This window comes from Arthrobacter sp. UYEF3 (assembly GCF_040546245.1).
Classification (GTDB): Bacteria; Actinomycetota; Actinomycetes; order Actinomycetales; family Micrococcaceae; genus Arthrobacter.
Window position 1 is genome coordinate 1 of sequence record NZ_JBEPNK010000029.1, and the last position, 42,216, is coordinate 42,216.

Below are 42,216 nucleotides of genomic sequence, written 5' to 3' on the forward strand. Positions count from 1 at the left end.
AACTCTTCAGTTACCGGGCCCAAATCGCCTGAATACCCGGGGACGGTGCCCCGGGATCGAACCTGCAGAACCGAACCGCGGCCCGCAGGAGCCCTTCCAGGTCTCCTACCGCAAAAATGCCAGAAGGCCCGCCCCCTTTCCAGAAAAACGAGACCGCCCCCGGGCCGTCACGGCTCAAACCTGCGGAACCGTCAAACCACTACGACCCACGCACCTAGGGATGGCTTGTGAATTCGTGTAGCTCCGGCCGCAGGGCTGTTTGGACTGTGTCGGGTAACGTTCGTTCGCAAGACACTCCTGGTCATGTTCTAAATGGCGCGGAAACACAGGGCTCATTTTGTAATACTTGCCGTGTACTCGCCTATGTAACGTTCTACCCGGTTAGTGATACGTTTTCCGATATGCGAATCGGATACGGACGGGTTTCAACCCGGGATCAGCACCCCGAGGCTCAACACGATGCCCTGTCCGCGGCCGGCTGCCAGCAGGTCTTCCTCGACACGGCCTCCGGAAAGCTCGTCCGCAGACCCGAACTCGACAAGGCCCTGCTCTCGGCCAACCGGGCAGGCGATCAGCTCGTCGTCACCAAGCTCGACCGGCTCGGCCGGTCGTTGGAAAACCTCATCGATTTGTCCAACACGCTGAAGGAGCGCGGTGTTGACCTCGTCGTCCTTGACCAGGGCATCGACACATCCACCGCCACCGGGCGGATGTTCTTCCAGATCCTCGGCTCGATCGCCGAGTTTGAGCATGCGCTGATGTCTGAACGGACGATGGACGGTCTGGCCGCCGCCAGGGCACGGGGGCGCACGGGCGGCCAGAAGCCCAAGCTCACTCCCCGGCAGGTGAAGGTCGCCCGGGAAATGTACGAAGAAACCGGCGCCGACGGCAGGCGGGTTCACACTGTGGCGGCAATCGCGGCAGAGTTCGGTGTCACGAGACCCACAATCTACCGTCATTTCGAGACCCAGAAGGGGTAGCCGGGCTTCTCTGTCCCGGTTACTCCTGGTCGGGTCCGTTTCCGGCTTCACTGCTGTCAGGGTCACGGAATGCCCGCCATGATCCGCCGAGGTCGGGGAGCTGGAACGAGTAGTGCCCGTGCACGTTGATGTGCCGGCGCAGGTATGCCGATAGCCGGGCCTCGTCTTCCTCGGCGATCGAGTGGCCCTGTGCCCGGAGCGTCTCCAGGGCCCGGTCGAGATAGACCGTGTTCCAAAGTGTCACGCAGTTCAGTACGAGGCCTAAAGCGCCGAGCTGGTCTTCCTGTCCCTCGCGGTAGGCCCGGTGCAGTTCGCCTTTGCGCCCGTGGAAGATGTGCCGGGCCAGGGCGTGGCGGCCCTCTTGAAGGTTTCGCATGCCCTTCATCTCCCGCCGGTATTCGGGGTCATCGACGAACGTCAGGACGTGGAGCGTTTTGAAGATCCGTCCGTAATGAGCGAGAGCTTCGCCAAGGTCGGTGGGACGGCCGTCGCGCTGGAGAATGCGGATGACGTCGTGAGCGGAGACTTCCCGGGTATGGACGGAGGCAACCACGCGCAGGATATCGGGCCAGTGGCGACGGATCTTGCCCACCTCGATCCTGCCGCGGGCGGCTTTGTCCAGAGCGCCATAGTCGACGCCGCCGTTGATACGCCACAGCTTTGCATCCGGCAGATCGGCCAATACAGGCCTGTAGTCAAAGCCGAGGAGAGTAACGAGACCGAACACGATATCCGAGTACGACCCCTGGTCGGTGATCAGCACCTCAGGGCGCTGACCGCTCTCGGGACTGATGACCAGATCCACGAAGTGGAGGGTATCTTTGGGTGTTCCGGAGACAACCTTGCCGGACAACCCCACGGACTGGTCAGAAATCATGTTCAGCCAGGTCACACCTTTCTTGCGGTGGAAGTATTTCGGGTTGGGCCGGGCATCGATTGTCCGCACGGGCACGAGGAACCGCATCCCGTCGACGGCGGCGACCATCCCCCCGCCCCAGGCCTGAGGGAGGGTAAGCCCGGCCTGGGCGTCGATGAGTACGGTGTTCGCTGCGGCGTAGGTCTCCGGACGCAGGTAATGCTGGTCGACATGCGCCAGCCGGCCGGCGGTCAGGGCAGCCGCCTCGCCGATCACCGGGGAGAGCCCGACGTTCAGCGCGTGCGCGGTCAGCAGGGCCGCGACCGAAACATGGAGATCAGCAAGTCTTGTCCTGGCCCCGGACACGGCCGTGAACGAGGCCGCGAACGCCGGTTGCCATGCCATCACTTCCAGGATCTGCTCGGACAGGTCAACCTGCGGGATCATGCCGGCCAGGCGTCTGCGCAGGTCGAGCAGGCTCGGACGATCGACCAAGGCCTCGTCCTTGCCGAGGTGCAGCCTGCCTCCCGTGTCAACGGTGATATCGGTATTGGTGACCATGCCGCCTGAGGTTGCACGCCACGCCGCGTCCAAGTCCTCCGCATGTTCGGCCAGCAGAGCGTCCGGACTTTCCGGGAGCAGCAGCGCCCCCAGAGCAGGCCCCTTGGCGGCCTCCCACGCAGGACCCGACAGTAGCTTGGCCCGGGGATCGCAGAACCGTTCGGAGGTCAACGCGAAGATGTCGCGGTGCCTGAGACCGGCGTGGAAGAGCTCCAGCACGCAGAACACATAGGCATTGCGGTCAATCGTGCCCTCTGGCCGGTCCTTGGCGAAGACCAGCTTCTGCCACCAGCCTGACGGGACGAGCTGCACATCAACCTTGCGGGCATCGAGGTATCCCTTGGGAACCCGTGCCGTCTCCTTCCCCTCGAGCAGCTGTCCGAGATCCTCCATGGCCCGCAGGACCCGCTGCGCGTCGGTGGTGGCGCCGAACCGGATGCTTCGGCACAGCATTTTCACGAAACCTCGCACGGAGTTATACCGCTCCAGGACCGTTGCCCGCCATGCCCCGTCCGGCCCGGCCTGCGGTGGCGGCGCGATCAGTTCCAGTCCCGCTACAGCCGCCCGGATCTTCGCCCTGGATCCCACTGCCTTTTCGATCATTTCCCACACCATGCCCAGTGGAATGTCCTCGCCCAGCTCTTCGGCCTCGAACAACACCTCCACCACGGACTTGACCAGCGCGGCGTCTCTGGCCACACGGGGGTAGCGCCTCACCGTCTCCTTGTCCGCGGACTTCGCCGCCCGGCCGAACAGCTCATTGACCATGAGCGCATCGAAGAGTTCCAGGGCGTCATCGGTAGCTTTCGTTTCGAGCCATGTCAGCGTGGCCAGCAAGGTCGCGGTCCGCATGCTGTCCGGATGCCGGGCAAGTTTCGGCGCTTTTTCGTTCATTCCGGACCGTGCCAACTGCAACAGTCGCCGCTTGGAAACGCCCGTGCCCGCGATATCGATCTCGCCCAGACGAAGGGCCGCGATTTCGGACACCCGGTCCAGCGCCTTCACCATCGACCGACCCGATGGGTCTCTGCGTGGCGGATGACGCCACAAATCCAGTTGGGACCGCCGCCCCTGTCCAGGGGCCAGAAGTACCCTGTCGAGTGCCGCTGCCTGCTCGGTTGTCACGACCGCGGCGAGAGCATCATGTAACCGGGATTCGGCCTTCTTCCTGACGCCGGCCACCTGGTCTCGGAGGGTGCTTACTCCCGGCAACAGGACGCGACGCCCGCGCAGCCAGGCCACCGCCGCGAAAAACAGCGTCTTCGGCCCCACATCGCTGGTCCACGCCTGCCGGTCCACCCACTCCAATAGCTCCGTCTCCATCGAGGCGTAAGTGACGAAACCGTAGACCTCGGCGATCTCCCACTGGTGCTCGAACCGAGTCTGCTTCCGTTCCACGTAGCGCTTCACACACGACGGATCGGCCACGCCCACCTGCACCGCAACAAAATCGACGACAGCGGTTGGTACATCCAAGGGATCATCCAGGAAAGCACCCAGATGACGAACGGTCACAAGCTGGAGTCCGAACCCGAGCCGGTTGTGGTCGCCCCTCCGCTTCGCCACCAGCTCGCGATCCAAATCATCGAGGAAGAAAAACCGATCCAGCACCGACTGTTCCGGAGCATCATGCGCATACCGCCCGTACGCCGCCTTCTCGGCAGCCGTTAAATATTCACCAGCCATATTCTCTCAACGATCGACGCTAGCAATCGTTGCGATCCCTTTGATCCTTAGCGCTACTTTTCCGCGGAATGGTCCTCGACCCCCTCGTCGATTTCCTCACGCCGGACCTCGCGCCGGCCCCGCAGCCCGTCCAGTCCCGCCAAGGCGCCCAGCACCTGCTGCCCACCGGGAGGGTAGCACCCCACGGAACCGTCGTGGCGAGCACACCGTACGGCACGGCTCGGCCAACCGCCGCAACGACTGTGCCTTCGCGCCCAGCCCGTGCCGGGCCAACGCCCGCACCCGCACCCGCACCGCCGGCACTACCGACAAATTAACCGCCCCGGCCCCGACCGCCCGGATCGCCGCGAGACGGTCCAACGCCTTCTCCAGCTCCGGACCCGAGACCCGCGTCGGGCCCGCCCGGAGCAACTCCAGCCGCGAGACCTGCTCACCCTGGTCCGTGCCGAGCAGACCCCGCAGCGCGGGAGGAAGCCCGGGCCCGGTCCGCTCGGCCGCTGCTGCAACCAGCCCATGCATCCGTGCCTGAGCCTGCTCGCGAGAGAACTGCACCACGCGGACAAGCGTCGTCACACCGGGCAGCAGTACCCGCTCACGGCGAAGCCATGCCGTTGCGTGCTCGAACAACACGGTCGGGCTCTCTCCCTGCGTCCAGGCGCGCGAGAACAAGAACTCCGCCAACTCCCCGGCCGCAGCCCCGGCGTACTCGCGGTACCCGTACACGGCGCGGATCTGACGGACACGGGCGTTTGCCGTCTCGACACACTCCGTGTAGCGCTTCACCACAGAAGGGTCCAAAATGCCGAGCTGCGCAGCAAGGTAACCAACCGCGCTCCACGGAACGTCCAGCGGATCCGTAAGGGACGTCCCCAGAAAACGGGCCGTCCCAAGCTGTAGCGCGAACCCCAGCCGACTGTGATCCCACGCCGCTTCGCTATCAGATCCCGATCGGCATCATCGAGGTAAAAGAACCGCTCCAGATCGGCCCGCGACAGCTCTCCCACGAACCGCCCGAACCCGGCGGCCTTCGCATCACTCAGGAACTCCACCGGCACACGCTACACACTACCCACCAGCGCGAACACCGACGCAGCGAACCTTAGCGCTCAATTTCACGCCGTATTCCCAATACCCCTCGATGTGTAGGGCTGTCCCGGAGGGGCGGCCTTCGGGACTGCCCCTAGGGCTTGTCCTTGCCCCGGCGCTTGAGGTAGCGCTCAAATTCCCGCGCAATCGACTCGCCGCTGGCCTCGGGCAGGTCCGCGGTGTCCTTGGCTTCCTCCAGTTGGCGTACATAGGCCGCGATCTCGGGGTCCTCGGTGGCGAGTTCGTCCACGCCGCGTTCCCAGGCGTCGGCTTCCTCCGCCAGCTCCTGCGTGTCCAGCGGAACCTGCAGCAGTTCCTCGATCCGGTGCAGCAGGGCCAGCTGTGCCTTCGGCGAGGGTGCCTGGGCCACATAGTGCGGAACGGCGGCCCAGAGCGAGATCGTGGGCAGCCCGGCCAGCAGGGCCACTTCTCCGAGCACCCCCACGATCCCCACGGGTCCCTCATACTGGGAGGCCTCCAGGTCCATTCGCTCACGCAGCGCGGAGTCGTCGGTGGAGGCGCTGACCGGGAGGGGGCGGCTGTGCGGCACATCCGCCAGCAGGGCGCCGACCAGGATCACGTAGTCCACCTTCAGCGCCTCGGCGTGGACCAGCAGCTCAGCCGTGTAGGCGCGCCATTTATAGGACGGCTCCGTGCCCTGAACAAAGATCACGTCCACATTCGAGCCCGGGACGCTGGCCTTGAAGATCCGGGTGGACGGCCACTTAATCTTCCGTTCGCCGGCGGCTGTGCGCCGGATGGTGGGGCGGGTGAACTGGAAGTCGTAGTACTCGTCGGCGTCGATCGAACCGGCCTTTTTGCCGCCCCACAGCTTGTTGAGGTACCGCAACGCGTCGCTCGCCGCTTCGCCGGCGTCGTTCCACCCTTCGAAGGCCGCAAGCATCACCGTGATGCGCTGGCCCTCGGGAACGGGCTGCAACAACCGCTCCGGCTCAGGCGTGACGCCCGTGTCCGTGGTGTCTGGCTCGAAGCTATTCATGTCTTCACCCTACTTCCAAGTCACGGGGGAACGCAGGGAGGCAGGCGCCGCAGCACACCGAAAATTCGCCGACGGCTTAGCCCAGGACAACGCCCCGAGGCCACACCGTAGACTGGAAGGCATGCGATCCCCAGCCTCCCAGCCCCTGCTCAAAGCCGCGCTCTGGGACATGGACGGCACGATCGTGGACACCGAACGATACTGGATTGAAGCCGAACACGCCCTGGTGGCCGCTTACGGCGGCGAGTGGTCGCACGGCAAAGCCATGCAGCTCGTGGGGCAGTCCCTCGTCTACTCGGCAGGCATACTCCAGGACGCGGGGGTGGAGCTGGAGGTCCGTGACATCATCGACACCCTCACCGGGCATGTCGTCAGCCAGGTCCGGGAATCCGTCCCGTGGCGTCCCGGCGCCAGGGAACTGCTGGAGGAGCTGCACACCGCCGGCGTACGCTGCGCCCTGGTGACCATGTCCGAGGCCCCCCTGGCCCGCGAAATCGTCGCCAGCCTGCCCAAACCCTATTTCGAATTCCTCGTCACCGGAGACACGGTGACGCAGGGAAAACCGCACCCCGAGGCCTACCTGAAGGCCGTTGAACTCCTCCAGCAGCAAGACCCCGAGCTGGAATACCGGCACTGTGTTGCCCTCGAAGACTCGGCACCCGGGGTCGCGGCGGCGGTGGCCTCCGGCGTCGTCACGGTGGCCATTCCACATCTTGTCCCGCTCCCCGACGATCCGCGCCGCGCCACCTGGGACACTCTGGCCGGACGCACCGTCGCCGACCTGCAGGAACTCGTCTCCCGCCGGCACGAATGCATCGGGGCCGGCCTTGACTGAGCGGCAAAAGACCCAGCAGAGCACCGAGGAGCGGCCCTTCTCACTGCGCGGCGGAATCCCGCTGGGCAAGATCGCCGGCATTCCGGTGGTGCTGGCCTATTCGTGGTTCGCCATCGCGGCGTTCACGGTCATCGTCTACGGGCCGGTGCTGGCGCATAACAACCCGCGGCTGGGCGTCACTGCCTACTTCGTGGCGTTCGCCTACTCGGTGCTGCTCCTGATGTCGGTGCTGGTCCACGAACTTGCCCACGCGCTGACCGCGCGGATGTACCGCTGGCCCACCCGCAAGATCGTCCTCAACCTCTGGGGCGGCCACACACAGTTCGAAGATTTCACCGCCTCACCGGGCCGTTCGGTGCTGGTCGCACTGGCCGGGCCCGCCGCGAACCTGGTCCTCGCCGGCGGCGGCTGGCTGCTGCTCACCGGTGGGCAGCTGACCGGCGTCGCGGACACCCTGGCGAACATCTTCGTCTGGGCCAACCTGCTGATCGGGATCTTCAACGTCCTGCCCGGGCTGCCGCTGGACGGCGGCAGGCTGGTGGAATCCGCGGTCTGGAAGGTCACCGGCAACCGCGAGAAAGGCACCATCGCGGCAGGCTGGACCGGCAGGATCATCGTGATCGGCATCGCCGTCTGGTTCGTCGCGGTGCCCTTACTTAGCGGCAACCGGCCGGACACCTCGCTCATGCTTATCACCGTACTGGTAGGCGGCTTCCTCTGGATGGGCGCCTCGGCCTCCATCCAGCAGGCCCGCTACCGGACCCGGTTGCACCTGGTCGATGCGGCCGCCCTCTCGGAACCGGCCATCGGCCTGCCCGCGACCGCGACCGTCGCTGACGTGCTGCGGTACTCGACGGCCGGAAGCCCCGCCGTCGTGCTTTACAGTCCGGACGAACGGCCCGCAGCCGTCGTCGACGCCGCTGCCGCGGCGCAAGTTCCCGCCGCGCTGGCGCCAGCGACCCCGGCCTCCGCTGTCGCCTACCCGCTGGCAGCAGGCGCCTACGTCAAAGCGACCGACCGCGGCGCCGAGCTGCTGGCGTACCTTGCCCAGCTCGAGGGCTCGGACTACGCGGTGGTCGACGACGCCGGAACCGTCACGGGGCTGCTGCGCCAGCTGACCGTCCTGAACGCCCTCACCGGCAAACGGCCGCAACGCACCGCTGGCGCCCGCGCAGCGAACGAGGGCCGGAATTAGGACCAGAACCGGTAGAGTTACCTGCCGGTCGTGAATTATCCGGCCCAGGACCACGGGCCGGCGTCCGCCGCCACAACCGCGGCCGCCCAGCTTTACAGGAGCGAGGAACTTTCCATGAGCAGCCAAACTGCCGCCAGCGACACCCCCGTAGGGGACAACACGGCCGCACCCAGCACCTTGGCGCAAGCCAAGGAAACACCCACTGCAACAGCTGCCGCACCCGTCACTGCGCCGGTAGGCGCAACCCGGCGCCGCGGACCCTTCCGGGAGGGTGAGCGGGTGCAGCTCACCGACGAGCGGGGCCGGATGAACACCATCAGCCTCGAGGCCGGCGGGGCCTTCCACACGCACCGCGGCTTCCTGAACCACGACGAAATTATCGGCAAGCCGGACGGCTCGGTCGTGGTCAACAACGTCGGCCAGCAATACCAGACGCTGCGCCCCCTGCTCTCTGACTTCGTGCTCTCGATGCCACGTGGCGCCGCCGTGGTGTACCCCAAGGATGCCGGCCAGATCGTCACCATGGCGGACATATTCCCGGGCGCCCGGGTGGTCGAGGCAGGCGTCGGTTCCGGCGCGCTGTCCATCTCGCTGCTGCGCGCGGTCGGGGACAACGGCTACCTGCACTCATTCGAACGGCGCGAAGAATTCGCGGACATCGCCCGCGGCAACGTCGAAACGATCTTCGGCGGCCCGCACCCGGCCTGGCAGATCACCCTCGGTGATTTCCAGGAGCAAGTGGTCCGCACGGAAGAGCCTGGTTCCGTGGACCGCGTGGTCCTGGACATGCTCGCCCCCTGGGAATGCCTGGACGCCGTCGCCACCGTACTGGCACCCGGTGGCGTTTGGATCAATTATGTCGCGACCGTGACGCAGCTTTCCCGCACCGCCGAGGCAATCCGCGCCGACGGCCGCTTCACCGAGCCGGACGCCTGGGAGTCTATGGTGCGCGGCTGGCACCTGGAGGGACTCGCTGTCCGCCCCGATCACCGGATGGTGGCGCACACCGGATTCCTGCTGGTCAGCCGCCGGCTGGCCGACGGCGTCACCGGCATCTCAGTGAAGCGCCGGCCCTCCAAGACTGAATTCGACGCCGAGGACGTCAACGCGTGGACCCCGGGAGCCGTCGGCGAGCGGGCGGTCTCGGACAAGAAGCTGCGGCGGGCGGCCCGCGACGCGATCGCCGGCACCAACGTCAAGGACACCCCCGAGGTTACGAACTAGTCCGAATTTCGGAAGTCTCCAGCGGCACGCCACGTCTTGGGGCTATGGTCTTATCAGAGGTACTGAAGGGGCTGATGCACGATGGAGACTTCGAACACCAACCACGGCCGCAAACCGGCGGAGAACGAGGCACGTGCGGCTACCGTCGGCGGCCAGACCGAGCCGGCGGCCGCCGACGTAGACCGCTATGCGGACAGTGAGGTATCCGTCGCCGAACGCCAGGTCAACATTCTGCGCGACAAACTCCGTCATATTGACCGCCAACTCGCGGCCGCTACGCAGAACAACTCCAAGCTGGTCGGGATGCTGGAAACGGCCAAGGCGGAGATACTGCGGCTGAAGAACGCCCTGGACCAGGAAGGCCAGCCGCCGTACAGCTTCGGCACCATCCTGCAGCTCAACCCGAAGCGGCACCCCACGCCCGGCGACAGCGGGCAGGCCGCCACCGAAGAGTCCGTGGACATCTTCAACGCCGGCCGCAAGATGCGGGTGGGGATCAGCCCGCTCGTGAACATTAGCCAGCTCGCCGTCGGACAGGAAGTCCTGCTCAACGAGGCCTTGCTGGTGGTGGCCGGGCTCGGCTATGAGCGGGCCGGTGATCTGGTCACGTTAAAGGAGATGCTGGGGCCGGACCGCGCCCTCGTGGTGGGCCGCGCGGATGAAGAGCGGGTCATCCGGCTCTCCGGTGCCCTGCTTGCGCAGAAGCTACGGGTCGGGGACGCGCTCTCGATCGACACCCGGACGGGCTACGCGCTGGAAAAGATACCCCGCTCCGAAGTGGAGAACCTTGTCCTCGAGGAAGTCCCGGACATCACCTACCAGGACATCGGCGGCCTCGGACCGCAGATCGAACAGATCCGCGACGCCGTTGAGCTTCCGTTCCTGCACCCCGACCTGTACCGGGAGCACGGCCTCAAAGCGCCCAAGGGCATCCTGTTGTACGGTCCGCCGGGCTGCGGCAAGACCCTGATCGCCAAGGCCGTGGCCAACTCGCTGGCCGCCCGCGCCGCCGAGCGGACCGGCAAGACGGACATGAAGAGCTACTTCCTGAACATCAAGGGACCCGAACTGCTGGACAAGTATGTCGGCGAAACCGAACGCCACATCCGGCTGATCTTCGCCCGCGCACGGGAAAAGGCCTCCGAGGGCAGCCCGGTGGTGGTGTTCTTCGACGAAATGGATTCGCTGTTCCGCACCCGCGGCACTGGCATCTCCTCCGACGTCGAGACCACCATCGTGCCGCAGCTCCTCAGCGAAATCGACGGCGTGGAGCGGCTGGACAACGTGATCGTGATCGGTGCCTCCAACCGGGAGGACATGATCGACCCCGCCATCCTGCGGCCCGGCCGCCTCGACGTCAAGGTCAAGATCCAGCGTCCCGACGCCGAAGCCGCGGCGGACATTTTCAACAAATACATCACCACGGACCTGCCGTTCCACGGCTCTGACCTCGCCGAGCACGACGGCGACATCCAGGCCACAGTGGACGCGATGGTCCAGCGCACCGTCGAGGCGATGTACTCGACCGACAAGTCCAACGAGTACCTGGAGGTCACCTACGCCAACGGCGACACCGAGATGCTTTACTTCAAGGACTTCAATTCCGGCGCCGTGGTGCAGAACGTCGTGGACCGGGCCAAGAAGTCGGCCATCAAGGATCTGCTCACGACCGGGCAGAAGGGGCTGCGCATCGACCACCTGCTCCGCGCCGTCGTTGACGAGTTCCGCGAGCACGAGGACATGCCCAACACCACCAACCCCGACGACTGGGCACGGATCTCGGGCAAGAAGGGCGAACGCATCACGTATATCCGGACCATCGTCCAGGGCAAGGCCGGTCAGGAACCCGGGAAGTCCATCGAAACAATGCCCAACACGGGCCAGTACCTATGACGGCCCGCGCCTCCACGGTTTCCGGAGGTCTGCCCGCCGGCGGCGCAATGCGGGTGATGGGCGCCGAAACCGAATACGGCATCCACGCGCCCTCCGCCCCGGGCGCCAACGCCACCATGATGTCGGCCCGGGTCATCCAGGCCTACGCCCAGGTGACCCGGCAGCGCGCAGCCGGCGGCGCCGAAACGCGCTGGGACTACACCGACGAAGAGCCCCTGCACGACGCCCGCGGCTGGACCCTGGAGCGGAACGAGGCTACCCCTGATCAGCTCACCGACCGGCCGCCGGTCCTGGACGCGGAGGCGATCGCCCTCGCCTACGGCCGCGCGGAACTGGACCACGACGGCGAGGACGAATCCGGTTCGTTGCTGATGAACATGGTGCTGGGCAACGGCGCCCGGCTCTACGTCGACCACGCCCACCCGGAATACTCCAGCCCGGAAGTCACGAATCCGCGCGACGCCGTCATCTGGGACGCAGCCGGCGACCTCGTGGCCCTCGCCGCTGTCCGCCGGCTGGCCGGGGATCCGGAGCTGCCGCCAATCAACTTGTACAAGAACAACACGGACAACAAGTCGGTTTCCTACGGCTCCCACGAGAACTACCTGATGCCCCGTTCGGTCCCGTTCGGTGAGATTGCCCGGGGCCTGACGCCGTTCTTCGTCAGCCGTCAGATCATGTGCGGCGCAGGCCGCCTCGGCCTCGGCCAGGACAGCTCCCGGCCGGGCTTCCAGATCAGCCAGCGGGCCGACTTCTTCGAAACCGAAGTCGGACTCGAAACGACGATCCGCCGCCCCATCATCAACACCCGGGACGAGCCGCACGCCGCCGCGGACAAGTACCGCCGGCTGCACGTCATCATAGGCGACGCGAACCTCAGCCAGGCCGCTAACTTCCTGAAGTTTGGCAGCACCGCCATGGTGTTGAGCCTGATTGAGGCCGGCCTGGCGCCCAGGCTGGACGTCCACGAACCGGTCGGCGCCCTGCAGGCGGTCAGCCATGACACCTCACTGACCACCACCCTGCGCCTGCTCGACGGGCGCCGCGTCACCGCCCTGGATCTGCAGTGGATCTACTTCGAAGCCGCCGCGAAGCTCGCGCAGGACACCGGGGTGGCCGACGCTGTCGATGGCGACGGGCACACCCATGCGGTGCTGGAGCGCTGGTCCGCGACCCTGACCGAGCTGGACAGTGACCGGGCGGGAGCGGCGTCGACGGTGGAATGGCTGGCCAAGCTCTCACTGCTGGAGGGCTATCGGCAGCGCGACGGGCTCGGATGGTCGGATGCGCGGCTGGGTCTGGTGGATCTGCAGTGGGCGGACATCCGCCCCGAAAAGGGCCTCTACCACCGGCTGCTGGCCCGCGGCCGGATGCAGCGGATCGTCGACGACGAGGCCATCGCCCGCGCCGTGACCGAACCGCCGTCGGACACCCGGGCTTTCTTCCGCGGACGCTGTGTCAGCCGATTCGGCACGGACCTGGTGGGGGCGAGCTGGGACTCCGTGATCTTCGATCTGCCCGGCCGCGGCAAGCTGCAACGTGTCCCCACCCGCGAACCGCTACGCGGAACGGAGGCCCTGACCGGCGGCTTGTTCGCCCGGCACCGCGAGGCCGGACCGTTCCTGGCCGAGCTCCTAGGACCGCCCCCCGGTTCCTAGTCGCAAAGACCCCCGCACGGCACCCCGGCGTGGCAATATGGCTTACAGGATGTCCCGTGCACCATGGGACAGACAGCGAGAAGGAGAAAACGATGGCAGGCCAGGAGCAGCAGCAGCCGCAGTCCCGCGACACCGAGGTGGACGAGGACATCCCCGCCGCCCCCGCGCCGCCGGAGGGCCAAGCCTCAGCAGCGACCCAGGGCGTGGACGATCTGCTCGATGAGATTGACGGTGTGCTGGAGTCCAACGCCGAGGAATTCGTCCGGGCCTTCGTCCAAAAGGGCGGCCAGTAGGCCGAAGGCCTTGGCCGGGCGTGGAACTACCGGAGGAGAAGCGGAACTGAGGAGACACAGGGCTGAGGGCCGGAAGTCGTTGAGCCACTACGTTGAGGGAGTGCATCAGTGCGGGAAACATCAGCCAACCAAGTAGCAGCGAACGCGACATCCTCATTCACCGAGCACCTGCAGCGTTCCCGACCGGAACTGCTGCCGTACAACGCCTTGGAGAACGTCTTGCACAGCGGGTTGAATCCCGGCGTGCCGGCAGGCGGCGCCGCGGTGCAGGTCCAGGCACCGCATGCGACCACCATCGTGGCCGTGACCTACGCCGGGGGAGTGCTGATGGCGGGCGACCGCCGCGCAACCATGGGCAACGTGATTGCCAGCCGGCACATCGAAAAGGTGTTTCCCGCTGACCAGTATTCCGTGCTGGGCATTGCCGGAACCGCCGGCATCGCCCTGGACATCACCCGGCTGTTCCAGGTTGAACTGGAGCACTACGAAAAAATCGAAGGCACACAGCTCAGCCTCGACGGCAAGGCCAACCGGCTCGGCGCCATGATCCGGGGCAACCTGCCCATGGCGATGCAGGGTCTCGCCGTCATCCCGCTGTTCGCCGGCTTTGACCGGCCCGCCGGCGTCGGCCGCCTGTTCTCCTACGACGTGACCGGCGGCCGTTACGAGGAGCAGGAACACCACACCGTCGGTTCGGGTTCGATGTTTGCCCGCGGCGCGCTGAAGAAGCTCTGGCGACCCAACCTCGCCGAGGCCGAAGCCGTCCAGGTGGCCGTCGAAGCGCTGTACGACGCGGCCGACGACGACTCCGCCACGGGCGGCCCGGACCCGGTCCGGCAGCTCTGGCCCGTGGTCTACGCCGTCAGCCGGTCCGGCGCCGTCCGTATCCAGGAGCGTCAACTGGCGGCCGTATCCGGCGCCATCATCGAATCACGGGCCGTGGCCCAGCGGGAGGCCTAAGATGACCCAGCAGTTCTACGTCTCACCGGAACAGCTGATGAAGGACCGGGCCGACTTCGCGCGGAAGGGGATAGCCCGGGGACGATCCGTGGTGGTCATCAGCTGCCGTGACGGGATTGCCCTGGTGGCGGAAAACCCCTCGCCGTCGCTGCACAAAATCGGCGAAATCTACGACAAAATCGCCTTCGCCGCCGTCGGGAAATACAACGAGTTCGAGAGCCTGCGGCAGGCCGGGGTCCGGTACGCCGACGTCCGGGGCTACTCCTACGACCGGGAGGACGTCACCGCCCGCGGGCTCGCCAGCGTCTACGCGCAGAGCCTCGGCGCCGTGTTCACGGCAGAGCAGAAGCCCTTTGAGGTGGAACTGGCCGTGGCCGAGGTCGGGACCGGCCCGGAAAAGGACCATCTGTACCGGCTGACGTTCGACGGGTCCATCGCCGACGAACAGGAGTTCATCGTGATGGGCGGCCAGGCCGACAAGGTGTCCGAGGCCGTCGCGGCCGGCTGGCTCGGCGAACTGGACTTTGCCGGCGCCATCCGGCTGGCCCTGGCCGGACTGGTCGCGGACAAGGAGGCTGACTCGCTGCCGGCGTCGGCCGTGGAAGTCGCCGTGCTGGACCGCGGCTCCGAAAGCGGTCGCGGCACCCGCCGCGCTTTCCGCCGCCTCGACGACGCCGATGTTGTGGCCCTGCTGGCTGAGGAGAACTGAGATGGACAAACGCATTTTCGGGATTGAGACCGAATTCGGAATCTCCTATTCCAGCCCGGAGTCCCGCCCGCTGGCGCCGGAGGAAGTGGCCCGCTACCTCTTCCGCAAGGTGGTCAGCTGGGGCCGGTCCTCCAACGTGTTCCTCACCAACGGCTCCCGGCTCTACCTCGACGTCGGCTCGCACCCCGAGTACGCTACCGCCGAGTGCGACGATCTGGCGCAGCTCGTTGCGCATGACCGGGCCGGCGAGCTGATCCTCGACGACCTCGTCGACGAGGCGCAGGATCGTCTTGCGGCCGAAGGTTTCAACGGAACCGTTTACCTGTTCAAGAACAACACCGACTCGGCCGGGAACTCCTACGGCAGCCACGAAAACTATCTAATACCGCGCCGCGGCGAGTTTTCCCGGCTGGCTGAAATCCTGATCCCCTTCCTGGTGACCCGCCAGTTGATCGCCGGCGCGGGGAAGATCCTGAAGACCCCGCATGGCGCCACCTTCGCGTTCTCACAGCGGGCGGACCACATCTGGGAGGGCGTCTCCTCCGCAACGACGCGGTCGCGGCCCATCATTAACACCCGCGACGAGCCGCACGCGGACGCCGAATTCTACCGGCGGCTGCACGTGATCGTGGGGGACTCGAACATGTCCGAGACCACGGCACTGCTGAAGGTCGGGAGCGTCGACTTGATCCTGCGGATGATCGAGGCGGGCGTGATCATGCGCGACATGAGGATGGAGAACCCGATCCGCAGCATCCGCGAGATCTCCCACGACCTGACCGGACGAGCGGTGGTGCGCCTGGCCAACGGACGGCAGCTCACGGCCCTGGAGATCCAGCGCGAGTACTTGGCCAAGGTGACCGAGTTCGTGGCGGACCGCGGCGCCCACAACCCCCACGTCCCGATGATTTTGGACCTCTGGGAACGCACCCTGGACGCAATTGAAAGCGGCAACACGGGCACCATCGACACCGAAGTCGACTGGGCCATCAAGAAGAAGCTGATGGACAACTACCGGGAGCGTCACGGCCTGGAACTCGACGCGCCGCGGATCGCCCAGCTGGATCTGACGTACCACGACATTTCCCGCAGCCGGGGGCTGTTCTATCTGCTCCAGTCCCGCGGCGCAGCGCGGCGCGTGGTGGACGACACTGCCGTCAAGGACGCCGTCGACGCCCCGCCGCAGACCACCCGGGCCAAACTGCGCGGCGACTTCGTCCGGCGGGCACAGGAATTGGGCCGCGACTACACCGTGGACTGGGTCCATTTGAAGCTCAACGACCGCGCACACCAGACCATCCTTTGCAAGGATCCCTTCCGCAGTGTGGACGAGCGCGTGGACGCACTGCTGGACTCTATGGGCTGATACCCAGCTTTCCGCGTTATTCTGGGGAAGGTGCCGTTTCACGGCTACCGCATGCTTTGCCGCTGGCACCTGTCCGGTGAAGAGCCCACCCTGCCCCGACGAAAGTTCTTAAGTGCGCCGAATATTAGCAATTCTTATCCCCGGACTGCTGCTGCTCACCGCTTGCGGCGGCCAGCCTGCCGCCCCGGAACCCACCAGCCAGTCCGCCGGCGAGACGGCGAAACTGGACTCGCTGAAACTCACCGACAACGGCGACAAGAAGGCCCCCGGCGTTGAGTTCACCAAGCCGCTGGACGTCACGCAGCCGACCGTCAAGGTCGTCGATGAAGGCAATGGCGACCGGGTCAAGGCGAACCAGGTCGCGGACATTTCGATCGTCGCTTTCAACGGCAAGGACGGCTCCACCGTCGAGGACACCTTCCCAAAGGATCCCGAGAAGCTTGAGCTGAACGATGCGCTCAAGTCCGGCAGCGCGATCATCTACAACGCCTTCGTCGGCGCCAAGGTCGGCTCGCATCTTGCCCTGGCAGTCCCCGGCCAGGCCGCCAGCGCGGAGGGCGGCGAGGCCAAGCCCTCGCAGCTGCTCGTCATCAAGATTCTTGCCGCCAAGGACGCGGCTCCCGTCCTCGACAAGCCCGAGGGCGACCCCGTGACCCCGCCGGCCGGCCTGCCGACCGTGAAGGAAAACGACAAGGGCGTTCCGGAGATCTCGGTCGCAGGCGTCGCCGCACCCACCGCCCTCATCTCGCAGGACCTGATCAAGGGAAAGGGCCAGGCCGTCAAGGCGACCGATACCATCACAGTGAACTACGTCGGCGTGGCGCTGGCCGGAGGCAAGGTCTTCGACTCCAGCTTCGACAGCGGCAAGAAGGCGACCTTCCCGCTCACCGGCGTAATCAAGGGCTGGACTCAGGGCCTCGACGGCAAGACCGTCGGCTCGCGCGTCCTCCTCGTGGTTCCCAAGGATCTCGCCTACGGTGACCAGGGCCAGGGTGATGCCAAGGGCGACCTCGTTTTCGTCGTCGACATCCTCGGCGTCAAGTAACCAACACCATCCATCAAGCCACCCACAAAGGAGCAACCATGTCATTTGGACAGCGCAACATCGATCGCCAGAAGCCGGAAATTGACTTCCCGCAGGGCGACGTTCCCACCGAACTCGTCATCACCGACCTGATCGAAGGCGACGGCCCCGAAGCCAAAGCCGGCGATACCGTTTCCACCCACTACGTCGGCGTCGCCTGGACCACCGGCGAAGAGTTCGACGCTTCCTGGGGCAGGGGTGCACCCCTGGACTTCCGGGTCGGCGTCGGCCAGGTCATCCAGGGCTGGGACCAGGGCCTGCTGGGCATGAAGGTCGGCGGCCGCCGCCGGCTGGAGATCCCCTCCGAACTCGCTTACGGTTCCCGTGGCGCCGGCGGAGCGATCGGCCCCAACGAGGCCCTGATCTTCGTCGTCGACCTCGTCGCCGTCCGCTAGTCCCCACCCACCCCCTCTCCTCGCAAGCTCGGACAGGGAACCCGGCGGGCGTGGGCCCACCACCCACCCCCTCTCCTCGCAAGCTCGGACAGGGAACCCGGCGGGCATGGGCCCCCCACCCCTGCCCCCGCAAGCTCGGGCTGGGGCCCTCGCCTGCGTAGGCCCTTACTGCGCGAAGCGCGGTAACAATCGGAAAGTTCTTCCGGCTGTTGCCGCGCTTTCGCCGTTTTGACGCGGGGACTTTAGTACCCTTGCGGAGTGTCCGCCTCACGTACTGAACGCCTCCTGAACCTGCTCATCGCGCTACTCAACACCAAGTACGGGCTGCGCCGCAGCGAACTGCGTCAGAAGGTCTACCACGACACCACCAGCTCCGAGGTCGCCTTCGGGCGGATGTTCGAACGCGACAAAGGCGAACTGCGCGCCTACGGCTTCGACGTCGAAACCGTAACGGACAAAGGCTGGGGCTCGGACGACCCGGCTACCACGCGGTACCGGATCGGCAAGGAGTCCAACCGGCTGCCGGATGTCAGCCTGACGCCAGCGGAGTGCACGGTCCTGATCCTGGCGGCCCAACTGTGGGAACAGGCGGCCCTTGGCTCCGCCGCCCGGAACGCCGTCCGCAAGCTGCAGGCTGCCGGCGGCCTGGTGGACCCCGAACTTCCTCCAGGCGTCCAGCCCCGCATCCGGCCGGCGGGGCAGGCCTTCGAGGACCTTGTGGATGCCATCCACTCCCAGCACCCCGTGACGTTCAGCTACCTGGCCGGCAGTACCGGTCAGGAGGAAGAACGCACGGTCGAACCCTGGGGCCTGGGCAGCCGCTTCGGACAGTGGTATCTGGTCGGCCATGACCGTGCCCGGTCGGACAAGCGGTTCTTCCGGCTCTCGCGCTTCACCTCCGCCGTCGTCGTCCTAGAGCACCAGACCTTCGCCCCGCCGTCGTCCTTCAACGTCCGCGAACAACTCGCCGCCCTGCCCGAACTGCCGGTCCGGTACGCCGTCGTCGACGTCGCCGCCGGGGCGCTGCTGGGGTTGCGCAAGCACGCCCGGGCGGGCGGGGACGCTGACGACACCGGTGCAGCCACGCCGGTCCCCGACTGCGTCGACCGGCTCAGGGTACCGTACCGGGACGCGGAGACCCTCGCCGAAGAACTCGCCTCCTACGGTCCGAAGGCCGTCGTCGTCGCCCCGCCCGCGCTGCACGCCGCCGTTCGTCGGCGCCTGGCCGCCGCCGCCGCGTTCGCCGCGGCGCCGTTCCCGCCGATCGACTTTCCGCGCTCAGGACCGGCGAAGCGGACCCGGAAACGCACCTCCGAGGACCAGCTCAAACGGATGTTGCAGTTGGTCCCGTTCCTGGTCCACAACCAGGGGCTGCACATCAGCGAGGTGGCGCAGCGTTTCGGCATCACCCGCAAGGAGCTCGAGGACGACTTGCGGATCCTGATCTGCTCCGGCCTGCCCGAGGGCTACCCGGACGATTTGTTGGACATCCGGTGGGACGACGACCACGTCTACATCATCCAGGACCTCGACCTCAACCGCCCGGTCCGTTTCACCGTCGACGAGGCCTGTGCGCTGCTGACCGGCCTCGAGGCCCTCAACGGCCTGCCCGGGCTCGCCGAGGGCGGCGCCCTGGAATCCGTCACCCTCAAGCTCATGGCAGCCGCGGGCGAGGAGGGCCTGAAGGCCGCGGCGGTCGCCGGGCCCGACGTGGCGCCGGAGGACTCCGCAGTCCTCGAGACCGCCCGCGAGGCGATCCGCGGCGGCGCGCAACTGCGGCTGAGCTACCTGGCACCGCAGCGCGACGCCGTCTCCGACCGGGACGTGGACCCGCATCGGCTCTACTCGCTGGACAGCACCTGGTACCTCGAGGCGTACTGCCACTCGGCGCAGGGACTGCGGAACTTCCGGCTGGACCGGATCCAAAGCCTGCAGCCCAACGGCCGCCCGGTGTCCTCGGCCGTCGACCCGGCCGGTGGTTTTCCGGTGAAGCTGTTCACCCCGAACGACGACGACGCGGTGGTGGTTCTCGAGCTGACCCGGCAGGGCGCCGGACTGGCGGACGATTACTACGCCGAGCGGACCGCGGCGCTTCCGGGCGGCAACCACCTGGCGGAAGTCCGATTCGGCAGCGCGGACTGGTTGCCGATGTTCGTGGCCCAACACGGCGGTTCCGTCCGGATCCTGCAACCCGCGAACCTGGCCGACGCCACCCGGGAGTGGCTCGATGCGGCCTTGGCACGGTACGAGGACTCCACCGCACGACAGCTAGACTGATCAGCATGCCTTGGTGGTCCTGGATCATAATCTGGATAGCGCTCATCGCGTTGTCGCTGCTCTTCATCGGCGTGCTCGGCGTCCGGCTGTTCCGGCAGTTCATGGCAACGACCCGGGAACTCGGCGAGGCAGGGGACCGGTTCTCGACCTTCGGCTCCGCGCCGCTCACCTCCGGTTCAGCGGTTGTTCATGTGGCCACCGTAGGCTCGGACGGCGATAGCGGGGGGCTGCGCGATAGCGGGCTGCGCGATGGCAGGGGGCACCGCCCCCTGGCTGCGCCCGGATCGTCGGTTTTTGCCCCACCCGTGGTGATGCGTCATTTTTATGACGCATCCAAAACCGCGCGGCAGGAAGCCAGGCGGTCGCGCCGGATCCGGCGCAAGACGGAGCGGGGACAGCCCCAGGCGCTGCGCGACATCGATCTCGGTTAGACGTAGGATGTACTCAAACGAAAGGACCACCCGGCATGAGGCTTGAAGGCTGGCATCTCATCATCATCATCGTTCTGGCATTGATGCTTTTCGCGGCACCGAAGCTGCCGGGAATGGCCCGCAGCCTGGGCCAATCGATGCGGATTTTTAAATCCGAGGTCCGCGAAATGAAGAAGGACGGCGGTTCTGAGACGAAGGATGACTCCGAAGCCGTCGAAGGCAAGGTCGTGAATCACCCCCGGTCCACCGGCACCGAAAGCCGCCCGAGCGAGGGAACTGACGTTCCGCCGCCGAGCCGCGCCTAGAACCACATGGCAGTGACCATGAGCCGCCGGTCGAACCCCGAAGGGCGGATGGCCCTCCTCGATCACCTTAAAGAGCTGCGGAACCGGCTCTTCAAGTCCGCGATCGCCGTCGTCCTAGGAACCGTGGCCGGGTTCTTCGTCTACCAGCCGATGCTCGCGGCGCTGATCAAGCCGATCCGCGACCTGAACGAACAGCAGGGCCGGCAGGCTTCGCTGAACTTCGACGGCGTGGCGAGTTCCTTTGACCTGATGATCCAGGTGTCCGTGTTCCTTGGCCTGCTCGTGGCGAGCCCGGTGTGGATCTACCAACTCTGGGCCTTCATCGTTCCCGGACTGCATAAGAAAGAGCGGCGCCTGGCGCTTTCGTTCGTGGCGGCCGCCGTGCCGCTGTTTGTCGGCGGCGTGCTTCTGGCCTGGCTGGTGCTTCCCAATGCGGTACGCGTGCTCACTGAGTTCACCCCGTCGGGCGGCTCCAACTTCATCAGCGCCCAGGTGTACCTGTCCTTCGTGCTGCGCCTGCTACTCGCCTTCGGCATCGCCTTCCTGCTGCCGGTCGTGTTGTTCGGGCTGAATCTGGCGGGTCTGGTCAAGGGCCGGCAGCTGCTCAAAAGCTGGCGGATCACCGTTTTCCTGGTCTGCCTTTTTGCCGCGATGGCGGCCCCCGGTGCGGACGCAACGAGCATGTTCTACCTTGCCGTACCGATGTTGCTGCTCTTCTTCACGGCGATCGGGTTGTGCCTGCTGAACGACCGCCGGCGGGAGAAGCGTGCCGCCCGGGTCGCCGTCGAGACCGAAGCCGCCGCGGACCAGGCGACCCCTAGCTCAGAGCTGAATAATCTCTAGCCTTTGGCACACTAGGCTGGAAGCATGTCCTCACTACCCGGGCCGGAGTCGCCGTCCGAGCGCTACCGTGCCAGCGCCGAGCGGGCCGCAGAAGCCAAAACCTATCTGGGCGGATTCACCCGGTCCCTCGCGTTCGACCTCGATCCCTTCCAGCGCGAGGCGTGCCTGTCCCTGCAGGCGGGCCGCGGCGTGCTGGTGGCGGCACCGACCGGCGCCGGCAAGACGATCGTCGGGGAGTTCTCCGTCTACCTGGCCCTCCAGCGGGGCCTGAAGGCCTTCTACACGACGCCGATCAAGGCGCTGAGTAACCAGAAGTACGCCGAACTGGCGGAGAAGTACGGTGCGGCCCAGGTGGGACTGCTGACCGGCGACACCAGCATCAACGGCGAGGCCCCCGTGGTGGTGATGACCACCGAAGTCCTCCGCAACATGCTCTATGCCGGCTCGGAAACCCTCAATGACCTGGGGTTCGTGGTAATGGACGAGGTGCACTACCTCGCCGACCGGTTCCGCGGCGCCGTCTGGGAAGAGGTCATCATCCACCTGCCCAGCGAGGTCCAGGTGGCATCGCTGAGTGCCACAGTCTCCAACGCCGAGGAATTCGGCGCCTGGCTGGACACCGTCCGCGGCCAGACCGACGTGATCGTTTCCGAACACCGTCCCGTCCCGCTCTGGCAGCACGTCATGGTGGGGCGCAAGATTGTGGACCTGTTTGCCGGCGACACAAGCTTCGACGAGATTGCGCCCGCGGGCGAGGACAACGTTGCCGCCACCGCGGAAACCGCCGGTCCCGGCGCAGCCATCACCGAGCGGTCCGGCTTCGAAGTCAACCCGGAACTGCTGTCGATGGCGCGCGCCGAGAGCCAGATGAACTTCCGCGGCCGCTTCGGCCACGGCGGCCGCAACCAGCGCCCGCGGAACCAGCGAAGCCAGCGCGACGAGGCTCCGCAAAGCGGCACCCGCAGCCCGGTCCGGAAGGCCAGCCGCCCGCAGGTCATCGCGAGCCTGGACCGGATGGACCTGCTGCCGGCCATCACCTTTATCTTTTCGCGCGCCGGCTGCGACGCCGCCGTGGCGCAGTGCGTCTCTGCCGGGCTGTGGCTGACCACCGAGCAGGAGCAACTCGTCATCGCCCGGCGGGTCGACCAGGCAGCGCAGGATATCCCCTCCGATGACCTGGACGTGCTGGGCTTCTGGAGCTGGCGGGACGGGCTGCTCCGCGGCCTTGCCGCGCACCATGCAGGCATGCTGCCGACGTTCAAGGAAGTGGTCGAAAAGCTGTTCGTGGACGGACTGGTCAAAGCAGTCTTCGCCACCGAAACCCTCGCGCTGGGCGTCAACATGCCGGCGCGCTGCGTCGTGCTGGAGAAGCTGGACAAGTTCAACGGCGAGGCGCACGTCAATATCACGGCGGGGGAGTACACCCAGCTGACGGGCCGGGCAGGAAGGCGCGGCATCGACGTCGAGGGGCACGCCGTCGTGCTGTGGCAGCCCGGGACCGACCCGGCGGCCGTCGCGGGCTTAGCCTCCCGCAGGACCTACCCGCTCAACTCCAGCTTCCGGCCCACCTACAACATGTCCATCAACCTTGTGGCGCAGTTCGGCCGGCCCCGCGCCCGCGAAATCCTCGAATCCTCCTTCGCGCAGTTCCAGGCGGACCGCTCCGTCGTCGGGCTGGCAAAGCAGGTCCGCAGCCGGGAAGAATCCCTCGCCGGCTTCAGCAAAGCCATGAGCTGCCATCTGGGCGACTTCACCGAGTACTCCCGGCTGCGCCGGGCGCTGACCGACGCGGAAAACAACGCCACGAAGGGGACGTCCCGGGCACGGAAGTCGCTTACCGAGGATTCGCTGAGCCGGCTGCTGCCCGGGGACGTCGTGGACGTCCCTTCGGGCCGGGCGCCCGGTGTCGCAGTGGTCCTCAGCTCGGACCACCACTCCCGCGAACCGCGCCCGGCGGTCATGACCCTAGACAACCAGCTGCGCCGGATCGGCCTGCACGACGTCGAAGGCCCGCTCGCACCGATCACCAGGGTCAGGATCCCTAAATCCTTCAACGCCAAGGTGCCCAAATCCCGGCGCGACCTGGCGTCCTCGGTCCGCAATGCCATGCGGGAGGGCCGGCCGCCAGCTCCGCCGAACCGGAATGAGGACTTCGGACGGGCCGCCGCCCTGCCGAACCTTGAGAAGAAGATCACCGAATTGCGCCGCGAACTCCGGGCCCACCCGTGCCACGGCTGCAGCGAACGTGAGGAGCACGCCCGCTGGTCCGAGCGCTGGTGGAAGCTCCGGCAGGAGACGGACGGCCTGATCCGCCAGATCCAGGGCCGCACCAACACCATCGCCAAGACGTTCGACCGGGTCTGCGGGGTCCTCTCCAGCTATGGCTACCTTGAAACTTCGGATTCCGGGGCGGTCTCGATCAGCCCGGACGGCCAGCGGCTCCGCCGGATTTACGGCGAAAAGGATCTGCTGATTTCACAGTCGCTGCGCCTGGGCGCCTTCAGCGACCTCGACGCCGCTGAGATCGCGGCGCTGGCGAGTGTGCTGGTCTACCAGGCCAAACGCGAAGACCGCGGCTTGCGGCCCAAGATGCCCAGCGTCTCGCTCGAGTCCGCCGTCGACACGGTGATCCGGGAGTGGTCCGCCTTGGAAGACGTAGAGGAGGCCAACAAGCTGCCGTTGACCGGGGAGCCCGAACTGGGGCTGGTCTGGCCGGTCTTCAAGTGGGCCAAGGGCCGGCACCTCCAGGAGGTGCTCAGCGGCACGGACCTGGCCGCCGGGGACTTCGTCCGCTGGGTCAAACAAGTCATCGACCTGCTCGACCAGCTTGCCAAGATTCCCGGGCTGGAACCGCGCGTCGCACGGCTCTGCGCAGAATCGATCAGCCTGGTCAAACGCGGCGTCGTCGCCTACTCGGCCGTCGCCTGACCGGCCTCTGATGACCGTCAACCCTTAGTTTCCCCGTGTCCGGCCCGCCGCCGGCGCCCAGCTACCAGGAGTCCCCACCATGACCGCTTCACCGTCTCCGGCACCGCGCAAGGTGACGCTGTACCGCAACGGCTCTGTCTACACGGCCGCTGACCCCTTCGCTACGGCCATGCTGGTTGACGGCGACACGGTGGCCTGGGTCGGTGCAGAACAGGCCGCCACCTCCATCGCCGACTCCTCGATGGAGGTCATCGACCTGCAGGGCGCCCTCCTCGCCCCCGGCTTCGTCGACTCACACGTCCACCTGACCGAGACCGGGATTGCGCTGGATTCGTTGGAGCTGGGCGGTGTCCGCTCGGCCGCGGAACTGCTCGACGCCGTCGCCGGGTTCTGCGCCTCCGCTTCCAGCGAGGGCGGCACGGTGCTGGGGCACGGCTGGGACGAGACGCTGTGGGCCGATGCCGCCCTGCCCAGCCGCGACGAGCTGGAACGCGCCGCCGGCGGCAAGCCGGTGTACCTGTCGCGGGTGGATGTGCACTCGGCCCTCGTCTCCGCGTCGTTGGCGGCCGCCTCCGGGCTCGAAGGCCTTGACGGCGATGAAAACGGCGGCCAGGTCAAACGGGACGCCCACATCGCCGCGCGGCTCGCCGCCAGGAGTCTGCCGGCCGGGGCGCTGCGCGGTTACCAGCGTGCCGCGCTGGCCGAGGCGGCCGCCAACGGGTACGTGGCCCTGGCCGAAATGGCGGCCCCACATATAGGCGGCGTCGAAGACCTGGTGCTCGCGGCAGGCTGGAACTCCGCAGACCGGGCCGGCCGCGCCTTCCCGGAGGTCCTGCCCTACTGGGGCGAACTGGCCGGCTCGGCAGACCAGGCCAGGTCCATCCTCGAAGGGCTGGGAGTGGCGGTGCTGGGCCTGGCCGGGGACCTGAACATGGACGGCTCGATCGGATCGCGCACGGCTGCGCTGCGCAGCGACTACTCCGACGAGCCGGGGGAACGGGGCAGCCGGTACCTCTCCGTCGACGAGGCCGCCGCGCATCTGGCAGCGTGCTCGGTGCTGGGCATCCAGGCAGGCTTCCATGTCATTGGCGACGCCGGGCTGGACGCGGCGCTGGAGGCCCTGGACCGGGCCGCCGTCGACGTCGGTGAACAGCGCATCCGCGCGGCCGGCCACCGTCTGGAGCACGTAGAAATTGCCGACCAGGACGCCATCGAACGGCTGGCGAAGTACTCGGTGACGGTTAGCGCCCAGCCGGTCTTCGACGCCCGCTGGGGCGGCGGGGACAGCCTCTACGCCCAACGGCTGGGTTCCCGCCACACAGGCATGAACCCCTTCGGCTCCTTCTACGCCGCCGGGGTGCCGGTCTGCTTCGGCACCGACAGCCCGGTCACCCCGCTGCGGCCCTGGTCCAGTGTGCGGGCGTGCCTGGAGCACCACAACGCCGCCGAGCGGATCTCCGCCCGGGCGGCCTTCCTGGGCCACACCAGGGCCGGCTGGCGCGCCGCCCGGTACCGGAACCCGATGGCGGGCCAGCTCGTTCCGGGCGCCCCGGCCAGCTTCGCGGTCTGGGAGGTCGAAGAGCTGATGGTGCAGGTGGCGGACGGCAGGGTCCAGTCCTGGAGCACGGACCCGCGGGCCCGGACACCGCTATTGCCGGCCCTGGACACCGGCGACGATCCGGTCTGCCTGCAGACGGTACTGGACGGCGTCGAGCTCTTCTCCAACGGCTCGCTCGGAAGCTAGGCACACCGGGCGCCGGCCTGCTGACTGGCTATACTGGGGAGCTGTGCCTGTCATCGGTTAATTGCCGGTTGCCCGGGCCTTTCGACCGCCCCCTTTAAGGAAAGGCCCCGCTGTGCGCGTCCTCACGATCATCCCGACCTACAACGAGTTGGAATCGTTGCCTAAGACCCTGGGGCGCCTGCGCACAGCCGTGCCGGCCTCTGACGTCCTGGTGGTTGACGACAACAGCCCCGACGGCACGGGCGAGCTGGCGGACGGCATCGCGGCCGAGGACGGACAGGTCCACGTCCTGCACCGTGAGGGCAAGGCCGGACTCGGGGCGGCGTATATCGCCGGCTTCAAGTGGGGACTGGACGCCGGTTACGACATCCTCGTCGAGATGGACGCCGACGGATCGCACAAACCGGAGCAGTTGCCCCAGCTGATCGAAGCTGTGGAACAGGGCGCAGACCTCGCCATGGGTTCCCGCTGGGTTCCCGGCGGCAGCGTGGTGAACTGGCCGCTGTACCGCCAGGCGATCTCCCGCGTCGGCAGCACCTACGCGCGGATCATGCTGGGCCTCAAAATCAAGGACGTCACGGGCGGCTTCCGCGCTTTCCGCCGGAGCACCCTCGAGAAGCTCAATCTCGACTCGGTGGACTCGGTGGGCTACGGTTTCCAAGTGGACCTCGCCTGGCGTGTGGCCAAGCTGGGCCTGAACATTGTCGAACGACCCATCACGTTCGTGGAGCGGGAACTGGGCGCCTCGAAGATGAGCGGCAACATCGTGGTGGAGGCCATGATCAACGTCACCAGATGGGGCCTCACCGCACGCTGGAACACGCTTAGCCGCAAGCTCGTCCGCAAGTAGCGGATGCCCCCGGCCCGCCTGGTTCGGGCGTAAAAAAGGGCCGGGCCCGCACATGTTGGGCGGGTTCTAGGGGTCGTTGCAACACCTGTTGGTTAGGTGGTTAGTAGTAAATCACGTAAACGCTCGGCTGGAGTATTCCAGCCGAGCGTTTTGCGTGGGCGTCCGTTGAGTTCCTGCGCGACGTGTTCGAGGTCTTCAGGCCCGTAGACGGACAGGTCGCGCCCTTCGGGAAGTACTGGCGCAGCAGCCCGTTGGTGTTCTCGTTCGAGCCGCGTTGCCAGGGGCTGGCGGGATCGCAGAAATAGACGGGCATGTCGGTGGCAAGGGTGAAGGATTTGTGGGTGGCCATTTCCGCGCCCTGGTCCCAGGTCAGGGATCCTCGCAGGTGCGCGGGCAGGGTGGCCATGGTCTTGACGAGGCCGTCGCGGACGGTTTCGGCGGTGTGGTCATGTGGCAGGTGGACGAGCATCACGTAGCGGGTGGTCCGTTCGACCAGGGTCGCGATCGCTGACTGGTTATAGGCGCCGGTAATGAGGTCCCCTTCCCAATGGCCTGGCACGGCGCGGTCCTCGATCTCGGGCGGGCGCTCGGAAATCATGACCATCGAGTCCACGAACCTGGGGTGCGTTGCTCGCCGGTGCGGTGGGGTTTGCGGCGGGTCCGGCCGGTGCGCAGCGCTGCCTGTATCTCGCGTTTGAGGCCGCCTCTGGCCTGGACGTAGAGGGCTTGATAGATCGTCTCTGGGCTCACACGCATCTCCGGGTTGTCGGGGAACTCTTCGACCAGCGTGTGGCTGATCTGCTCCGGAGACCAGCGTAGGAGCAGCTTGTCCTTCACGTAGTCGCGCAGGTCCGAGTCGCCAGCGAGCTTGGCCGTCTTGGGCCGGGCCCGCCGGGCAGCGGCCTTCCGATGCGCCCCGTGCGGCAGGTAGCCCATCCGGGAATCGGTATTCCTGGCCAGCTCGCGGCTGATCGTTGCAGGCGATCGTCCCAGGGCGTGGGCGAACGCCTTGATCGAAGTGCCGGCGGCGTGCAGGTCTCGGATCAGCTCCCGTTCCTGCACGGTCAGGAACCGCGGATCGATAGATTTCTCCAACGCTGATACCGGTACGGGGACCAGGGTCGTTCCGGTCGTGCCGGCGGGAGAGGTCATGGTGGTCACACCACGTTTGTAGTCGACGATTCGGCCATCCGGGTAAATGCGTCGGCCGCCGGACTTACGGATTCCCTGGTCCCACTCTTCGGCGGTCCGGAGATGTATCCCGACCGCTGCGGCAGCTTTGCGCCGACTCACGCCGGTCTTGCGCAGCCGGAAGTACTCATCCCGGCCTGGGTGAGGACCCGTCCCCGTCTTGCCATGGCTTTTCAGCCCGGCTTTACGGACCCAACCGGCGCAAGTTGCGGGATTCAGTCCCAACTCCCGTGCGGCCTGCGTCGTGCTCTTGACGCAGTCGAACACGACGAAGAACTCAGCCTTCTGCGCAGGCGTGTATCTCCTCTGCCCAGCTTCCCGATTCCGTGGGACCCGCTCAAGGAGCCGAGATTTATGGACCCATTGGTAGCACGTCATCTGATTGAAGCCGAGCTCCGCCGCGGCCGCGCTCACACTCCCACACCGGTCCAACACCGAAAAGAACTGAGCCTTCTGCTCCGGCGTGTATTCCCTCCGGCTGGCAGCTTCCTTCGTTAAAGACGACACGGTCGTTGCAACTCCCAAAAATTCTGGGTGTTGCAACGACCGCTAGAACCCGCCTTGGCGCGGGCCCGGCCCTTTTCATGGCTGCGGCCTGGCCGCCGATCAGCCGCCGAAAGTGTGAGGCGGGTGCCTAAGCAGAGCGGCGTTCACCGCGGCGTTCGCGCAGAACCGTGAGCCGGTCTTCGAGGATCTGCTCCAGCTCCGGCAGCGAGCGACGTTCCAGCAGCATGTCCCAGTGTGTGCGGACGGCCTTCTCGTTACCATTGACGGGGCGTTCACCGTTGACCAGCAGGGCTTCCTTGCCGGTCTTCGAAACCCACAGCGCGGGGACCTCGGCTTCCGAGGAAAAGGTCACGAAGACCTGCTCGCCGTCCGCACAGCGGTACTCAACCCGCTGGCGCGGAGCCGGTTCGACGCCGGATTCGGTCTCCATGCTCTGTGCGCCAAGGCGCATACCCCGCAGGCTGCGATCGCTCATCTTTTCTCCCTCATGATCGGTTCGCAGGGCCGGGCCCTGCGCTAGCCGGGGCCGCTGGGACCTCGCCGGACTATTTAGTGCGTTGCGTTCATCCACTGCAGAATTCCGCAGAATTCGTCAGTGGGTATAACGCGCCGCGAAGCGTAATTGTTCCGGCTGGCTGAACCGACCGGACAAATACACAAGTATACACGGGTGCGGCAGCGCAGGTAAATTCGAGCCGGGCGGACACGGCGCCGGACAAGGCGCAGATCAGGCGAGGCACCCGCCGCAGCGGATGCCTCCCCGTTGCCCTCGAGGTGCTGCCCGGCTTAGGACTCCGAGCGCGGGTCGGGGTTGGTCCCGCCCAGGACACTGCCGATGCCTTTGAGTGCTTCGCCTACCTCGCTGGGGATAATCCACAGCTTGTTGGAGGAACCTTCGGCGAGCTTCGGCAGCGTCTGCAGGTACTGATAGGCCAGGAGCTTCTGGTCCGGGTTGCCCTTGTGGATGGCGTCGAAGACCTTCTGGATGGCTTGCGCCTCGCCGTCGGCCCGCAGAATTGCCGCTTGGGCGTCACCTTCCGCCTTCAGGATGGAGGACTGGCGCTGGCCTTCTGCGGTGAGGATGGCCGACTGCTTAGTACCTTCGGCGGTGAGGATGGCCGCGCGGCGGTCACGTTCGGCGCGCATCTGCTTCTCCATCGAGTCCTGGATCGAGTGGGGCGGATCAATCGCTTTGAGCTCCACCCTGGAGACCCGGATACCCCACCGTCCGGTCGCCTCGTCCAGCACGCCGCGTAGCTGGCCGTTGATCTGGTCGCGGGATGTGAGGGCTTCCTCAAGGTTCAGACCGCCCACCACGTTGCGCAGCGTGGTGGTGGTGAGCTGTTCGACGGCCTGGATGTAGTTGGCAATCTCGTACGTGGCCGCCCGCGCGTCGGTCACCTGGAAGTAGACCACGGTGTCGATGGAGACCACGAGGTTGTCTTCGGTGATCACAGGCTGCGGCGGGAAGGAGACGACCTGTTCGCGCAGGTCGAGCAGCGGCAGCAGCCGGTCAACGAAAGGAATCAGGATGGTCAGGCCGGGGTTCAACGTCCGTTGGTACTTGCCGAGACGTTCCACGACGCCGGCGCGGGCCTGCGGAACGATCCGCACCGAGCGGACCAGCACGATTATTACGAACGCAACGAGTACCAGCAGCACTATTGCGACTGCGATATCCATACATCACCTTTTCCCCAGTTATGTGGTTTTGCTTTTCTCTGTCGGCAGTTCGGCTGCCGCTGCCCCTGCGGCCGGTGGCGGCGGCAGGAAGAATGTGACCCGCTCAGGGGCGGCTTTACTGCGCTACTGCGCTGTCGAGTCCTGCTGGGCGGCCGGCTCCTGCGGGTCGACGACGGCGGTGGCACCGTCGATGGCCCGGACGACGACGCGCTGGCCGGCGGCCAGGACACCGGTATCCGAGCGGGCGGTCCATACGTCGCCGCCGATCTTGACCAGGCCTCCGTCGGCGCTGACAGGCTCCATGACCAGTGCGGATTCACCGATCAGGCGTTCGACGTTACTGCGCTGGTCGGCCGGGCTGCTGCGCAGGTGCTTGAGGGCGACCGGCCGCACGAAACCGATCATGAGCAGGGAGACCACGCTGAAGACGACGATCTGGAGCCAGAGGTCGGCGCCCGCGAATGCCGAGAGCAGGCCGGCCAGGGCGCCCCCGCCGAGCATGATGAAGAACAGGTCGAGGGTCAGCATCTCCACCACGGCGAACACCAGGAAGATCGTCAGCCACAGGGCCCACCAGTTGTCGGCCAGCCATTGAAACATCTCGTCCCCCTTGACGCCTAGCCCGGGGCCGCAGGCGCAGACCCCGTAACGTGGTTCTATCCTAAGCCGGACGGCAAGGGCGCGGGCGGGCTGCCTAAATCAGCCGGCGAACGTGGCCAACTCGTTACATTGATCCGGGGACAGCCGGCTCTTCCTGCAGCGCCAGCGGTTCGAAGAGGCTGATCCGGAACCGGGCGGAGGCGGCGGTCCGGGAGGGCAGGGCGGCAACCCTGGCGGCGAGGGCGTCGCGCTCCAGATGGTGCCCGGCCGGACCCATCAGGGCCAGGTTGGCGACGGCGGCGGGTGTCAGGCTCAGCGCCAGATCCAGTTCGCGCCCGGGGTGTGCCCGGAAGTGCCCGGCCAGGGTGGCCGCGAGGCGCTCCTCCTTGGCGGGTTCGATCCCCAGCATGCCGGTCTGCCCGGCGATCTCGGCCAGGTGCCCCGGCCTTGGGGTGACCACGATCAACCGGCCGCCCGGGCGCAGGACGCGGGCAAACTCGGCCGCGTTACGCGGCGCGAAAACGACGGTGACGACGTCGACGACGTCGTTCGCCAGCGGGAGAGGCTGCCAGACATCGCCGACGAGGTTGACCGCCTCCGGGTTCAGCCGCGCCGCCCGGCGGAGCGCGAATTTCGAGATGTCGAGGCCCACGGCCGCCGCCGGAACGCGGTCCAGCACGGCCCGGAGGTAGTGGCCGGTCCCGGTGCCTGCGTCCAGCACCGTGGCCCCGGCACCGGCGAGGAACGGTGCAGCGAGGTCGGCGACGGCTTCGGCGAGGCCCTGGTAGTGCCCGGCGGACAGGAAATCGAAGCGGGACGCGACCATGTCCGCGGAGTCCGCCTCAAAGACGGTGCCTTTCCCGGTCAGGAAATTGAAGTATCCCTGCCTGGCGGCGTCGAAACTGTGCCCGGCGGGGCAGACCAGCGAACGGGCTCCGCTGCCCGCCGCCAACGGACCCCGGCAGACGGGGCACACAAGGGCGGCGAACGAAGCGGGGAGCATAGTCTCCATCGTAGGGCCGCCGCGTTCCGGGACGTGCCGCGCTGCTGCCGTCCGCGCAACGCCGGTGTGAGGTAGTTCACTATGCGGGCTGTGGCGGCTAGGCTCGCACTCGTGAAATCCGAACATCTTCCCCTGCTCAAGTCCGTTTCGGCCCCCGCCGTTCACCCTGACGGCTCCCGGGCTGTCGTGTCCGTGCTCCGCCCCGATTTCGACGCCGACGCCTACGTGGGCCAGCTGTGGAACGTGCCGGTGGACCCGGCGTCGCCACCACGCCGGTTGACCCGCGGTTTCCGCGACACGTCGCCCGGTTTCTCCCCGGACGGCCAGGTGCTGGCGTTCCTCCGGGCCGAGCCGGGCGGCAAGCCGCAACTGCACATCGTCGAGGCCGCGGGCGGAGAGCCCGTACCCGTCACGGATGCGCCACTGGGCGTCAGCGCCTTTACCTGGTCGCCGGATTCGCAGAACATCGTCTTCAGCGCCAGGACGCCCGAAGACGGCCGCTACGGAACGGTGGACGGTGTCTCCGCGGGCGGCGAGGATGCACGGCTGATCACCGACTATAAGTACCGGATGAACGGCGTCGGCTACACGGCGGATAAGCCGCTGCAGCTCTTCGTCGTCGCGGCGCCGGCCCTCGACGAGGAACCCAAGGTGGCCCCGGCGGGCCGGGCGGTCAAGGCCGCATCCGCGGAAGCGGGCGGCAAGGATGCGGCGCGCCTGCCGGCGGCCCGCCAGCTAACGACGGCCGCGACCGACCACGAAGGTGCGAGCTACAGCACCGACGGCAAATCCGTGTACTTCACGGCCGCCCTGCACGAGGGCAGCGACGGCGACCTGGCCAGCGGGATCTACCGGATCGCGGTGGATCCGAAACCGGGGGATGCCGCCCCCGAACCCATCGCCCAGGCCAACGCCGGCCGGCAGTCCGTCTCGGCCGTCCGCCAGAGCCGCGACGGCGAGTGGCTGTACTTCGCGGCGGAGGATCTCGGCCCCTCCGGCCGGGACTTCGTGGCACGCAATACGGCACTCTACGTGCTGCCTGCCCGGGGCGGGGACGCCGTCCTGCTGAGCGACGCAGAGACCCACGACCTGGGCGGGAACCCGCTTGAACTGCGCGGCGCCGACGGAGTCCTGGTCTTGAACAACCACCGCGGCACCGTGCAGCTGATGGAATTCGGACCGGCCGGGCAGCGCAGCGTGCTGGTCGACGGCGACCGCGTGGTCACCGGCGCGGCCGAGGGCGGGGGATCACTGCTGCTGAGCTTCGCCGATGCGGGGACCGCCGGGGACGTCGCAGTCCTCGAGGGTGGCCGGGTCCGGGTTGCGAGCGACTTCTCGGCGCCGCTGCGTGGGGCCGGGATCATTGCCCCGCAGGAGCTCACTTTTGCCTCCGCGGACGGGTATCCGGTGCACGGCTGGCTGGTGAAGCCTGAAGTAGACGGACCCTGCCCGGTGCTGCTCAACATCCATGGCGGCCCGTTCGCCCAGTTCACAGGCGCGCTGTTCGATGAGGCCCAGGTGTACGCCGCGGCCGGGTACGCGGTGCTGATGTGCAATCCGCGCGGCTCCGCCGGCTACGGCCAGGCCCACGGCCGCATCATCAAGGAGCGGATGGGCACTGTGGACATGCAGGATGTCGTGGCCTTCCTGGACGGTGCACTGGAGAAGTTTGAGGAGCTCGACGGCGACGCCCTGGGCATCATGGGAGGATCCTACGGCGGTTACCTGACGGCCTGGACCATCAGCCATGACCACCGGTTCAAGGGCGCCATTGTGGAGCGCGGTTTCCTTGATCCGGTGAGCTTCACTGGATCATCGGACATCGGCTGGTTCTTCGGCGGCGAGTACACCGGCCTCGCTGCGGAGCAGATGGCGGCGCAAAGCCCCATGGCACGGGTGGACCACGTGCGGACGCCCACCCTCGTGATCCACAGCGAGGACGACCTGCGCTGCCCGGTGGAGCAGGGCCAGCGCTATTTCACCGCCCTCAAGCAGCTCGGCGTGGAAGCTGCCTTCCTGGTCTTCCCTGGAGAAAACCACGAGCTGTCCCGCTCCGGCACCCCGCACCACCGCAGGCAGCGTTTCGACCAGGTCCTGAAGTGGTGGTCACGCCATCTTCCGACGGCGGCCAATCCGGCCCCGGTGGGCTAACCGGCGGACTCGCCCGGCAGGAACCCCAGTTCTTGCCGGGCGTGGGTGATGTCCGGCTGGGCCCAGCGGGCGGAGTACTCGGCGTTGCTGCTGAGCGACCGCAGTTCCGCCCGGTCCAGGTAGAGAATCCCGTGCAGGTGGTCCGTTTCGTGCTGCACTATGCGCGCCTGCCAGCCGGTGAAGTTCCGCTGCTGGGCGGTCCCGTCCAGCGCGGTGTAGTCCAGCCGCACGGATTCCGGACGCAGCACGGCCGCCTGCAGCCCGTTCAGCGACAGGCATCCCTCGTAGAATGCCTTCCGCGAAGTGCCCAGCGGCTCATAGCGCGGGTTCAGCACGGCGAAGAACGGCAACGCTTCCCTGCCGCGGACTGCCGCAACGTCCGGGTCGACGTCGAACCTGTCCTCCAGAACCGCGATCTGCAGGGGAATCCCCAGCTGCGGTGCGGCCAGGCCGACTCCCGGCGCCATGTACATGACGCGGCGCATTACGTCGATCAGCCGACCGAGCTCGGCGTCGTCGAGCTGGCCGGTGAAAGGCACAGCTTGTTGCCGGAGCACCGGGTGGCCCGCCTGGACGATGGGCGGCAGCACCTCGGAGCCCAGGACTTGGTCCACGGTTTCCCTGATGCGTTCGGCGCTGACGTCAGCGGTGCGGGCTTCGCGGATGGTTTCGTTCCTGCTGTCTGGGGACATGGAAACAGACTACTGGCGTCCGCACGCGGAAGTGACGAACTCGTAGATGCTTCCGCGCAGTTGCGCTCCCGCGCCGATCTTGAGTTCTCCCTCCCGCCCGGCGACGGTGACGTGCAGCGGGAGCAATGTGCCTACCTTGTCGTCCGCAACGGCATGCGGGTCACACCGGGCCGGCCGGATGCCCAGCCGCAGCTCGCGCAGGGGTCCGGCGGCGTCGACCCGCAGCCCGGTGGGCCAGGGAACGGTCGGATCCTCCGCCAGAAGCGTGGTCCCGCCGATGCTGTTGATGATCAGCGTGCCTCCTGCAGCATCAACACCGCCGGCCGGGTTCCGCGGGGTGATCACGAGCCGCACGACGGCGGTCTTGCCGCCCGGTGCGACTTCGAGGTCCGGGCTGAGCCTGAGATCGGCAACCGCGGCGGCGGCCTGCGCCGCGCAGAGTTCGGCGTTGTTCCGGGCCAGGACGCCGAAGGGGTCGGCCGCCGCCGCAGTGACCGGGTTGCCTGTGGTCCCGGCGGCAGCGGCGAGCCGGACCTCGATCACGGCGGACGGGTGGGCCGTTTGGCCGGACTGCGCGGTTTGGCCGGACTGCGCGGTTTGGCCGGACTGCGGCTCCTGGTCCGCGCAGGAGGCGGCGGGGAGCTGGGCGGGCAGGCTCTTCGTCTGGCCCGGCGGCAATTCCGTTCCGGCGGCCGGGGACCTCCAGATGATCCCGGCAGCAAAGAGCGGACTCTTTAGCTCGGCCGCGAGCACGGTGACGGCATTGTCAGTGGTGTTAGTCAGTTGGATCTCGATGATCTGTTTGCTGTAGTTGTCGCGGAACTGGCTGATAGCCGCAATCAGTGGAGCCGAACCGGCAGTCGGCCCGGCAGTTGCCGTCGGCGATCCGCTGCCGGGGGCTATGGTGCCCGGCCCGGCACGGCAGGATGCGGCCGCCAGCAGGGCCAGGATCATGGCGGACCATCGAAGGGTCGGGGAAAGGCTACCCATCCGGTCAGTCTAGGCCGCGGGGCCGACAGCCGGTACGGCCGCCCAATCGCGCCTTCGGCGCTGCTACTGCATGGTGAACCGGCGCGCCACCAGCCGGTTGGCGGCCGGGAACGCGGCTACGGCGGCGACGGCGCCGTCTCGCGCGGCCAGCAGCCCTCCCCGCAGCGGCCGGCCCAACGCCATATTAATCTCCGCCTGCCTCACCGCCCGCGCCGCCCGGCGCCGCCGATTCCGTTCGAATGCCGGCAAGCCGGAGCCGCTGCCGGCCACGGCCGCCGGTACCAGGGGCGCCAGCGCCAGCGCGTCGAGCCAGCCCAAATTCATGCCCTGGCCACCGATCGGGCTGATCTCGTGTGCCGCGTCGCCGATCAGGATGCCGCGTCCGATTACCATGCGGCGGACCAGGCGGGAGCGCACGCCGAAGCCGCTGAGCATGCTGTTGCTTCCGGCGTCCACGGGGATGTCGGTCCGGCGCCGGATCTCCCGGGCCAGCCAAACGGCGTCCGGTGTTGCGCCGGCCGAACCCAGCCGGACCACCCACCGTCGCAGCATCCCCGGCAGCGGAAACGACTCCACGATACCGCCGGGGGCCAGGAAGAGGACGGCTGCCGGCCCGAAGCCGGTGCCGTCGGCGAAGTCGCCCATCAGGTACCGGTCCGGATAATTCCTGCACCGCAGCGGCGCGCCGAAAGCCGCACGGGCAACAGAACGCACCCCGTCGGCACCGATCACCAGGCGAGCCCGGACGCTGACCGCCCGTCCTCCCAGGCATGCCTCAACCGTGACCCCGTGGCCGTCGTCGTGCAGTCCCATGACCCGGACGCCGCGGCGGAGCGCTGCCGGGTCGAGCCCCAGCACCCGTTGGGCCAGGACCGCCTCGGTTGATCCCTGGGGCAGCGACAGCACGAACGGGAACCGCTGTGAGACCCCGGCAAAGGACATTTCCGCCAGCGTGGCTCCGCCGCTGATGGCGAGGCCGTGCCGGATCGGGACGCCGCGCCGGACCAGCTCCTCGGCCACCCCGATCCGTGCCAGGGCTTCCAGGGCCGGCGGGTGGATGCCGATGGCCCGCGAGTGCGGTTCCGGGCCGGTCCGCTGCTCCAGCACCGTGACGTCGACCCCCTCCTGCAGCAACAAGGCGGCCATGAACAGCCCCACCGGGCCACTGCCGATGATCACGACGTCGGTCATGCGCCGGCCACGGAGCGTGGCCCGTGCGCTTTGTCGAGGATGAGCAGGTTCCGATACGGGGAGCGGGAAAGCACGGTCCAGCCCGGGGGAGCGGCGTCCCTCAGTTCGGCCATGGTGTAGCTGCGCCGGATCGAGGTCAGGCCGTCCTTCCTGATGTAGGAACCGCGGAAGGGCAGGGCGCCCGCGGAGAACAGCGCAAAGGCGGCCGCGCTGCGCCGGAGGTCGTTGTGGATGACCGTGCCGGCGCTCAGCGCGGCGGAGTCGGTGAGGAAGCCGGTCAGCTCGGCGGGGCGCAGGTGGTGCAGTACGTGGTTGGACACCACGACGTCGAAGCGTTCCCCGTCGCGCAGCAGCTCGGCCGAGCTCTGCCGCCGGAAGGTCACGCCGGCGCGCCTCCGCCGGTGCGCGGCGAACGCGGCGGCCCGCGGGTCCGGGTCGATCGCCGTGACCGCCAGGCGAAGCCCGTCGCGGGCCGCCCAGCGGGACAGCAGCACGGCCACGTCGCCGCCGCCGCAGCCGATGTCCAGCAGCGTCGTGGCGGTTTCCGCGGAGAGCAGCGGCCTGAGTCGATGCCGGTAGATGCCCCTCCAGCCGGAGACTGCGCGGTTGACCGCGGCGAACTGGGCGTAGGTCCGGGCCAGGCGGGCGGGGTCGCAGTCGGGCCGGTCCATCTCCTCGACGGCGTCCACGGCGCGGGTTCGCAGCAGGAGCACGGTGCCGCCGCTCAGGCCAGGGCCGATTCAGGCCTGAGCATCCCATGCTGCTCCGCCTCGGCGTCGGGCCCGGCGGTCCGCGGTGCGCTGATCTTGGTGAACAGCGCGGTTTCCACCGTAAGTCCCGGGCCGAACGCCATCGAGCAGATGCGTTCCCCGCTGTCGACGTCGTTCGTTGCACCGCCGTCTGCAGGGCTGCCGGCGGCGCCGTTCGTGGGGAGATCAAGGATGTGCCGGATCACGAACAGGACCGTGGCACTGCTCATGTTGCCGTAGTTGCGCAGCGTTTCCCTGGCCGGCAGCAGCTGCTCATCGCTGAGCTCCAGCCTGGACTGCACCTTGTCCAGGATGCTCCGGCCGCCGGGATGGATGGCCCAGTGCCGGATGTCCCGGTAGGGGAGTCCGCCCAGCGAGGCGTCCCTGGCCAGGAGCGGTTCGAGGGCGCCGACAATGTGATCCTCGATGATGTGCGGGACGTAGGTGCCGAGGACCATTTCGAAGCCTTCGTCCCCGATGTTCCACGCCATTGCCTCCTCGCCGACCGGCGTCAGGACCGTTTCAAAATGGTCCAGGCTCAGCAGCGCCGGCTGGTCGGGCAACTCCCGGGCGCTGATGACGGCGGCAGCGGCGCCGTCGGCGAACAACGCGGACCCCATGATGGTGTCCGGGTCGTTGGACGTCCGGACGTGGAGGGAGCACAGTTCCGCGCAGACCACCAGCACCACGGCGTCCGGATCGGCGTCGCAAAAGGATTTGGCGGCCCGCAGTGCCGGGAAGGCGGCATAGCATCCCATGAAGCCGAGATGGTAACGATGGACCGCGGGGTTCAGCCCGAGTGCCCGGACAATCTTGTAGTCCGGCCCGGGGTTGAAGAACCCCGTGCAGGAGACGGTGATCAGATGGGTGACGTCGCCGGGACCGATGCCCGGGCAGGCGGCGACCGCCTGCTCCGCCGCCGCGATGAAGAGTTTGGTGGCTTCGACAGCGAAAATGTCGTTCCTGACCTTGGTACTGGGGCTCAGCAGCAGGCCCGTGGCGGGGTCGAAGAACTGCGGGTTCTCGGCCCGGCTGCGGGTGGTCAGTTCCCTGACGGCGGTGTAACGCGTGTCGATCGCCGCGGAGTCGAAGCAGGTGTTGACGAGCCGGGAGCCGAGCCTGCTCAGCCCGGGCTGGGCGGCAAACACATCGCGAGCTTCGGCTTGGATCAATACGGTGGGCGGGACAGCAGTTTCCAGGGACCTCAGGTAGACCGTCATGGTTCATTCTCAATGCGGCCGTCCGATATGACAATGGATTCCCTGCGGCGGAAAGTCAGCCCACCGGCTGTTCTAAGCTGGTCCCAACGAGCCGGCAGCGCGGTCGGAACCGCGACACGGCGCCGCCTCACCAAGGGAGACACGATGAGCACGGCCCCCGGTACGGATGCGAAGACAAAAACACAGCCGTCTGCGCTGCACGTCGCTGACACGCACGAGCTGATCCGCGTGCAGGGCGCGCGGGAAAACAACCTTAAGGACGTCAGCCTGGAAATCCCGAAGCGCCGGCTGACGGTGTTTACCGGCGTCTCCGGCTCGGGTAAGAGCTCACTGGTGTTCGCAACAATTGCCGCGGAGTCGCAGCGGATGATCAACGAAACGTACAGCGCCTTCGTCCAGGGCTTCATGCCGGCGCTGTCCCGGCCAGATGTTGACCACCTCGAAGGACTGACGACGGCGATCATCGTCGACCAGGAACGGATGGGTTCGAACCCCCGGTCCACCGTCGGCACCGCGACCGACGCGAATGCGATGCTGCGGATCCTGTTCAGCCGGCTCGGGATGCCGCAAATTGGCTCGCCCAACGCCTACTCCTTCAATGTTCCGTCCGTGAGGGCCAGCGGCGCCATCACCGTCGAGCGCGGCGCGGGCAAGACGAAGACCGAGAAAGCCACCTTCAACCGGCTCGGCGGAATGTGTCCGCGCTGCGAGGGTATGGGTTCGGTGACAGACTTCGACCTGACCGCCCTGTACGACGACAGCAAATCGCTGGCCGACGGTGCTCTGACAATTCCCGGCTACAGCATGGACGGCTGGTACGGCCGCATCTTCAGCGGTTCCGGTTTCTTCGACATGGACAAGCCTGTCGGCAAGTTCACCAAGAAGCAACTGCACGACCTGCTGTACAAGGAGCCGACCAGGATCAAGGTCGAGGGCATCAACCTCACGTACGAGGGCCTGATTCCGAAGATCCAGAAGTCCATGCTTTCCAAGGATCGGGATTCCATGCAGCCGCACATCCGCGCCTTCGTGGACCGGGCTATCACCTTCACGGGTTGCCCCGATTGCGGGGGCACCCGGCTCAGCCAGGCGGCTCTGTCCTCGAAGATCAAGGGCAAGAACATCGCCGAGCTCTGCTCGATGCAGATCAGCGACCTGGCCGGCTGGGTCCGGGAACTCGACGAGCCGTCCGTGGCCCCGCTGGTGGGCGGCCTGCAGCACCTGCTGGACTCCTTCGCGGACATCGGCCTCGGCTACCTCTCATTGGACCGGCCAGCGGGCACCCTGTCCGGGGGAGAAGCGCAGCGGACCAAAATGCTCCGCCACCTGGGATCCTCGCTCACCGACATCACCTATGTCTTTGACGAGCCCACGATCGGCCTGCACCCGCACGACATCGAGCGGATGAACGGCCTGCTGGTGCAACTGCGGGACAAGGGCAACACCGTACTCGTCGTCGAACATAAGCCCGAGACCATCGCGATAGCCGACCACGTCGTGGACCTTGGCCCCGGCGCCGGCACCGCCGGCGGCGAGGTTGTCTTCCAGGGCACCGTTGAGGACCTGCGGGGGAGTGACACCACCACCGGCCGGCACCTGGATGACCGCGCTGTGCTGAAGGAGTCCGTGCGTGCCTCAACCGGTGCTCTGAGGATCCAGGGCGCTTCGACGCACAACCTCCGGAACGTCGACGTCGCTATTCCGCTGGGGGTACTCTGCGTACTCACAGGTGTGGCCGGGTCCGGCAAGAGTTCGCTGATCAATGGTTCGGTGGCCGGCCGGGACGGCGTGGTGGTGATCGACCAGGGCGCGATCCGGGGTTCGCGCCGCAGCAACCCCGCGACCTACAGCGGACTGCTGGAGCCGATTCGGAAGGCGTTCGGGAAGGCCAACGGGGTCAAGCCTGCGCTCTTCAGCTCCAACTCAGAGGGCGCGTGCCCCACTTGCAACGGGGCCGGTGTGATCTACACCGACCTGGGCGTCATGGCCACCGTGGAATCGACCTGTGAGGAATGCGGCGGCAAACGGTTCCAGGCGTCGGTGCTGGAGTACACGCTCGGCGGCCGGAACATCGCCGAGGTCCTGGCGATGCCGGTGACCGCGGCCGAGGGGTTTTTCGGCGACGGCGACGCGAAGACGCCGGCCGCGCACAAGGTCCTGGCCCGGCTCGCCGACGTCGGCCTCGGCTACCTCAGCCTCGGCCAGCCGCTCACGACGCTCTCCGGCGGCGAACGGCAGCGGCTCAAACTGGCCACCCAGATGGCCGAGAAGGGCGAGGTCTACGTCCTCGACGAGCCGACCACCGGGCTGCACCTTGCCGATGTCGGGAACCTCCTGGGGCTGCTGGACCGGCTGGTGGATTCGGGCAAGTCCGTGATCGTCATCGAGCACCACCAGGCGGTCATGGCGCACGCGGACTGGATCATCGACCTGGGCCCCGGCGCCGGCCACGCAGGCGGCCGGATCGTCTTCGAGGGCACGCCGGCCGGCCTGGTCGACGCAGGGTCGACCCTCACCGGCGAACATCTGGCGGCCTACGTCGGCGCCTGAGCCGGGCCGGCCTGCCCGTGTCCCTGGGCCGAACGAAGTTTAGCCATTTCCAAGAACCCGATCCTGGCATACAGTGAAGCGGCATCAGGGTCGATCGGAGCGGGATTTTCCTGCCGGCAACGGCCCTTGGTGTTTCGTCTGCAGATAATCAAGGGAGACTCTCATGTTGCTTTGGATAGCCATCATCATTGCTGTTCTCTGGCTGCTCGGCTTGATCGGCGGCATCGGCGGCGGGTTCATTCACCTGCTTTTGGTTGTTGCCGTCGTGGTGCTGATCTTCCACTTCATCCGTGGCAGGTCCCGCGCGTAGGGGCAACGACATGCAGCTGCCTCCGCAGCGGGAAATTCCAGCCCCTTCCGGACGGTCTATAAAACGCCGATAATCAACATTATGTAAGGTTGGCGGTCAAGCGGGCGGCTGGCTGGTTGGATCGCATGTCCTGTCTCAATTTAGTTGGCCATTTTCGCAACTTACCTGGCCACCTACGGGTTTCTGGGGTTTGTCTCAGTTAATCTGGCCACATGGATGC

At 67.0% G+C, this 42,216-nt stretch carries 34 protein-coding genes and 2 pseudogenes; 22 read left to right on the forward strand and 14 right to left on the reverse strand.

All coding sequences use genetic code 11. The features are described 5' to 3' along the window. The first annotated feature begins 401 nt into the window (after nt 1-401). Nucleotides 402-980, forward strand: coding sequence for a recombinase family protein (locus tag ABIB14_RS16275; RefSeq protein WP_354236952.1), 579 nt, complete (start codon nt 402-404; stop codon nt 978-980). 19 nt (nt 981-999) lie between these two features. On the opposite strand, the gene ABIB14_RS16280 is transcribed toward ABIB14_RS16275, so the two are convergent. From ABIB14_RS16280 to ABIB14_RS16295, 4 genes and pseudogenes are all read right to left on the reverse strand, one after another. Continuing rightward, entirely contained in the window at nt 1,000-4,083 is a 3,084-nt protein-coding gene (locus ABIB14_RS16280; RefSeq protein ID WP_354236953.1) for a Tn3 family transposase, read from the reverse strand. Nucleotides 4,084-4,136: 53 nt separating this feature from the next. Beyond that, nucleotides 4,137-4,268, reverse strand: a complete 132-nt coding sequence (locus ABIB14_RS16285) for a hypothetical protein (RefSeq protein WP_354236985.1) — start codon at nt 4,266-4,268, stop codon at nt 4,137-4,139. A gap of 22 nt (nt 4,269-4,290) precedes the next feature. Then, a pseudogene (locus ABIB14_RS16290) lies at nt 4,291-5,138 on the reverse strand (DUF4158 domain-containing protein); the annotation flags it as partial. Between the two features lie 125 nt (nt 5,139-5,263). Beyond that, nucleotides 5,264-6,169, reverse strand: a complete 906-nt coding sequence (locus ABIB14_RS16295) for a PAC2 family protein (RefSeq protein WP_354236954.1) — start codon at nt 6,167-6,169, stop codon at nt 5,264-5,266. Between the two features lie 121 nt (nt 6,170-6,290). Between ABIB14_RS16295 and ABIB14_RS16300 the strand changes: the two genes are divergently transcribed. The 18 genes from ABIB14_RS16300 (at nt 6,291) to ABIB14_RS16385 (ending at nt 27,159) form a co-directional block, all read left to right on the forward strand. Then, nucleotides 6,291-7,004: an HAD family hydrolase gene (locus ABIB14_RS16300; protein ID WP_354236955.1), complete on the forward strand. Its 714-nt coding sequence runs from the start codon at nt 6,291-6,293 to the stop codon at nt 7,002-7,004. Further along, nucleotides 6,997-8,199, forward strand: a complete 1,203-nt coding sequence (locus ABIB14_RS16305) for a site-2 protease family protein (protein ID WP_354236956.1) — start codon at nt 6,997-6,999, stop codon at nt 8,197-8,199. Before ABIB14_RS16300 ends, ABIB14_RS16305 begins: the two co-directional genes overlap by 8 nt. A gap of 114 nt (nt 8,200-8,313) precedes the next feature. Continuing rightward, a complete protein-coding gene (locus ABIB14_RS16310) occupies nt 8,314-9,423 on the forward strand; it encodes a tRNA (adenine-N1)-methyltransferase (RefSeq protein ID WP_354236957.1) in 1,110 nt (369 codons plus the stop codon). An 81-nt stretch (nt 9,424-9,504) separates the two neighbouring features. Next, complete coding sequence (gene arc / locus ABIB14_RS16315) at nt 9,505-11,316, forward strand: proteasome ATPase (RefSeq protein WP_354236958.1); 1,812 nt, start codon at nt 9,505-9,507, stop codon at nt 11,314-11,316. Next, nucleotides 11,313-12,974 carry a depupylase/deamidase Dop gene (dop, locus tag ABIB14_RS16320; protein WP_354236959.1) on the forward strand — a complete coding sequence of 554 codons (1,662 nt, stop codon included), beginning with the start codon at nt 11,313-11,315 and terminating at the stop codon, nt 12,972-12,974. The genes arc and dop overlap by 4 nt, the downstream gene beginning before the upstream one ends. Before the next feature lie 92 nt (nt 12,975-13,066). Next, complete coding sequence (locus ABIB14_RS16325; protein ID WP_354236960.1) at nt 13,067-13,267, forward strand: ubiquitin-like protein Pup; 201 nt, start codon at nt 13,067-13,069, stop codon at nt 13,265-13,267. 108 nt (nt 13,268-13,375) lie between these two features. Beyond that, nucleotides 13,376-14,227 (forward strand): proteasome subunit beta, encoded by an 852-nt coding sequence (prcB, locus tag ABIB14_RS16330; protein ID WP_354236961.1) that lies wholly within the window; start codon nt 13,376-13,378, stop codon nt 14,225-14,227. Between the two features lies 1 nt (nt 14,228). Beyond that, the gene (prcA, locus tag ABIB14_RS16335; RefSeq protein ID WP_354236962.1) at nt 14,229-14,936 is read left to right on the forward strand and encodes a proteasome subunit alpha; all 708 of its coding nucleotides are present in this window, start codon (nt 14,229-14,231) and stop codon (nt 14,934-14,936) included. Between the two features lies 1 nt (nt 14,937). Next, nucleotides 14,938-16,302 carry a Pup--protein ligase gene (gene pafA / locus ABIB14_RS16340; RefSeq protein ID WP_354236963.1) on the forward strand — a complete coding sequence of 455 codons (1,365 nt, stop codon included), beginning with the start codon at nt 14,938-14,940 and terminating at the stop codon, nt 16,300-16,302. A 112-nt stretch (nt 16,303-16,414) separates the two neighbouring features. Continuing rightward, nucleotides 16,415-17,347, forward strand: a complete 933-nt coding sequence (locus ABIB14_RS16345) for an FKBP-type peptidyl-prolyl cis-trans isomerase (protein ID WP_354236964.1) — start codon at nt 16,415-16,417, stop codon at nt 17,345-17,347. Nucleotides 17,348-17,385: 38 nt separating this feature from the next. Beyond that, complete coding sequence (locus ABIB14_RS16350) at nt 17,386-17,781, forward strand: FKBP-type peptidyl-prolyl cis-trans isomerase (protein WP_354236965.1); 396 nt, start codon at nt 17,386-17,388, stop codon at nt 17,779-17,781. Between the two features lie 258 nt (nt 17,782-18,039). Further along, nucleotides 18,040-20,058: a helix-turn-helix transcriptional regulator gene (locus tag ABIB14_RS16355; protein WP_354236966.1), complete on the forward strand. Its 2,019-nt coding sequence runs from the start codon at nt 18,040-18,042 to the stop codon at nt 20,056-20,058. A gap of 5 nt (nt 20,059-20,063) precedes the next feature. Further along, nucleotides 20,064-20,489, forward strand: a complete 426-nt coding sequence (locus ABIB14_RS16360; protein ID WP_354236967.1) for a hypothetical protein — start codon at nt 20,064-20,066, stop codon at nt 20,487-20,489. Between the two features lie 35 nt (nt 20,490-20,524). Continuing rightward, complete coding sequence (gene tatA, locus ABIB14_RS16365) at nt 20,525-20,794, forward strand: Sec-independent protein translocase subunit TatA (protein WP_354236968.1); 270 nt, start codon at nt 20,525-20,527, stop codon at nt 20,792-20,794. A 48-nt stretch (nt 20,795-20,842) separates the two neighbouring features. Next, entirely contained in the window at nt 20,843-21,637 is a 795-nt protein-coding gene (gene tatC / locus ABIB14_RS16370) for a twin-arginine translocase subunit TatC (RefSeq protein ID WP_354236983.1), read from the forward strand. Between the two features lie 24 nt (nt 21,638-21,661). After that, a complete protein-coding gene (locus ABIB14_RS16375) occupies nt 21,662-24,565 on the forward strand; it encodes a DEAD/DEAH box helicase (protein ID WP_354236969.1) in 2,904 nt (967 codons plus the stop codon). Nucleotides 24,566-24,644: 79 nt separating this feature from the next. Beyond that, nucleotides 24,645-26,309, forward strand: a complete 1,665-nt coding sequence (locus ABIB14_RS16380; RefSeq protein ID WP_354236970.1) for an amidohydrolase — start codon at nt 24,645-24,647, stop codon at nt 26,307-26,309. Between the two features lie 112 nt (nt 26,310-26,421). Further along, the gene (locus ABIB14_RS16385) at nt 26,422-27,159 is read left to right on the forward strand and encodes a polyprenol monophosphomannose synthase (RefSeq protein ID WP_354236971.1); all 738 of its coding nucleotides are present in this window, start codon (nt 26,422-26,424) and stop codon (nt 27,157-27,159) included. 92 nt (nt 27,160-27,251) lie between these two features. Here the strand turns inward: ABIB14_RS16385 and ABIB14_RS16390 are convergent. The 5 genes and pseudogenes from ABIB14_RS16390 to ABIB14_RS16410 all read right to left on the reverse strand — a co-directional run bounded on the left by ABIB14_RS16390 (nt 27,252) and on the right by ABIB14_RS16410 (nt 32,143). Next, nucleotides 27,252-28,452: pseudogene (locus tag ABIB14_RS16390) on the reverse strand (IS30 family transposase). 532 nt (nt 28,453-28,984) lie between these two features. Further along, nucleotides 28,985-29,332, reverse strand: coding sequence for an RNA polymerase-binding protein RbpA (locus tag ABIB14_RS16395; RefSeq protein ID WP_354236972.1), 348 nt, complete (start codon nt 29,330-29,332; stop codon nt 28,985-28,987). A 311-nt stretch (nt 29,333-29,643) separates the two neighbouring features. Beyond that, complete coding sequence (locus ABIB14_RS16400; RefSeq protein ID WP_354236973.1) at nt 29,644-30,540, reverse strand: SPFH domain-containing protein; 897 nt, start codon at nt 30,538-30,540, stop codon at nt 29,644-29,646. Nucleotides 30,541-30,663: 123 nt separating this feature from the next. Beyond that, nucleotides 30,664-31,140, reverse strand: a complete 477-nt coding sequence (locus tag ABIB14_RS16405; RefSeq protein WP_354236974.1) for an NfeD family protein — start codon at nt 31,138-31,140, stop codon at nt 30,664-30,666. Nucleotides 31,141-31,264: 124 nt separating this feature from the next. After that, nucleotides 31,265-32,143 (reverse strand): methyltransferase domain-containing protein, encoded by an 879-nt coding sequence (locus tag ABIB14_RS16410; protein ID WP_354236975.1) that lies wholly within the window; start codon nt 32,141-32,143, stop codon nt 31,265-31,267. A gap of 111 nt (nt 32,144-32,254) precedes the next feature. On the opposite strand from ABIB14_RS16410, the gene ABIB14_RS16415 reads away from it, so the two are divergent. Then, a complete protein-coding gene (locus tag ABIB14_RS16415) occupies nt 32,255-34,294 on the forward strand; it encodes a S9 family peptidase (protein WP_354236976.1) in 2,040 nt (679 codons plus the stop codon). Here the strand turns inward: ABIB14_RS16415 and ABIB14_RS16420 are convergent. The 5 genes from ABIB14_RS16420 to ABIB14_RS16440 all read right to left on the reverse strand — a co-directional run bounded on the left by ABIB14_RS16420 (nt 34,291) and on the right by ABIB14_RS16440 (nt 39,136). Next, nucleotides 34,291-34,986: a peptide deformylase gene (locus ABIB14_RS16420; protein ID WP_354236977.1), complete on the reverse strand. Its 696-nt coding sequence runs from the start codon at nt 34,984-34,986 to the stop codon at nt 34,291-34,293. The genes ABIB14_RS16415 and ABIB14_RS16420 overlap by 4 nt on opposite strands. Before the next feature lie 9 nt (nt 34,987-34,995). Next, nucleotides 34,996-35,976, reverse strand: coding sequence for a hypothetical protein (locus tag ABIB14_RS16425; protein WP_354236978.1), 981 nt, complete (start codon nt 35,974-35,976; stop codon nt 34,996-34,998). A 63-nt stretch (nt 35,977-36,039) separates the two neighbouring features. Beyond that, nucleotides 36,040-37,167, reverse strand: a complete 1,128-nt coding sequence (locus ABIB14_RS16430) for an FAD-dependent oxidoreductase (RefSeq protein ID WP_354236979.1) — start codon at nt 37,165-37,167, stop codon at nt 36,040-36,042. After that, nucleotides 37,164-37,838: a methyltransferase domain-containing protein gene (locus ABIB14_RS16435; RefSeq protein WP_502909686.1), complete on the reverse strand. Its 675-nt coding sequence runs from the start codon at nt 37,836-37,838 to the stop codon at nt 37,164-37,166. Before ABIB14_RS16435 ends, ABIB14_RS16430 begins: the two co-directional genes overlap by 4 nt. A gap of 53 nt (nt 37,839-37,891) precedes the next feature. After that, nucleotides 37,892-39,136 (reverse strand): type III polyketide synthase, encoded by a 1,245-nt coding sequence (locus tag ABIB14_RS16440; RefSeq protein WP_354236980.1) that lies wholly within the window; start codon nt 39,134-39,136, stop codon nt 37,892-37,894. 144 nt (nt 39,137-39,280) lie between these two features. Between ABIB14_RS16440 and ABIB14_RS16445 the strand changes: the two genes are divergently transcribed. Together ABIB14_RS16445 and ABIB14_RS16450 are read left to right on the forward strand one after the other, a co-directional pair. Then, entirely contained in the window at nt 39,281-41,686 is a 2,406-nt protein-coding gene (locus ABIB14_RS16445; RefSeq protein ID WP_354236981.1) for an ATP-binding cassette domain-containing protein, read from the forward strand. A 163-nt stretch (nt 41,687-41,849) separates the two neighbouring features. Beyond that, nucleotides 41,850-41,996, forward strand: a complete 147-nt coding sequence (locus ABIB14_RS16450) for a lmo0937 family membrane protein (RefSeq protein WP_354236982.1) — start codon at nt 41,850-41,852, stop codon at nt 41,994-41,996. Nucleotides 41,997-42,216 lie beyond the last annotated feature (220 nt).

Excerpts from the sequence above, each read along its gene's own strand:
- ABIB14_RS16275 (WP_354236952.1), top strand. The coding sequence starts at position 402 with ATGCGAATCGGATACGGACGGGTTTCAACCCGGGATCAGCACCCCGAG.
- ABIB14_RS16280 (WP_354236953.1), bottom strand. The coding sequence starts at position 4,083 with ATGGCTGGTGAATATTTAACGGCTGCCGAGAAGGCGGCGTACGGGCGG.
- ABIB14_RS16295 (WP_354236954.1), bottom strand. The coding sequence starts at position 6,169 with ATGAATAGCTTCGAGCCAGACACCACGGACACGGGCGTCACGCCTGAG.
- ABIB14_RS16300 (WP_354236955.1), top strand. The coding sequence starts at position 6,291 with ATGCGATCCCCAGCCTCCCAGCCCCTGCTCAAAGCCGCGCTCTGGGAC.
- ABIB14_RS16310 (WP_354236957.1), top strand. The coding sequence starts at position 8,314 with ATGAGCAGCCAAACTGCCGCCAGCGACACCCCCGTAGGGGACAACACG.
- arc (WP_354236958.1), top strand. The coding sequence starts at position 9,505 with ATGGAGACTTCGAACACCAACCACGGCCGCAAACCGGCGGAGAACGAG.
- dop (WP_354236959.1), top strand. The coding sequence starts at position 11,313 with ATGACGGCCCGCGCCTCCACGGTTTCCGGAGGTCTGCCCGCCGGCGGC.
- ABIB14_RS16325 (WP_354236960.1), top strand. The coding sequence starts at position 13,067 with ATGGCAGGCCAGGAGCAGCAGCAGCCGCAGTCCCGCGACACCGAGGTG.
- prcA (WP_354236962.1), top strand. The coding sequence starts at position 14,229 with ATGACCCAGCAGTTCTACGTCTCACCGGAACAGCTGATGAAGGACCGG.
- pafA (WP_354236963.1), top strand. The coding sequence starts at position 14,938 with ATGGACAAACGCATTTTCGGGATTGAGACCGAATTCGGAATCTCCTAT.
- ABIB14_RS16350 (WP_354236965.1), top strand. The coding sequence starts at position 17,386 with ATGTCATTTGGACAGCGCAACATCGATCGCCAGAAGCCGGAAATTGAC.
- ABIB14_RS16360 (WP_354236967.1), top strand. The coding sequence starts at position 20,064 with ATGCCTTGGTGGTCCTGGATCATAATCTGGATAGCGCTCATCGCGTTG.
- tatA (WP_354236968.1), top strand. The coding sequence starts at position 20,525 with ATGAGGCTTGAAGGCTGGCATCTCATCATCATCATCGTTCTGGCATTG.
- tatC (WP_354236983.1), top strand. The coding sequence starts at position 20,843 with ATGGCCCTCCTCGATCACCTTAAAGAGCTGCGGAACCGGCTCTTCAAG.
- ABIB14_RS16375 (WP_354236969.1), top strand. The coding sequence starts at position 21,662 with ATGTCCTCACTACCCGGGCCGGAGTCGCCGTCCGAGCGCTACCGTGCC.
- ABIB14_RS16380 (WP_354236970.1), top strand. The coding sequence starts at position 24,645 with ATGACCGCTTCACCGTCTCCGGCACCGCGCAAGGTGACGCTGTACCGC.
- ABIB14_RS16395 (WP_354236972.1), bottom strand. The coding sequence starts at position 29,332 with ATGAGCGATCGCAGCCTGCGGGGTATGCGCCTTGGCGCACAGAGCATG.
- ABIB14_RS16400 (WP_354236973.1), bottom strand. The coding sequence starts at position 30,540 with ATGGATATCGCAGTCGCAATAGTGCTGCTGGTACTCGTTGCGTTCGTA.
- ABIB14_RS16405 (WP_354236974.1), bottom strand. The coding sequence starts at position 31,140 with ATGTTTCAATGGCTGGCCGACAACTGGTGGGCCCTGTGGCTGACGATC.
- ABIB14_RS16410 (WP_354236975.1), bottom strand. The coding sequence starts at position 32,143 with ATGCTCCCCGCTTCGTTCGCCGCCCTTGTGTGCCCCGTCTGCCGGGGT.
- ABIB14_RS16420 (WP_354236977.1), bottom strand. The coding sequence starts at position 34,986 with ATGTCCCCAGACAGCAGGAACGAAACCATCCGCGAAGCCCGCACCGCT.
- ABIB14_RS16425 (WP_354236978.1), bottom strand. The coding sequence starts at position 35,976 with ATGGGTAGCCTTTCCCCGACCCTTCGATGGTCCGCCATGATCCTGGCC.
- ABIB14_RS16430 (WP_354236979.1), bottom strand. The coding sequence starts at position 37,167 with ATGACCGACGTCGTGATCATCGGCAGTGGCCCGGTGGGGCTGTTCATG.
- ABIB14_RS16435 (WP_502909686.1), bottom strand. The coding sequence starts at position 37,838 with ATGGACCGGCCCGACTGCGACCCCGCCCGCCTGGCCCGGACCTACGCC.
- ABIB14_RS16440 (WP_354236980.1), bottom strand. The coding sequence starts at position 39,136 with ATGACGGTCTACCTGAGGTCCCTGGAAACTGCTGTCCCGCCCACCGTA.
- ABIB14_RS16445 (WP_354236981.1), top strand. The coding sequence starts at position 39,281 with ATGAGCACGGCCCCCGGTACGGATGCGAAGACAAAAACACAGCCGTCT.
- ABIB14_RS16450 (WP_354236982.1), top strand. The coding sequence starts at position 41,850 with ATGTTGCTTTGGATAGCCATCATCATTGCTGTTCTCTGGCTGCTCGGC.